The sequence below is a fragment of the Paenibacillus mesotrionivorans genome (assembly GCF_046098205.1).
GTDB classification, from domain to species: Bacteria; Bacillota; Bacilli; order Paenibacillales; family NBRC-103111; genus Paenibacillus_AR; species Paenibacillus_AR mesotrionivorans.
This window is the reverse complement of record NZ_JBJURJ010000009.1, coordinates 230,687-283,892: the sequence shown is the minus strand read 5'-3', so window position 1 is coordinate 283,892 and position 53,206 is coordinate 230,687. Positions and strand designations below refer to the sequence as shown.

The window sequence follows — 53,206 nt, the reverse complement described above, 5'->3', positions numbered from 1 at the left end:
CGTTTATTTGCTCCCGCGCCACGTGCTCCGACCCTGCTAAACCGGAGGGCTTGACAAAAACGTTCATAGCAACGAATCTCACAACGCTTATTTCACGTAAAAGGGGTCGTTTGCGAATGTAACGAATCTGATCCGCGCTATTGCTTACGCCGGGCCTCCTTTCAGCCGTTTTGAGGCGGAATAAGGCTTCTCAGATTCGTTACAGCCGAAAAAGGCGCCAACCGGCTGAAATAGCGTCGCTGAGATTCGTTAGCCTCCTCCATAAGGTTAGACTCCCCCACTGCCCGTATTTTCTGCTGGCAGCAGAAAAAAGAGCCGCATAAATGCGACTCTTCCCACTCTCTATTGATCCCGGCGGGTTACCGGCTGCCCGTGCGCGCCAGCTTCAGGCATTCGATGCCCGCCAGCAGCACAATGCCGATGCCGTGGGTGTCGTTTAGCTGCCAGCCCAGCTGATCCTTGTAATAATATTTGTTGAAGGAATAGCCGGAGCCCCGGCAAACGCCGTACACGTTGCCCTGCCTGTCGATGCACAGCTCCATCAGAGCCTGCCATGCGCGGAGAGCCGCAGCCGCATACGCATCTGTCTCCTCCAGCCACCCAAAGCGGATGCCTCTGGAGTAGGCGTAGATGAACATAGACGTGCAGGAGGCCTCCTGGTAGGAGCTATGGTCGGTGAGCACCTGATGCCACAGACCTTCAGGCCCCTGGAGCCTCAAATAACCCTGGCACAGCTCCCGGAAAAATACCAGCAATGGCTGGTAGAGTTCATGCTCCACAGGCATCAGCTCCAGAATCTCCGTGAGGGAAAACAGCACCCAGCCGTTGCCGCGGCCCCAGGGCACACCGTTGGGTTTGCCGAACTTGTGGTCAAACACATGATGCATAATCTGCTGCTCTGGAATGTACATCCGCTCCTTGTACAGCAGGAACTGCCGGGCGGCATCCTCCAGATAGGAGAGCTCGCCGGTCAGCGCATAATACTTGCCCAGAAACGGCGTGCTCATATACAAGTCGTCGCACCACATAGTGCCTGCCATGAAATCCGTGGTGCCCTTCACCCGGTACAACGCCCCGTCGGAAAGCCTGTCTTGCACATGCGAAATATAGTGGGCGATATGGGCCGCCGTTTCCCTCGCCCCCGTCAAAGGCCGGGCTGCATGGGCCGTCAGCATCGCCGCTCCAAAGGAGCCGCAGTCATCCAGGCTGTCAATCATCGCCAGCTGGTGATTAATACCCGGCGCGCCGTATTGCTCCGTATCCCACATGGCATATTCGTGAAGCGCGGTGCACTGCTCGATATGGTCTGCGGCATAGTCAAGTAAGTGGGACTTCTCCAGCTCCTCCCCCGTTTTGAGAATGCCGTAAAGAGTTACACCCAGGGGATAGTTCCATTTGCCGTAAAGGGCCGTTTCCAGATACGGGCGGACGGCTGCATCAGGCAAATCCGCCCGCCAGAAGCGCTTGCTCCCCTCCGGGCCGAATAAAACATCCAGCCTGGCCACAGCCTCCACAGCAGGCGCCTGCCCCGGTGCAAAAGGACCCAGATACAGCCAGGTATCAGGCAGTCCTTCCACCGGATAGGGCATCTCCAGCTGCACGCCAGTATCCGCTCCTGGCGCATTCAGACGGAAATCCCACCTGCCGCCGCCTGGACAGACAGAACGCACCACAAGCTTGTGTCCGCCCCCGTCCAGCTCCAAGGGCACGCGGAACGCCCCCTCCTGGTCTTCCGGAGACCGGTAATATTCGCGGCTATTCACGTATACCTCAAATGCCCCCGAGGCTTCACCGGTCAGATCCAGCCGGCTTCCGCCAGCCCGGCTGCAGCACAGTCCTGTCCAGGCAAAAGCCGTATCCCCGGCTTCACCGCCCAGAATCCGGCTGAAGCTTCCGGCCGCCCGCTCCTGTTCCGACCATTCCGGCCGGGGATACCATTCCAGACCGCCTGTGCTTTGCTCCTCCAGCTGCCCGAGTTCTGCCGTCCACGGTTCATCCTGGGGTTCACTGTAAATCCAGCCCTCCCGCCCTGCCCGGTCTGGTCCCGGTGACAGGAAATGCATGGGTGCACCTTTTACGCTGCCGGTTCCGAAAACTGCGCCGCAGCCGGTTCCCGTTGCCGTAAACTCCAGGACCAGGTGATTCCATCCCTTGACCACACGCGCCCGGAACACAGCCCGCCGTTCAGGGAAAACGTCGTCGTTGAGGTTGGATGCAAATTGCCTGCTGCCGTTCACGAACACCTTCACCGGGCCATAGCAGCTGACTGCAAAAGGAAGCTCCCCCTCCTGCGCACACCAAAGCTTGCCCCAAGCATAGACATACTGCCCGTCCCGGATATCCGGCCAGCGCCGACCCAGGTTCATATCATACCGACAGTCCTCCTGACGCCGGAAGCTTGCCACGTCATGGACACGGTAGACCGGCGGCTCCTGGGGATTAGCGCCGATATAGCGGTTGGCGATGGTCTCTAACACCTTTTCTGTGCTGCCCCCGCTGGACCGGGCAATGGAATCCATTTCGTGAATGTAGTCCACTTCCTAGAGCCTCCTTATTTGATGATTTCCCCGCCGGGATAAAGGGTTGAGCTGTACAGCCGCTTTGGTTGGGGCAGCGGGCCGCCGGCAGCGGATTGGGTCAAATCAGCAGGCGCACTGGCATACACCACCGCTTCGGTATCGGTATAAACAATGGCCATTTCATTGCCACTGCCCAGAAGATCGCCATGGACCACATACCCTTCCGTCGGGAAGGTTGCCACCACATTCATATTGCCGTCATACAAACCAGGGAACACACCGCCGCCCCGGCGGAAGGCCAGAATATAGTCAGGAGCCCCCGCCTCCCAGTTGGAGAGGGTTTCGGCGATGGTCAGCCAGCCCGGAGTTTTGCGGTCTTCCTTCCAGATTTCCTTGCCCTCGCAGTCCAGCAGGAACAAGGCATCCCGGCCCTTCAAGCCTTTGCCGTCATCCTCCCGGACCATCCGGTCGAGACCTGCCACCTGCAAACCCGGCAGCTCCGGACAGAATTTGCCCAGAGCGATATGCTGGGATTCGATGGAGCCCTCATAGCGCCACAGCTCATTGCCGTCGCGGTCATACATCACCGTCACGCTGCCGCCTACCACCAGCTCCGGCAGCCCGTCTCCGTTCACGTCTCCAACCCAGATGCAGTCGGCATGGTCGTCCAGATCCTTGCAGCTCCACTGGAGCTTGCCGTTATGGTCCAGAAGATCATAACCGGCCATCACCTCATCGTAGCCGTCCCCGTTCAGATCATATACCCAAGGAAAGTGGCCCGGGTTGCCCTCATGGGTCCACAAGAGATTAAACTGGTTGTCCAGTGCCCACAGCTTGTGGTACCGGTCCTTCAGAATAATGTCCGAAGGGCGGTCCTTGCCGGTCAGGTTGGCAATAATAATGCAATCATGGGCCTCCTCTCCCGGCAGTTCATGAACCGCTTTCACTTCTCCCGTAGCTCCGTCGAGAATATGGAACTGGCTATTCATAACACACAGAACCTCCAGCTTGCCGTCCCCATCGATGTCATAAATCTGGGCGGGGTAGTCGGAGCCTTGTTTGCCTGCACCCGGGTCAGGCTTGCCGGTTTGCCACAGGAGCTTGCCGGTGATGTCATAAGCGGTCAGGCATTGCACCTGATGGGGGATATAACGGACATCCTGGCGGTTGTCCGGCTGAACCAGCAGCAGCTCCATCCGGCCGTCGCCGTTTAAGTCGCCCAGCAGCAGCTTGCAGCGGGGACCTGCCGCCTCAATGTCCAGCGTTGCTAGGGGAGAACAAACTCGGGTTTCTGTCTTCATGCGAATAATTCCTCCTGTAGGTAAGCTTCGTCCGGCCAGGCCTAACAAGGCCTGCCGGCTGTACACCCGTAGCGTACCAGCCCTCCCCCCTTTAGGCAATGGTACATTCTTGCCCCCGACTAACCGAAAGGGTTGCACTATTTTGTTCATTTCGCACAATCTTGCCACGGGACAAACCAATCCTCCAGAATTAATCCAGGAACTTCCATGTTCATATCAAACGCATTTGGCACATTCCATACGCCAGCTTGATTTCATACAAAAAACAGCCTGCACCGGGTTTTCCCCCATACAGGCTGCCAAGCACATATGAATACTAAAAACGTACGGTGACTCCGCCCGGGATTTCCCGGATATCCCCATCCACGCTAAGCCATACGGAGGTGGCGTTGGGATTCTCCACAAACTCCATTCCGGCAGAGAAACGAAGACGCTCGTAAGCTTTCATATAATCCACAATTTCCATATTGGTGGCATACCAGATATCATCCCGTCCACCTGCCAATTCGCAGAATTCTTCAATGATATTCCAGTTGTTGTCATTGTCGAACTCATAGCTGTGTCCCCAGACATACATCAGGTACAGGTACTGCTTTTTGTGCAGGGAAACAAAGGTTTCGCCATGCTTCATAAGATTATCCTTGTGGTGGCAGGTGGCTTTCCACTCCAGCCAATTATGCGGCAGACCAAAGCCGCCGTGGGTGGTCTCCACCACACGGGAGTATTCAATGCCCAGCTGCGGCAGCAGCTTCATGATCTCCGGGCTGTAGGAGCCATTGGGGTAAGACATGCCCCGGATGGTGTAGCCGAAAATACGCTCCAGGTTCTTGCGGTCCTCCATTACCTCGTGGACCAGCATTTCCTTGGGGCAGCGGGCAATGGTGGGATGGGTCAAAGTATGGGCAGATACCTCATGCCCCTTGTACAGCTCCACACATTCCGCTTCCTCCATACGGTCATATTCCGTGTTCCCGAAGAAGCCGGAATTGATGTGGAAGGTGCCTTTAATGCCGTTGCGGTTAAAAATCTCCACCAGGCGTTTGTCGGCTTTGCGGCCGTCGTCATAGCTCATGGTCAGAGCCTTGAATTTTCCCTCCGGATACGTCACATAAATCTTAGCCATGTGTCATTAAACCTCCTTGTTTATCACTTGGCGAATACCTGCAAATTGGCGTATTCCGCCAGAAGCGGCGCCATCTGGCGGAAGCCGATCCGCCCTCCGCCCAATAGCGGCCCATAGGCTTCGCCGTCATCCTGCCAGGAGAAAACCGGCAGTTCATTGATATAAAAAGAAATGGCACTGCCCTGCTTCACCGCCAGCATCCGGTACGGCTCAACCACATCCGGAACCCCGGGGATCGGGTCCGCTCCCTGAGCTACCAGATGGAAGCCGTAGCTTTTGCGGAGATTGCAGGTGTGAAATTGCCGCTCCTCCGGCCACTTCCGCCGGAAATAGGAAATATGGAACGCGTCCATCTCTCCGTGATGATACTGGTCGTAAATCCCTGTCCGCTGCGTCAGCGACGTATCGAACAGATCCTTGCCCGCGGCGCCTCTGGCCGCCATGAACAGGATCGCCAGCCCCGGCTCCCGGAGAGGCCGGAATTCCCAGGACACCGCTACATCCGCAGGGAAATCCTCCGGGCACCAGAAGACAAAATTGGCCGCTTGGCCCGCTTCCGGGTCCATGCCGTTTTCGAGCCGAAGCTTCCCCTCCGGAAAGCTAACCAGTCCTTGCCCTTCCATCCGAAAACCTTCCACATCGGAAGCCGCCGCCAACGGATTATGATAAATCCGCTGCCAATCGGCCGGAAACAACGCATTTCCGTTCATCCTGTTTCACCTCTTAATTCTTATTGACCGAGGAAGGAAGCCATTCGCTGATCAATTCCAAGCTCAGAATGGTATTCAGCGACCACTGGCTGGCTTCATTGGTATTCATCCAGTCAATTTCCTTGATGCTGTCCATGTACACCACATCCTCCGATTGCTCCTGGAGATTGACTGACCCGAAGGGATTCCCGTGGAGAATAGTCCAGCAGCGCTCCGCCGTCACCGTATCCTGCCGGTAATACGCGCCGTAAGCGGCTATCGCCACACTCAGAACCGGATGCTCAAAATTCTTGTGGGAGATTTCCCCATGAGACAGAAGATCCTTCTCCTCCTGAGGCGCATTGTAATACACGCCGTATTCGGCCATCATCTCATTCCATTCCGGGTCCTCCAGCATCTCCGCCAGCTCGAACCACACCTGGGGGCCGCCCATACAGATGGACAGATGCCGTCCCCAGTTTTCGACGCCCATGGACGATAAAAGCCCGGTTTTGGGATCGTAGCCGTAAACCGGGCCGGAAATCAGCCCATACTTGGCTTTTTTGACGCAATCGATGCCTGTAAGAATTTTATCCCGGTAGAAGGTATCCTCGAAGCGCTCCCAGCGGGTCATCCAGTTGGAGCTGAAGGCTGCCCAGTCGGGGCCAACCCGGATATGGGTGGGATGCTCGTCCTTGGGAAAATAGGCACGCAGCGGGTCGAGGGTGACGGTAGCATAATCTGCATCCTTCACAAGCTCCATACAATCGCCGATCCGCTCATCCGCCGTCAGGTAATAATAATAACGGTGCAAGCCGGCCATGGCAATACGCGGCTCCTTGCAGCCGCAGCCCCAATGCACCACATTGTGCCGGGAGCCGAGTCCGGCGTATTCGCCGATGTGGTACATATCCACCTCGCTGGTATGGCGGGTCATGGCCTCCGCCATCCGGAAGATATCCGCCCGGCCGGAGCGGAGGAACATGGTCCACAGCCACATGTTGGGCACCAGCTCCGCGTTCTGCCAGGCACACCCGCCCAGGTCGTAGTTCCAGACGTGACGGGCGGCATCATAGCTGTGCATAAAGTCGCCGTAATCCCAGAAGCCAAACCACTTGCGCTGCTCTGTCTCCTGCTGGTAAAAGGCGATGATGCCGTCCAGCCTGTCCTCCAGATACGCCTTCTCCGGCGAGCTGCGGTCAGGCAGGCTCCACAGGCCGAAGGCCCGGGTTTCGTGGTAATACTCCGGTGTACATACCAGAAGCTCCGGCATATCCGCAGCTTCGGCCATCTGTCCCAGAGTCTTGGAATCCGGCGTAGCGTCCAGGCACCACACGGTCAGCTCATGGGTATTGCCAACACCGTAAGGGGTGGCTCTCAGCTCATCCGCCCCCTCATAGGAGGAGAGCACGTGGGTTTCCGTGTCATAATGCCGCATATCCATGGCTTCGGCATCCGGCGACCAGAACCACGCGGTGAAGCGCGCCGTTTCTGCAGCCATCCCCGTAATTTCCAAACCCGACGGATATTTCCGCCAAAAATCCTTCAAGCCAACAGCGATTCCGCCGGATGCTCCGCCTGCATACCCAAGGCCCCCCGCCCGGCGCCCTTCCGCCCCTTTGACCCAGGAGCAGCCTTCCTTGGTGCGCTTGCGGACAGTGAAATGCTCGGAGGAATCCTGCAGGAGCTTGAAGCTGTCCCATGTGGCGGAATCCTTCAGCAGACCCAGATAATACGCGTCGTCCTCCTCGTCGAAGGAAAGCGGTTTGCCCTCCAGCTGATCCTCGTACAGCTCCAGATAACGCCCCTTGGTACGGCGGTTGTACATGGACTTGGGGGAATCCCTGAACATGCCCTCTTCCCCTGCAAAGCGGATATGGCGGTTATAATGAGGCCCGGATAAGGGCACCTCAAAGGCGATTCCCAGCCCTTTGATAAAATCCGTATTCGGATTGCCGTCGTAATAAAAGGTATGCACCAGCCGGATGGAAGCCTGTCCCGCAAAAAAGTATAGCCGCAGCGTAAACGGCAGCCATTCCCGTAAGCCCGACTTCGCCCGGTATCTGCCTTGGACCCGGAGCACAGCCCGGACCGGGCCTGCGGCTTCCACAGCAGCCTGAAGGACCACACCTTCGAAGGGCTCCTCACGGGTTGTGTGCATACCGGAAACCTGGTCATGCACCTCCGTCAGCGCCACCAAAACGCCGCCGCTGCAGATTTCACGGCGGTCGCGCTCCATACGCTCTACGATCCGCGTTCCCTGCTTGGCGATCACCCAACGGATGGAGCCGGTGGATACGGTAATCCGCTCAGCGGATTCCTCCACGGATACACGTGATGCCGGAACGGGTGATTCTCCTTTATCCAGCACAAAGCCCCCGCTTTCCGAAGCGGGGACCACTGCCGCGTGAGCGGACCACTTGACGCTTCCGTCCGGCCAATATGCTGTTGGCCAGCTGTCGATAGGATATTGGCGGAGGCCGTCCGCACTGGAGAGACTTAGGACGGTTTCCCGGTTAATCTCGCCTTTTTTCCAGGGAATTCCCCAGGTAATGCCCGCGTCCCCGGACGGATTCTTAAGCCAGCGCAATTGGACCGGTTTCTGTGAAGACAACAAGACCATCTCCTTTATATTGTCTTTCGAAAGCTGCACCCCCATTCTAGGCCGCATCTCCCTTCATGACAATGAGACTTTCTTGTCCTCCCGGTCCCGCGCAATTGCACATTTTCAATAGTTTTGGACTTTATTGCAATCCCTTTTCCCGGCTTAATTCACGGTACCGGGTAGGCGTCATGCCCTCCAGCTTCTTGAAAATCCGGTTGAAATAGCTGTGCTGGTAGCCCACGCGCTCGGCCACATCGTTAATCAGGAGATCCGTATCCCGGAGCAGCTCTCTGGCCTTCTCCATCCGGATTTCCGTGAGGTAATCGATGAAGTTCTTGCCGGTGACCTGCTTGAAGGATTTGCTCAGGAAGAAAGGATTGGTTCCCGTATGCTCCGCACAATTGTCCAGGGATATATCGTTCATGTAATTCTGCTGCAGATACAGCATGGCCTGCTCAATAATCCGCTTCACCTGGGCGTCCGTACGCTGCATCAGCTCACGCAGATAGGGGTCCACGATCTTCTCCCGGAACCATTCCAGAATCAGCTTGGTCTCCCGGATTTGGGACAAGGATTCATACATATTGATGCCCTTGAACAAACGGTTGGGGTTGATGCCTGATACCATCACCGCATGCTGAATGCTGCCGAGCAGGTGGAGCATCCCCTGCTGGACATCGATTTCCTTGGCCCCATTGGAGGAGAGCGCCACCAGGAAATCCTCCAGCAGCTTGTACGTATCCGTTTCCTGCCCGGTCCGCATGGCCTGGATCAGCTCACGCTCCAGAGAGAAGGGATACTGGAGCTCCGCTTCCTCCGGCACCTGCGGCTGGGTTTCCATATCGAGAATCTGGTTCTCGTTGGAGAAATTGCGGAAGGCGGCCGCCTGCCGGGCGGTTTCGAAGGACCCAGGAATTTCGGATATGGTGTTGACCGGCCGGCTGATGGCCAAGGTTACATTCATCTTCAGCATTTGGTTGACGGCCTGGGTCAGCTCCTCCGAGAAGTCCTGCAGATCACCGGCATAAGCTTTGTCATTGGGCACGATAACAAGCAGCCCTGCCGTCAGATCATGGAAGTTGATGGAGTTATGCTGTTCGAAATGAAGCCCCGCCAGTTCGCTGATAATGTTAACCGCGGCAAAGGTAACCAGCCCTTCATCGCCGTATTTGAATTTGCCCTCATGGCTGGTGATACCGGTGAGTTGGACGTACATGACAATAAACACCCGGTCCCGGACTTCCCACTTGAAGCTTTCCATCCGGTTCATCAGGTCTTCCTCGGAATAGGCGTAGAGGTAACCCTGCATCAGCTGGTGCAGGAAGCTCTCCTTAACATGGGGCAGCTGCTCCGCCAGCCTGCCCTGCATCTCATGGCTTTGCTCATACAGGCTGTTCCAACGCTGCTCGATTAACGCGAACTCATCCTCCTTGCCTCCCGCCGGCTCTTGGCCGCCCAGCAACTGCTGCACCAGCCGGTTGACAGGCGAATAAATGCGCCGGGAAGCCACCCAAGACAGCAGCACTGCAAGAAGCAGCGCACACAGGCTGATGATCAGAATCAGCTTGGAAATAAATACAACCGGTGAGGTGATGCTGGAGATGGGCGATGCCGACACGTAGGTCCAATTAGAGGCAATCCGGGAGAAGTTCCCGTAGGAAACCGTATAGGTAATCCCCTTCCACTCGAAGAAAAACGCTCTGTCTGCCGGATGCTCCTTGATTTTATCCTGCAAAGCGGTAACAAACGGCGAATCCAGCCCGCCGCCCCGGGCAGAAGCATACACATCCCCGGTGTCCTGGAGGATGAAGCTCTCTCCTTCGTTATAGGGCAGCATGGTTTTGAGCATATCGGAAACCTTCTGGGAATCCAGCCGGACCAGGAGTGTGCCGAAGGGGTCGAAGCTTCCGCCCGGAATTTGGTGAACCAGAGTAATATCCTTCTCATTCGGTCTGGCCGGATCGAAGGCCCATTGGGTCCAATACGTAATCCGGGTGGGCTGAATCAGCTGTTTGTAGATTTCTGAAACGGCGGGGTTGCGGACGACGGAATACTCCGGATCAAACATGACCTCGCGATTCTCCTCCAAATACAGCTCCACCCGTTTGGTCATGGTATTGGAGCCTTGCATAACCAATAGCGTCTTGGAGATATCCTTGGCCCGTTCGAAGTCGGTGTTAAAATCAACATCCAGAAGACTATAGTCAAACTTATTATCAAACGCCCAATGGGACAGCATCAGCTCCAGGTTGGTGAGCTGTTCATCAATATTGCGGGCACGCTGTTCAATTTGCACATTATGAAGATTCAACAGCTCGGATTCCAGCCGCCCGCCTCCCATCCAGTACACCAATGCACCGATGATAAAGCCGGGAATACTGGATACCAATAAAATCATCGCCAGGCTTTTATTGTAATGGGGACGCTTATTCTGGGTAATCCGGTCAAGCAAGGGTTTGCCGAGCCTTTCCACAAAACGGTTCATCACTTATTCACCACTGGTTCTTCGGATTGTTTCAACGCATTCTTTCTCACCCGGTAGGCATCATTGATCTCTTGAATGACCTTGTCCCCGCCGCTTATCCGCCATGCTTCCAGCAGACGGTCAAATTCCGGATCGTCTATTTTGCCGGTAATATACTGGATCCTTGCTTCAGAGATCATATCGTCCAGCATATTGCCCTTCTGGGTATAGGTTGGCGATTCCAGCCCCTCTGCGGGATTGGTGATAATAATCCTCTCATTATTCTCAATGACCGTGTTGACCTTTTCCCTTAACGGGGAAACGGCTTTAAACTTGGTCAGCTCCGGAATCAGAGGAAGCAGCTGCTCCAGATCATTGGCGTTGTATTCCGGAGGTACGGTATCGTTGGGCAGGCTTTCCATAGCACCGTTATGCATGGTGTAGTGGATATTTTCCAGACCGTAATACAATAGCCGCTGCATGGGCTCATCATTCAGCTTGTCCAAAAAACCCAGGACCTTCAACAATTCCTGCTCGGTTTTGACGCCGCTCTTCGAAATAAGATAGACACCGTTATAACCGGAGGTGCTCAAGCTCCGCAAACCATGAGGTCCCTCCACCGCCCCGAATACATCGATGACAGCATGAGGATTGGCCTGCTTCAATTTAGTTTCCAGCCGTCCTGCGGTATCCGCCACATCCAGCATAACTCCCGCACGACCGCTCACGACTTGATCATTCCAGCGGGTGGAGTCATAGATGGGGAAGTCGGAATTGACCAAGCCCTCGGCATAAATTTTGCGGAAAAACTTCAGGCTGTTGCGGTATTCCGGCGTAAAATGCTCGGGAATCAGCTTATCGTGTTCATCGATCCCCCACTTGTTGGGTGCACCGAACCAAACCTGCATCATCTCCCAGGGCAAGGGATACTTGGAGACAGCAAGACCATATGTATCGTCAATGCCGTTTCCGTCCGGATCCTTTTCGGTAAAAGCCTTCAGCACCGCGTAGAACTCATCGATGGTTTTGGGCTCGGAGAGGCTCAGCTTGTCCAGCCAGTCCTTGCGGTACGATATTCCCGGCCTGCCCTGCTTTCTCGCTCTATAAATGCCGTAAACCTTTCCTTCATTGGAAATGTTGCCGAGAATCTCCGGATCCGCTTGGCTCAGGTTGGGAAAGCGGCTTAAGTAGGGACCGATCTCCCAGATCTGCCCCTTCTGGATGGCTCCGGCTACACTGGGAACATGGGTATTCTCCACCTTAATCACCATGGGCAGCGTCCCCGAAGCAAGGGAAATATTCATTTTATCGTTATAGGACGCATTGGGCGCCCAAATTATATTCAAATTGGTATGGGTATATTCCTCCACCATCTTCCATACCTTGCTGTCCTTACTTGCAGGGTTGGAGGAGAAGTTGGCTGTCAGCAGAGTAATGGGAAAAGGCTCGTCTGGGCCGGCTTTCTCTTGGTTGTCGGACTGGCACCCGGTGGCAGCGGCAAGCGTTGCTGCAGCCAAGAGCAGTACATATCTGTAGGTTTTCATCGTTGCCTCCAACTGGATTTCAGAATACGCCATAGTTTGCTTAACTTAGCATATACCGTTTACATACCCAAGAACAAGCTTTTCATGACCACGCGGCCAAAAAAACACAAAAAACAGGCAGGGGTGTGCATTTTTTGCACATCCCCTATCCTGTTGGCAATGCCTATAATCCGGGTGGATTATTTCTTTTGGGCAGCCACGTACAATTCGTTCATTTCCTTCACCAGATCGTCGCCGCCGGATTTCTTCCAGGTTTCGAAAGCAGCGCGCATGCCGGCTTCGTCGATTTGGCCGACGATGAACTTGATACGGGCGTCATTGATGATGTTTTCCAGTTGAGGTCCCTTTTGGTTGTAAACATCAGAGATCAACGGAGCAGCAGGGTTGGCAACGATGGTCTCTTCGTTCTTCTTGATCAATTCGGTTTGTTGCTTTCTGAGAGCGGTTTGCTTCACGGTCAGCGCGCTGCTCTTCGGCAGGAAGGACAGCATTTGGTTCAGGCCTTCCACTTCGGATTCCAGCAGGACAGTATCCTTGCTGATGGTTACGTTTTTCTCAGCATCGGTTGTATAGTGCTTGCCTTCCAAGCCAAAGCTCAACAGCGTTTGCATTTCCGGATCGTTAATGCGGTCAAGGAAGGTCAGAACGCGCTTCAGTTCAGCTTCTGTCTTAACAGAGGATTTCGGAATAGACATCATACCGGAGTAGCCTGCTGTAGGCAGGGTATGCAGCTTGCCGTCCTTGCCGGTTACACCAGCGGATACGCCCATATAATGGATGTCCGGATTATCCTTGCCTTCTTTAGCCAGAGCGGCATGGATCTTGTCATCAACACGCGCGGCGCCGTCCACAACGTCTACGATTACGCCGGCTTGGTTATTCACGAGAGGATCAGTCCACTTGGCGCTGTCAAATACGGCGAAGTCGGAGTTGATGAGCTTCTCATCATACAGCTTCTTCATAAATTTCAGGCCATCGATATATTCTTCGTATTGATGCTCGGGAACCAGCTTGCCGTCCTTGATACCCCATTTGTTGGGAGCGCCGAACCACAGCTTGATGTTATCAAATCCGCTTGCCCAGCCGCCGGTCCATTTAACCAGAACCATACCATAGGTATCGGCTTTGCCGTTTTTGTCCGGGTCCTTTTCTTTAAACGCTTTCAACATGTTGTAGAAATCGTCGATGGTCTTCGGCACTTGCAGACCTACTGCATCCAGCCAGTCCTTGCGGTAGTAGTAGCCTTGGCGTCCCAGGTCGCGGCCGCGGTAAACGCCGTAAATTTTGCCGTCGATGGAGCTGTTGTTCAGTACGGTCGGGTTAGCGCCGGACAGGTTTTTGTAATCCTTCAGGTACGGGCTCAGCTCCCAGAATGCGCCGGAGCGTACAGCATTGACGAAGCTGGAGGAACGGTCGCCCAATACGGCGATCAGATGCGGAAGCTTGCCGGATGCCAGCGTGATGTTGAATTTATCGTTATAGGAAGCATTCGGTACCCACTCGAAGTGGATGTTGGTATTGGTTTGCTTCTCCAGCTCAGCGGCTACAGGGCTGTCATCCTTGGGGAAGTTGGTCTTGAAGGTCGGAAGCATGATAGTCAGATCAAGCGGCGGCTGTTGGGTAGCGGCTGCGCTGGAGCCTGCAGATGCGGCCGGAGAAGCTGCATTATCCTTATCTCCGCCTCCGCAGCCTGCAAGTGCTCCGGCAGCGATGGTCCCAACGGATACAACGGCAACAAAACGCTTCATGCTGCTTGCTTTTCTTTTCATTTTTTATACCCTCCTTGATTTGGTCAATCATATTTTGGTCTAACATATATGGAATAACTCCAGATGGAGCAATTCGTCATGTAAAGGCGGATGGCTCTCAGACTGCCATTCATGAGGTCGCCGGAATAACCATCCGCCGCTTGTCTCCGCTTCAGGCTTAGCCTTTTACGGAGCCGATCATTACGCCCTTAGCAAAGTGCTTTTGCAGGAACGGATATACACACAGGATTGGAAGTGTACCCACTACGATTACCGCCATCTTAATGGACTGCTCCGGTGGCTTGACGAAGTTGGGGTCCATGGAGTTCATATCGCCGGCTGCCTGAGACAGCATAACGATCTGGCGCAGCATAACCTGCAGAGGCCATTTGGCCGGGTCATTGATGTACAAGAGAGCCGAGAAGAAGTTGTTCCAGTGGCCAACGGCGTAGAACAAGGTAAAGGTGGCAATAACCGGCATGGACAGGGGCAATACGATCTTCCACAGAAGACTCAGCTCCTGACAGCCGTCGATCCGGGCCGCTTCCTCAATTTCAGGGGGCAGCTCCTGGAAGAAGTTTTTCACGATAATCAGGTTAAAGGCGCTGATGGCGCCGGGGAAAATCAGGGCGTTGAAGGAATCCAGCATGTTCAGCTCACGAATAACCAGGTAGGTGGGAATCATCCCGCCGCCGAACAGCATGGTGAAGATAACCATGTTCAGGAATACATTGCGTCCCATCAGCGTGCGCCGGGCAAGAGGATATGCCATGGTCACCGTGAAGAACAGGTTGACGATAGTACCGACTACGGTGATATACACGGAAACCCCGATGCTTCTCATGATGGAATCCGTGGAGAAAATGAACTGGTAGGCATTCAGCGTGAAGGTTTCCGGAATCAGGAACACAGCGCGCTTGGTGATTTCCGCATCAGAGGCGAAGGAGCCCGCGATGATAATCAGGAATGGCAGAATGGCAATGATCCCGGCTGCTCCCAAAAAGAGGTAGTTGGATATATCGAAGACCGTTCCGCCGACTGTTTTGTATTGCTTGGCCATCTTGTAAACCTCCTCTTAGTAAAGTCCGGACTCGCCGAATCGTTTAGCCAGCCAGTTGCTTCCCAGCACCAGCGTGACGCCGATGACAGACTTGAAGAGGCCGACTGCCGTACTGTAGCTGAATGCGCCTTGGGTAATACCGACGGTATACACATAGGTATCGAATACCTCGGCCACCTCACGGTTCAGCGCGTTCATCATCAGGTAGATTTGTTCAAAGCCGTTGTCCAGAATGTTACCCATCCGCAGGATCAACAGGATGACGATGGTGCTCCGGATGGAGGGCAGCGTAATATGCCAGGTTTGCTTCCAGCGGTTGGCGCCGTCCATGATGGCCGCTTCATACTGCTCTACATCCACGCCAGCCAATGCCGCCAGGAAGATTACCGTACCCCAGCCGCATTCCTTCCAGATGGTCTGGAGAATAATCAGCGGTCTGAACCATTCGGGATCGGTGAGGAAGGATATTTTTTGTCCCGTTAATTGGAAGATAAATTCGTTGATGGTGCCGCCCTCTGTGGTCAGAAGGATGTAAGTCAAGCTCGCCACGATAACCATGGAGATAAAGTGGGGCACATACACCAGGGTTTGAATGGAACGCTTGTACCATGAAAGTCTGACCTCATTTAACAGAAGCGCCAGCAGGATCGGGGCAGGGAAGGAAAAGACCAGGCTGTATAAAGATAAGACCAGGGTATTGCGCAAGAGCATGGTGAACTCGATATTCTGGAAGAACATCGTAAAGTGATCGAGGCCTACCCAGTCACTTTTGAAAAATCCGAGGAACGGCTGGTAATTCTTAAAGGCCAGCAGAATGCCCCACAAGGGGACGTACTTAAAGATGATGAAGTATAGCAATCCGGGTGTAATCAATAGATACAACCACTTGTCTCTCTTCAATCGTTTGCCAATCGTGCTCCATTTACTATTCTGGGTACTCGGTACAACAGTCAACTTTTCCGCAGCTGCCTGCTTCACTCCCCATCACCTCCGGGTTGTCTTTCGCTTCTCTCGAGCGGTTATGACCTGATTATGTCCCGGCGGAAATTTTCCGACAATCGGAGATTCTTGAACAGCCTAAAATTCGGGCATTTGGGCCTTGCTTCAAGAAAGTGCAAAGCCGGCAAAACTGTGTAAACCCTTGTCCTAAGCGGGTAAAATCGTCCTATTGAACCCCCGGCGGCCCTGAAGTAAAGTGGAAGCGGATGTATGTCCAACATACAGAAAATCGGAAGGAGTGATGGCGACAATGGGCCGTAAGCTCTATCACGGCGTCTCCTGGTACCCCGAACTTTGGGGCCGCGAGATCTGGGAACAGGATATTGCCATGATGAAAAAGACCGGAATCAATGTAGTGAGGATGGGGGAATTTGCTTGGTCCGTTTTTGAACCGGAGGAGGATAAGATCGATTTCTCATTATATATAGAAGCAGTAAATCTGCTCCATGCCCATGATATCGACACCGTCATGTGCACTCCCACGGCCACCCCGCCTGTCTGGATTTCCCACGGACACCCGGAGCGGATGCATCAGGAACCGGACGGCCGGGTTATGGGTCATGGCTCCAGACAGCATGCCTGCACCAATCATCCTTACTTCCGGGAGCGCTCCGCCAAGATTGTGGAAGCCCAAGCGCAAGCCTTGGGCCGTCTTCCCGGTGTAATCGCCTGGCAAATCGACAACGAATTCAAATCCCATGTAGCCGAATGCTTCTGCGGAACCTGCCGCGGGCTTTGGCATACATGGCTGGAGCAACGCTACGGAACCATTGGCCGCTTAAATGTAGCGTGGGGAACAGCGGTATGGAGCCAGACCTACCAGACTTTTGAGCAAATTCCACAACCTTCGACGGCAGTCCCCTTCTTTCACAGCTCGTCTCTTACTACGATGCACCAGCTTTTTTCGATGGAGCTTATTGCTGAGTTTTCGGAAATGCAGGCGGATCTGATCCGTAAGCACTCCCCTCAGCCAATTACCCATAACAGCAGTGTGGCGTTTCATCTGGATAATGAGCGGCTGTTTGGCAAGCTGGATTTTGCCGCGTATGATACGTATGCCAGCTTCCCCAACCGGAATGCTTATCTGATCAACTGCGATTTATGGCGGAATGTCAAAAAAGACCGGGGCTTCTGGGTGATGGAAACCAGTCCCGGCCATGGCGGCTCCCTCCGCGGTCAGCCCCAGCTTCATCCGGATGGTTATCTGAAGGCTGAGGCGGTAGCCGCATATGCTCTTGGAGCGGAGGCATTCTGCTATTGGCTGTGGCGACAGCAGCGTTCAGGCTGCGAGCAGCCCCACGGGGCAATCCTCAGCGCCTGGGGCAAACCCTCCATCGGCTACCGGAATGTGCTGGAAGTGGAGGATGCACGAAGAATTCTGGAGCCTGTCCTGCTGGACACCCGCCCGCTTCAGGCGGAGGTTGGGGTGACCTATTCGGACCGGGCTAAAGTATTTTTAAGGACGGAGCCCCACCGGAACCTGCAGCACCGCTCCTTGATTACCCATTATTATGAACAACTGCTTGATCTGGGGCTCCACCGGGATTTGGTGCCGGAAGGAGCTGATCTTGACGGATACCGGCTGTATGCTACTCCGTTTCTTCCCTATTTATCCAGAGAACTGACGGACAAGGCTGTTGCTGCGGTGGAAAAAGGCGCTGTCTGGATTGTTGGCCCCCTTACCGGAGGCAGAACGCAAGAGCATACCATTCCCACAGACGCTGCGCTTGGCCGGTACCTGGAGGAGCTTGCCGGTGTGGAAACACTCTACACCTATCCCATGGACGGCAGCGGAACCACCGGTACGGCCCTCGGAATTACGGCCCCGTTGTCCTTATGGAGCGCCGTGTTCCGGCCTGTGAGCGCCAAGGCCATTGGCTTGATCGATCAAGGACCGTCACAAGGCGAAGCATTTCTGACGGAGCGGCCAGTCGGCCGCGGCAAAATCGTGATGCTGGGCTCTTTGCCCGCCGGTGAAGAAGGTGAATCCATGCTCCGGCGGATCCTCCTGCATTATGCCGGGCAGGCCGGCGTCACTCTCCGGACGGACGTGAGCCCGGGCACCATCGTGGCTCCCCGGGAAGGAGTCGGTTACCGGTTGTGGGTTGCGGTTAACATGGACGGCCAAGGCGGTAGTGTCACTGTGCCCCAGGACTGCCGAGATGCGCTGACTGGAGAAGCGATTGCAGCAGGACGCCTCTTTCTTCCTCCTTTTGGCTACCGCGTGATCCGCATGGAGCTTGCCGCCGAATCATGATACACTACTGGAAAAGCTGAAGTTTACTTATTTTATTGCGAAAAGAAGTGTTCCAATGATGAATCATTCTGTTATCGATCCTTTACAGCCTCATCTGCAGACCGATTGCAGCCAATGCTTCGGCCTGTGCTGCGTTGCCTTACCGTATGCCAAGTCGGCAGACTTTCCCTGCGATAAGCCGGGAGGAAGCCCCTGCCGCCATCTGCAGAAGGATTACCGCTGTGGCATCCATGATTCCCTGCGCGGGCAGGGGTATAAGGGCTGCACGGTGTATGACTGCTTCGGCGCAGGAGAGCGGGTGTCCAAGCAGACCTTCGGCGGGCACAGCTGGCGGGAGGACAGCGGCACGGCTGACCGGATGCTGGCGGTTTTCCCGGTTATGCAGCAGCTGCACGAAATCATCAGCTATCTGCGCGAGATTGCGGCTGCCGGACGGACGGCAGCCCTGCATGCGGAAGCCGGGCAGGCTATCGCCCGACTGGAGGAGCTGGCGGCCCAGCCGCCGGAGGCGCTGCTGGAGCTGGACTTGCCGGCAGTGCGTGCCGGGGTGAACGGCACGCTGCAGGAAGCGAGCCGGCTGGTGCGGCAGCAGGGGGTTGCAGCCTCCGGGCGAAGCGCCTCAGCGCTTCCCACCCGGAAGGATTTTTTCGGCGCCAATCTGAAGGGCAAGCTATGGCGGGGGGCCAACCTGAGAGGCGCCATGCTGATTGCCGCCAACCTGCAGAAGGCCGACCTGCGGGACTGCGACTTCATCGGCGCGGACCTGCGGGATGCCGACTTGCGCGGCGCCGATCTGCGCGGCGCTCTGTTCCTGTCGCAGATGCAGGTCAACTCCGCCAAAGGCGATGCCGGCACCAGGCTGCCGCCGGGTTTGCGGGCTCCCGGGCATTGGGCGTAAGGATAACGGCCGCATCGCCAGCGGCTATGCGAGCAGCGGAGCTGTTGCTTAGCAAAGCCCGGACTCTAGCTGAACCCTGTTTTCGCTGCATCCTGATTTTTGCTGCACTCCAGTTCTAACGGAAGTGAGCGCCGCTATTTACGCTAAAACCGCCCTCTGCGATTTCTAACGGAAGTACAGGCCGTTATTTGACCTCTTCGGGGCAAAAGCAGGCTCCATTACAACCAATAGCGGCTCTGGCCGCCGTTAGGATTCCTGAGGGCCCATTTTAGGGCAAATAGCGGCTCTCACCGCCGTTAGAGAAATCCGCTTCTTTTCCTTACCCGCTACTCCCTGAACCACCGGGGTGTTGGATAGTCTCAAACGGATCAAACCGCTTGCGGTCGCTAGTTAGCGAAAGACAACCCCGCAAAAAAGCCCTTGGTCACCGCGTAAACCGCGGTAAACCAAGGGCTTTTTCCCTGTTCTGTTAATATTGCTCCGACTAAAGCAAATCTGCGGCCAATTGGGCCAGGTTGGAGCGTTCTCCCCGCTCCAGCATAATATGCCCGGCGATGCCCTGCTCCTTGAAGCGCTCCACCACATAGGACAGACCATTGCTGGTGGCATCCAGATAAGGATGATCGATTTGGTGGGGGTCGCCCAGCAGCACAATTTTGCTGCCCTCCCCTACCCGGGAAACGATGGTTTTCACCTCATGGCGGGAGAGATTCTGGGCTTCGTCAATGATAATGAACTGGCCCGGGATAGAACGGCCGCGGATATAAGTTAACGCCTCGACTTGAATACTGCCCAGCCCCGCCAGCACCTTGTCGATATCCCCCGGCTTTTTGGTATCGAAGAGATACTCCAGGTTATCATAGATCGGCTGCATCCACGGGCGGAGCTTCTCATCCTTTTCCCCCGGCAGATAGCCGATATCCTTGCCCATCGGCACCACCGGCCTGGCGATAAGCAGCTTCTTATACTTGTGGTCATCCTCCACCTTCATCAGCCCTGCGGCAACCGTAAGCAGGGTTTTACCTGTGCCTGCTTTGCCCGTAAGGGTAACCAGCGGGATATCATCGTTCAGCAGAAGCTCCAGGGCCATCCGCTGCTGGGCATTGCGCGCCGCGATCCCCCAGATAGGATCATTGCTCAAGAACAGGGGCTCCAGACGTTTGCCTTCTTTATTCACCTTCAGTAAAGCCGATTTGGAGGTGCCCATCTCATCCTTCAGAATCACAAATTCATTGGGATATAAGGTGTAGCCCAGATTCAGGCTCTTAATCTCCAGAAAACGGTACGTGTAAAACTCGTCGATCACTGAAGGGTGCAGCTTCAGCGTCACACATCCGGTGTACATATCCGAATTGGATACCACCCGGTCTGACAAGTAATCCTGTGCGGTCAGGCCCAGCACATCGGCTTTAATCCGCACCAGGGTGTCCTTGCTGACCAAAATTACCGGCTGGGGCTCCTCCTTCTCCTGCTCCTCCATATGATAATTCAGCGCAACGGCCAGAATCCGGTTGTCGTTGGACATATCCCCGAATACATCCTGCATCTTGGCAAAGCTGCGGTGATTTAACTCTACTTTAATGGAACCCCCGTTATCCAGGGTGACCCCGTCCTGAAGCTTGCCCTTCGCCCGGAAGCCGTCCAAGAGGCGTGAGGTGAAGCGCGCGTTGCGTCCAATTTCATCGGCCAGCCGTTTTTTGGCGTCCAATTCCTCCAACACGATAGCGGGAATAATCACATCATTGTCCTCGAAGGCGAAAACGGCGTTGGGGTCCTGAAGCAGGACGTTGGTATCCAGAACATAAATTTTTCTCATAGGGGTCGCCTCCAAGTGTCTAGTCGAACAACCGGCATACATACGTTGATGCAGAAGTGGTCAAACTATCCGTAACAATGCCCCAGAACTTAAAAACATAGAAGGGTGGGAACATCCCGATGCGTGTACGGTTATGGATACTTTTGATTGCACTGGCAGCAGCCGCCGCCGGCTGCGGCAAGGCTGGCCACCAGGCAGGCGAAGGCGACAACAACAATCTGCGGGCCCAGCAGGCACAAACGGCCAATCCCCAGGAATCTGACGGTTTACCGGCGGATACGGCTACACGTTTGGAGGATCTGGCCAAAGGCATCGCCCAGGTGGAGGATGCCAAATGCGTGATCCTGGGGAAAACGGCAATTGTAGGCATTACCGTGGAGCCCAACCTGGACCGGTCCCGGGTGAATATCATCAAATATTCGGTGGCTGAGGCTTTCCGCAAGGACCCGGAGGGTATTAACGCATTCGTCACTGCCGATATGGCCTTGGGCGAACGGATCCGGCATGTGCGGGACGATATCCGAAACGGGCGGCCTTTCTCGGGGTTCGCCCAGGAGCTGGGCGACATTATCGGACGGGTAGCGCCGCAAATCCCCAAGGATATTGCACCAATGGACAACGGCAAGCACCACGATCCGGACGGCAGCCAGTTCCAGGACAACAATCTGTAATCACGGCATTGCCGCAAAAATGCAGGAAAGCCTAACTGCGCGCGCAGTTAGGCTTTCTTCATGGCTTCAAACACTTGTCCGTCCAGCTTGTCGGCCGCACGTTTGTCATAGGTTTTCTCGTATTCGGGTACGATCGACACGCGGGAGCCATAGAACATGGCATCTCTGACCTCACGTACCAGCACGTCGACACATGCCAGCTTGAAGGGCACGCCGGCCAGCTCTTCCGTAACCACACGGACATCTCCGTATACCGCATGGAAGGAACCCGCGGCAAAAAGTGACACCGCTGCCTGCGGCTTTGCCTTGATGTTCGCAATGATCCGGGAACGCCCGTCCACCGCGAAGCGGATGGTTCCCTCATCCTTGGCGTAAACCCAGGATATGGCGTTGACGCAAGGAGCGCCGGTATCCGCATCCACCGTATTGAGGATGACGAAGGTTTCCTTCTGCAAAGTTGTCATGAGCTCTTCATTAAGAGCAGTTACCGCTTCAGCCATACCATCAGGTCCTCCTTTGACGTTGTGCCATAGATGCGAAGGTAGTACAGGTGCTGCTAGGTTCAGTATACCACAGTGCCTGGGATTTCAGCCACTAAACCCACGCCCATCCTTCATTCCAGCTGCTGCTTCAGGTGACTGGTTGCCAGCTTCCACTCTTTATCCGATATGTATACATACGGGCTTTTCCATTCGCCCTCCAGATGTATATACTCCATTTTATCCTTATCGATTCCGATATATGTCCGGATCATGGACTTCAGCTGCTCTACGGGAATATCCGTGGTGATATGTTCCCCGACAGCCTCCATCAGCTTACCCGCCGCAAGCACACCGGACGGTGATTTGAGTTTATGGAGCAGCTCCGCCACCACCATTTGCTGCCGGGCATTCCGTTCCTGGTCGCTGGATTCGGCTGTGCCGTTATTGGATTTGCGGTACCGTACAAAATCCAGGGCATTTTTCCCGTCCAAGGTCTGAAGCCCCTCCGTCAGGCTGATATTCGTCCCATCCGCCTTATCCACATACCGCATATTCATGTCTACCTCTACCTTAACCCCGCCTACTGCGTCCACAATATCCCGGAAACCCTGGAAATTAACCGTAGCCACATAATCTACAGGCACACCCAATGCCCCGGCAAACACCTTTTTGATTTTATCCGGTGCGGTGGTTTTGGAGGACGCCATCAGATTGGCATAAAAGGCGTTGGCTTTATTGGCGCGCAAGCCTTGTGACGCCTTCAGGTAGGTATCCCGGGGAATGGATACGACGGTGGCCGTTTTCCGGGACGGATTCAGCGCCGCCACCATAATCACATCGGTGTTGAGACTTCCGGTTTTGGGGCGGGAATCCACACCCAGGAGCAGCATTACCAAGGGTTTTTCGCTGGCCGACATACCGGCGGGAACGGATTGCTCCGTACCGATTTTGCCCAGCATTGGCGTAAGCTTGTACACATACAGATAGGCACCGTACCCGATCACGCCAACCAATGCCAATACAGCTATCCATATGAAGGCAAAAGCGATTTTACGGGGTTTGCCGGATAGGCGGCGGGAAGGGCTTCCCTGTTCACCGGACAGAGAGTCTGACTGAGCCATGTGGCATTCATCTCCGTTTCATGCTTATTGAAGGGGCTTGCCGGTTAATGATATTTGGGGTTGGCATCGATATCGAACAAAAGCTGCTCCGCCAGTTCCCTGCCGAACATCTGCATTTTTGTTTTGCCGTTCACCGTATAACGCACATGAATCATAGTCGTGTCCTGGGCGCTGATGGCCAATTCGGTGACACCGTGATCCTCGGTCAATATCTCCTCGAAAAAGCGCACCGTTTCCTTGGCGGCCTGATCCTCCGGCCTTGCTTCCGCCACCAGACGGATTTGCAGCCAATTAAAAAGCGAGTCCTCCAGCTTCATGGAAAATCCTCCGTTATCAATAGGATAAATGCTATGTTCCGCCAAAATTCGCAAAAAAGGCCCGGCGCAAATTGCACCGGACCTGACCTCAATTTCCTTAAGCCAAGGACCTTGCCAGCTTGCGGAAGTCTTGCCTATACGACCAAAGCTTAAATCTTAGGAATTCACTTCCGCGTTCTTGCGCTGCTTTTCAGCCCGTTCGCGTTCGCCGCGGTTCAGGAGCTTCTTACGCAGGCGGATGGATTTCGGAGTGATTTCACAATATTCGTCATCGTTCAGATACTCCAAAGCGGCTTCCAGGGAGAAAAGACGCGGTGTCTTCATACGCACGGTTTCTTCCTTGGTGGCGGAACGAATATTGTTTACCGCTTTTTCCTTGCAGATGTTGACGACAATGTCGGTATCGCGGGTATGCTCGCCTACGATCATGCCTTCATACACTTCCGCGCCGGGCATCAGGAACAGAATGCCGCGGTCTTCTACGGACAGGATGCCGTACAGGGTGGAGGTACCGTTTTCGGTGGAAATCAGAACACCCTGGTGGCGTCCGCCTACTCCTGCTCCCAGATACGGGCCGTACTTCTCGAATGCGTGGTTCATGACGCCATAACCGCGGGTCAGGGTCAGGAAGTGGGTCCGGTAGCCGATCAAACCGCGGGCCGGAATCAGGAATTCCAGACGGACAGAACCCATGCCGTTGTTGGTCATGTTGATCATTTCGGCCTTGCGGCTGCCCAAGGACTCCATGACGGCGCCCATGTTCTCCTCCGGCACGTCAATAATCAGACGTTCGATTGGCTCCATTTTTTCCCCGTCGATTTCCTTAATGATAACCTCCGGTTTGGAAACCTGCATTTCGTAACCTTCCCGGCGCATATTCTCGATGAGAATACCCAGGTGCAGCTCGCCGCGGCCCGATACAACGAACGCATCCGGGCTGTCCGTGTCTTCGACACGAAGGCTCACGTCAGTTTCCACTTCCTTATAAAGACGCTCGCGTATCTTGCGGGAGGTGACGAACTTGCCTTCCTTGCCTGCGAAGGGGCTGTTGTTTACCAAAAAGGTCATTTGCAGCGTAGGTTCGTCAATTTCCAGAACAGGCAGGGCTTCGGGATTGGCCAAATCGGCGATGGTTTCCCCGATGTTGATATCCTTAATGCCGGCAATAGCGACGATGTCACCAGCTCCCGCCTCTTCCACTTCCACACGCTTCAGGCCTTGGAAGCCGAACAGCTTCTCGATACGGGCTTGCTTGACGTTTCCTTCACGGGTACAAACGGCAACAGCCTGACCTTGGCGGATCACGCCGCGGTTAATCCGGCCGATGGCGATACGGCCCATATATTCGTTATAATCCATCAATGTGACAAGGAATTGGAGAGGATCGGTTACACTTTCGGTAGGAGCAGGGGTACGGCCCACAATGGTTTCATAGATGGCTTCCATGTTAGGCTGTTGATTATCGGCAGTAAGGGAAGAGGTCCCTTGAAGGGCAGAAGCGTATACCACAGGGAAGTCCAATTGCTCATCGGAGGCGCCAAGCTCAATAAACAGATCCAGCACTTCATCGATAACTTCCTCAGGGCGTGCGTTGGGGCGGTCGATTTTGTTTACGACAACAATGGGGTGCAGGCCGCTTTCCAGGGCTTTGCGGGTAACAAACTTGGTTTGGGGCATACAGCCCTCGAAGGCATCCACCACCAGAAGAACGCCGTCCACCATCTTCATGATCCGTTCCACTTCGCCGCCGAAGTCGGCGTGGCCCGGTGTGTCCACAATATTGATCAGGTAGTCCTTATATTCAATCGCGGTGTTTTTGGCCAAAATGGTGATGCCGCGTTCACGCTCAATGTCGTTCGAGTCCATAGCGCGTTCTTGAATGGCTTCATTCTCACGGAAAATACCGGATTGCTGGAGCAGCTTGTCTACCAGCGTGGTTTTGCCGTGGTCAACGTGGGCGATAATGGCAATGTTGCGAATTTTCTCTCTTGCATGCATAGTATGGGATTCCTCTCGCTTCCAATAAAATAGCGCCGGACAGCTCCGACGCTTGACTTTTGTTCTAAGTATACGTTTTGCCGCATCAAAAATCAAGGGATATGGCTTCCAATCGGCAAAATTCAAGGAATGCCCCTATTTTCTGCGGGAAGGGCCCAAGATGAGCTTCTTCTACAGGACCAGGAGCACGACCAAGAACACAGTACCCACCGAGCCGGTAATCACGCCGCCGATGCGGGTGGAGACTAAATAAAGGTCCGACGGTTCCGTAGCATCGGAGGACTTCCAGCTCTCTGAAAACGCCCACACAGCACCGGGCCAAACCACCATAACTGCACCGGCCAGGATTAGTAAAACAGCCATCAGGATCATCCGGGACACTCCTTTCATGATAAAAGGGATTATCCCTGCATACGTCCCTCCGGGGAAAATGTTTCATCTCACCAGCCGCGCTTGCGGGTCATAATCAACCCTACACCCGCTACAAGCAGAACGAAGATGATAAAGTAGATGCCTGCGGTAAACATAAACGCCAATGCGAAGAACACGGCGGATATAGCCGCTAAGATCATGGCTGCGGTCAGCACTCCCTTGCCGCTGTGCCGGTCGAACAGGTGAAGCTCATACAGCCCCACGGCTACGCCGAAGATAAAGCCCGGCCATAGGTAGGACATGGCCCCCCACCCGAATATATTGCAGAAAAAGAACATGAGCGAATAAGTAACCAAAATTCCGCCCGGCACCAAAACCCCCGCCGGCAGCACTCTGGAAAAATACAGGAAATGAAACACCACACCGGGCAGCAGGATGAATACGGGCCACAGAAGCCCGCCTAAAAACGAGAATACCCCCAGCTTGCCAAGCAGCAGAATAACGGCAATGCCTATCAGCACTAACCCCACCGAATAATTGTTGCGCGCCATTGCTTTGATCCCCCCAGGCAGACAGATTGCGACACACTTAGGTCTAGTTTAGCCGAAAAGGGGAGAAAATGCCAGTCACCCTTTTTGGGATTCAGGAGGCTGGCCGGATCTGTCTGGAGGGCTAGGCCTCTATAAGCAGGCTCTCCGCAGGGCTGCTGTTTCCGATAGCGGAAAGCATTTTCCACTATTGGGGGCTGGGCAGCTTTTGGGCCGGGCATTAACGGAAGCTGTTTTCCACTAAAGCCCCTGCTTCGATGGTTTTAAGGGCTTCATAATTGTAATAACGGAAGCCTCCTTCCGTTATTCTTGCGTTTCCGGTGGCGCTGATGATGATAACGGAAAGCCTCTTCCGCTATGCTTCTGCGACCTTCCCCCTGCTATTCCTTCAGCTTACTGAAGGAGGCATCATACAGCCGGAACATGGTCTTGTAGCCGGATTCGTCGATCTTCACGCCAACATCCAACCGTCCCGTGATCAAAAGAGGGCCGCTGGTGTAGCGCAATTTTTCTCCACTGCTGGTGAATGCGATCATAATCTTGTTCCAGTAGGTTTCATCGCCGTTGTCAAAGGGGCATTCCGCTCCAGGCGCGGGAATGACCAGGAACCAATGCTTCTCGAAGGACAGCACCTCGCCCATATAGCCCCGGATGGACACTGTTTTGCCGTTCAGATCCCAGAATTTCTCCGAAGGGGTATCCTGCTTGTCGTTGTCGAAGAACTCCGACCATTGGATGCTGCCTTCCTCTTTTTTGGAGGCGGAGGGTTTCTCCGCTGGGGCGGCAGCAGGGGTTACCGGCGCAGCCGATTCTTCGCCGGCGGTGGGCGGCTGGTCCGGCACAGGCGAGGCGGCCTCTGCCGAGGAGGCGGCAGGCGCTGCGGAGACGGGTGCGGCCGACTGCGTTGGAGGCGCCGCCGGAGACGGCGAGGCCAACGGCTGGCCGCTGGCAGCAGCCGAAGCAGGAGCAGCGGCAGCAGAGCTGGCCGGGGCAGCTTCCGCAGCGGGAGACGGCGCCGCTGCACCCGGCGGAGTGCCCGGCGCAGCAGACGCTGCCGGCTGGTGCCCCGTCGGTGCTGCCGTTGCCGCTGCCGTGATGGTCGCAGCCTCCGCTGCCGGCCGGGCATCGCCAAAGCTGCCGGTCTCCCCGGCCACGCCCGCCTTGCCGCCGCAGCCCGCCGCTAAAGCGGCAGCCAACATCACCGCCATTACAGCCCCCATAGGTCTAATCAGCTTGCCCATACCTGTAATCCCCTTTCTCTTCTACACTTGTGCAAATCACAACTTTTGCCTAATCAGCTTACATACATCATCTTTCAGGGTTTATCTTTTCGGAGGGGGCTCCCCCAAAAGTACCCGGAATCCGCTTCGGAGCTTCTCGTCACTTTTGGGGGTCTCTTCCGGGGGCTCCCCCAAAAGTACCCGGAATTCGCTTCAGAGCTTCTCTTCACTTTTGGGGGACTATTTACCCTCGGAACAGCTGCAGCGGGTCCGTCCGGTACATGTTCATGGCCGGAGCCAGCGTCGCCAGCCCGCCCAGCACCAGCGCCCCGGCCAGCAGCAGGCCTTCTCCCGGAGCTGAGGCCCATGCGGACAGCCGGATGCCGGTGTAGCCAAACACCGCATCCGTAAACATCCCGCTGGCTCCATGGCCCAGCAGCACACCCGCCGCAAGACCAGCCAGCGTCAGCAGCAGCCCTTCGCCCATCAGTGTGGCCCATACATAGCTGCGGGACTTGCCGATCAGGCGCAGCAGCCCAGCATCCCGCCGCCGTTCATTGGCGGCGGCAATCAGCGACAGCGTCAACGTGATGGAGGCCAGCGCCACACACAGCACCATTAAAGCGCCGGCTGCCTGTGTACCTTTGTCCGCCATATTGACCACGTCGGCAACCGCTTTGCTGGTGAACACCGCCTGGACATTATCCAAGGCGTCATACTTCAGCTTCAGCGCTTGAGCCCCGGTCAAGGTGGCCGGTTTAATCATTACAGCCGTGACCTCCCGGTTTTCCGAATGCTCATTATGATGGACCGCCCAGGCGTAATCCATGGTGGTGAAGACCGCACGGTCATCAGGAGTATGGAGCTGGGGCAGAATACCGACCACTTTATAGGAAAAGCTCTCGTGGGCCTCATGCTCCTCTTCTCCCTCCTCCTCGTGATGCTCCTCGGTGAGGCCGTGGGCGCCATGGAACGTATCCCCCACCTTCAGCCCGGCTGACTTAGCAGCAAAGGCTCCGACCACCGCTTCTCCCGTTTCCCCATACAGCTTGCCGGAGGCCAAATGTTTGTCGCCGTACCGGACCTGGAAATACCCCGGATCAACCCCTACTATGGGATAGCCGTTGTAGCTGTCCCCCGTGGTCATGCCGAAAGCGGCAACCGTTTCCGCTTCCGACTGAATGCCCGTCAGCACACTGTACGGCACATTCCCCGTAGGGGCACCCACATGGTAAAAAGTATTCAAAGCCAGCTGGGACTCGCTCCCGTCGGCGCCAACAACCACTTCGAAGGGACCGTAGCCCTTCTCCGCTCCCTGCTCCACCCCGTCCCGCAGGAGCAGGAGAAATACCGTCAGTGCCACCGTTACTGCCACCGCCGCAGCCGTCAACACCGATAACGTCCGGCGGTGCAGCACATTGCGCCATACCAATTGGAACAGATTCATGCTTCAAGCGCCTCCTTCCGCAGCGGCGGATCCTCCTGCCGCGCCGAGGAATGGGCTGCCAATACCGTGTTGATCGCTCCGATGCCGATCCGTTCCGGAAACAGCTGCGCCAGATGAAGATCATGGGTAACCGCCACCAAGGTGCTTCCCTGATCGGCGCAAAGCTCCAAGAGCAGGCGCATCACCAGCTCCGCAGACTCAAAGTCCAGGCTCCCGGTAGGTTCATCCGCCAGCACCAGGGGCGGCTCACCGATCAGCGCCCGGACGATGGCCGTCCGCTGCTGCTGGCCGCGGGAGAGCTGTCCGGGCAGATGGTCCATCCGGTCGGCCAGACCCACCCGGCCGAACCAATCCCGCAGCAGCTTCCGCCGCTCCCCCCGTTTTCCGGGCGGCAGCATCAGCTCCACATTTTCCGCAGCGGTCAAAGAACCGATTAAATGAAAGTCCTGCATGATATAACCCACATGGCGCAGCCGGAAACGGTCCCGCTCCGCTTCATTCAGCTCATGGAGAGGCGTGTCCGCCACACGCAGCTCGCCGCGGTCCGCCCTAAGGATTCCGCTGAGCAAATGCAGCACGGTGCTTTTTCCGCTTCCGCTGGGCCCCAGCAAGGCCAGGCGGCCCCCGGCCTCCACGTTCCATTGCGGAATGTGGAGGATGGGAAGCCGCCTGTCCGAAACGACAAAGTCCTTGCGGACCCCGTGAAGCTCGATCATCGCTTTCTTCATATTACGGCAGCAGAATCCGCTCGGAAAGGGAATCCCACACGAGACTCTTGCCGGTCAGCTTGCTGAAGGCGGAGAGGGGCAGATACAGCTTGCCATAGTCGTTCTCAGCAGTGATGGAGTCGGCGGCGCCGTTCCAGCTCACGGCCAGGGAATCCACGTTCACTGAATACTCACCTGCGGAACCGGTCAGCTTCACTGCACGGGAAGCATCGTCATAGGCAACGGTGATGCCCATTTTTTCGGCCAGCGCCTTGGCAGGGTACAGCACTTCCTTGTTGCGGTTGATTTTGAACTTGGGATAGATAGTCTTGGCTTGAAGTTTGGCCGTGGCAGCGTCCAGATCCACACCGAGAACCTTGGCGGAGCTTTTGGCAATGTCGGTATTATCCACTTGACCCTTCACCAGATCTGCGATCGGACCGTATGCCCATACACCAACGTCCACACCGGAGTGGCCGTGACCGGTCCAGCCGATCAGGAGGCGTTTGGCGATAACCGCATTGTAGCTGCCTTCGCGGCCGTAGGAGGAGCCGTCACCAGCCATGATTTGTGTAATTTCTTCATCGGTCAGATCGGTAATCCAAGTATTGCCTTGAACGATTTGCTTGATTTCTTCGGGTGTTTTGGCAGCCTTCAGCACAGCGGCAATGGACTCGGAGGAGTGCTTTTGCTTGTCCCAGAGATCATAGTTACTCTCATAAATATTATCGCGGGCCAGAGACAGACCGCCGGTTTCATGGTCAGCTGTAATCACCACAGAGGTGTTGCCGTCCTTCTTGGCAAAATCCATGGCAACCTTCACGGCTGCGTCAAAATCCAGCACTTCGTCGATGGTGGTGGAGAAATCGTTGGCGTGGGAGGCATGGTCAATCCGGCCGCCCTCGATCATAATGGCAAAACCGTTCGTATCCTTGGACAGAATGTCCAGCGCCTTCCCGGTCATTTGGGCCAGGCTCGGCACTGTTTCGTCCCGGTCCGGCGTGTAGGCCACATGGGAGCTGTTGAACAATCCCAGCGCCTTGCTGCTTTTAATGGAAGCAAGTCCGGCGGCGTCATAGGCGACCTCATATCCCTTGGTTTGGAAATCGCCGATGATGTTTTTGTCGGTGCGTTTGCCCTTTTCGGCAGTAGTCGTAAAGAATTGTTTGCCTCCGCCGAACAGCACGTCAATGCCGCTGTCCAGATATTGGCTGGCAATGGCGGATTCATTATCGCGGCTGCGTACGTGGGACCCATAAACAGCGGGAGTAGCATGGGTAATCCGCGCTGTGGTCACAAGGCCGGTCACCTTGCCTGCGGCTTCCGCCGCTTCCAGCACAGAGGCAAACGGCAAGGAAATATCTTCATTGGATACACTGATCCCGGCATTGTAGGTTTTGTGCCCGGTAGCGAATGCAGTGCCTGCAGAAGCCGAATCCGTTACGATACCTGATACTACAACGCCTCCGTCTTCTCCCCTGTCGGCGAATGTTGTGGCTTGTCCTACATAATAGCTGTCCAGCTCCAGGTGGTTGATGTTCTTTATGTACTTGAGGTAATCGCGTCCGGCGGTTACTTGGGCGGGACCCATGCCGTCACCGATCAGGACGATGAGATTCTTGGAGGCGGGAGCTGCTTCCGCAGCTGTAACTTTTTGCTCCACAGCAGCTGCCGGCAGCAAGGACAGGGCCAACCCGCCGGTTATGATGATTTTTGCATACTTGTTCAATTTGATCTCTCCCTTATCTGGTTTCATATGAACACCTGAGCAATTCTTGATGTTGTACGCTCTAATCATCATAATCGGGGAGTGTAAATGGGAGATTAACGGGATAGTGAAATAGGTTATTGCAATGTAAAGGGAAGATTGAGATTTTGTTAAGGTTTCCTCTATGCCGTCCTGCCGGCCCCCGGCTCCAGCAGCTTCTTCAACAATCCCGCCCCCAGCACAATCCCTGCCGTCGCCCAAGGCATGCTGCTGTGCCACAGATGGCTGTTCATTAGCTCCATCATTTTCGGGTCCTTCACCATCATCTCCCCTGCCGTATAACCCAGAATTCCTGCGCCCAGATAAACCAGCACCGGGAAACGGTGAAGGAGTTTCATCACCAATGTACTACCCCAGATAATGATGGGCACACTAAGGCCGACGCCGAGCAGAATAACCGAATAATTGTTATCGGCTCTGGCCGCGATGGCCAGCACATTGTCCAGGCTCATAATGAAGTCGGCCGCAATAATCGTCCGGATGGCATTGCCCAAGGTGGACGCTTCCTTCACCCGGTGGTCCTTTTCCTCATCGATCAGCAGCTTGATGGCGATGTACAGCAATAACAGGGACCCGATGGCCTGAATGTAGGCGATCTGCAGCAATACGACGGCAACCGCGGTCAACAAGAGCCGCAGGGCAATGGCACCGAAGGCGCCCCACCAAATTGCTCTTTTCTGCTGCTCATGAGGCAGCTTCCGGCTGGCCATAGCGATGACCACCGCGTTGTCGCCGGATAACACCAGGTTGATAATCATGATTTGGATAAAAAGCAGCATCCATTCCAGCATGTATTCTTGTCCCCCTTTTCCAAAAGAAAATGTCCACTCCGTATGATGTAACCCTATGATTAAGCATATGCGGGACATGACTGAAGTTTGTCCCCACCGGCAAATTACCGAAACCGGACAAGCCCATGAACCGTAATGTCCAACAAGGATTTGGCAAATGCTTCAAAAACCTGAAATTCGGGTATTTGAAAAGATGCCAGTCAGATGAAAAAGTGAATCTGAATAAGGGTGGTGTTTACAATCTGGTACATGAAAACGAAGGAGAAAACGTTGGAGGAGCTGCGGGTGAATCCTCAGCAGGGCTTAAGCGATGAGGAAGCGGCAAAACGGCTCGCGGAACACGGCCCTAACCGGTTGGCCGGTAAAAAGCAGAAATCCCTGCTGCAGCGGATTTTTGCCCAAATTAACGATGTTTTGGTTTATGTGCTCATTGGCGCCGCGCTTATTTCAGGCATTGTGGGGGAAATTGCGGATGCCCTGATTATTTTCCTGGTCGTGGTGCTGAACGCAGTGGTGGGCGTCGTTCAGGAATCCAAAGCGGAGCATGCTCTGGAAGCCCTGAAGCAGATGTCCACTCCCCGGGCGGTGGTCAGGCGGGGCGGCGAGCTGAAGGAAATCCCTTCCGAGGATGTAGTGCCCGGCGACCTGATTATTCTGGACGCGGGACGTTATATTCCCTGCGACCTCAGGCTTACGGAATCCGCCAACTTGCAAATCGAGGAATCCGCTCTGACCGGTGAATCGGTCCCTGTAGACAAACAGGCGGACTTTGCTCCGGAAACCGCCAACCCTGCCGACCTGCCTTTGGGCGATCAGAAGAATATGGCCTTTATGTCCACTCTGGTGACGTACGGCCGCGGCGAAGGGGTTGCCGTCGCCACAGGCATGGATTCCCAAATCGGCAAAATTGCCACTTTGCTGGAGCAGGCTGACGAGGACACAACTCCCCTTCAGAAGAATTTGGCCCAAGTGGGCAAATACCTGGGGATTGCCGCCATCGGCATCTGCGTCATCATGTTCGGTATCGGTCTGCTCCAAGGCCGTGAGCTTCTGGAAATGTTCATGACCGCCATCAGCTTGGCTGTGGCCGCCATCCCCGAAGGCATGATTGCCATCGTGTCTATCGTATTGGCCATCGGCGTACAGCGTATGATCAAGCAAAACGTTATTATCCGGAAGCTGCCTGCCGTTGAGGCCCTTGGCTCCGTAAATATCATTTGCTCAGACAAAACCGGTACATTGACGCAGAACAAGATGACAGTAACCGAGTTTTATGCGGACGGCCAATCGGCCAAGCTGGACCAGCTTTCCACCGCCACCGATTCCCACCGGATACTGCTGGAGGCTTTGGTGCTTTGTAATGACGCTACATATACGGCCGGCTCCAAAACGGGAGACCCTACGGAAATCGCGCTGCTGGTAGCGGGAGATCAAGTTAACCTGGACAAAAAATCACTGGATGAGGAGCACCGCCGGGTAAACGAACTCCCCTTCGACTCCGACCGGAAGCTGATGTCAACGCTGAACATGTATAACGGGGAATTCCGCATCCACACCAAAGGTGCCATCGACAATCTGCTCACCATCTCCACCGGAATCCACCGCAACGGGAATGTGGAGCCGATGACCGATGCGGACCGGAAGGCGATCATGGATGCGGCGCAGAGCATGTCCGACAAAGCCCTGCGGGTATTGGGAGCTGCCTATCGTCCCGTGCCGGACCGCCATATTCCCGTTGATGAAATGGAACAGGAGCTGATCTTCGTCGGTCTTGTGGGGATGATTGATCCACCGCGGACAGAGGTAGCCGACTCCATCGCCGTTTGCAAAAAGGCCGGTGTCAAAACCGTCATGATCACCGGCGACCATAAGGATACCGCCTACGCCATCGCCAGCGAGCTGGGCATCGCTTCGTCCAAGGATGAGGTCATGTCAGGCGTGGAGCTGGACCAAATCTCCGAACAGGAGCTGTCCAGCCGGATAGATAACCTGCGCGTATTTGCCCGGGTTTCCCCAGAGCACAAGGTGAAGATTGTCAGCGCGCTGCGGCAAAGAGGCAATATTGTCTCCATGACCGGGGACGGCGTAAATGACGCCCCTTCCCTCAAGCAGGCGGATATCGGGGTAGCCATGGGCATTACCGGAACGGATGTAGCGAAGGGCGCTGCCGATATGGTGCTCACTGACGATAATTTTTCGTCCATTGTCAAAGCTGTGGAGGAAGGACGGAACATTTATCGAAATATAAAGAAGTCCATTTTATTCCTGCTGTCCTGTAATCTGGGGGAAATAGTGGCGTTGTTCCTGGCGATTCTCTTCGGATGGGCGACACCTCTGCGCCCGATCCACATTCTGTGGGTCAACCTGGTGACCGATACTCTGCCTGCCCTGTCTTTGGGGATGGACCCGAAGGATCCGGCCGTTATGAAGGAAAAGCCCCGCTCCGCCAAGGAAAGCCTGTTCCACGGCAAAATCGGATACATTATGCTGTACGGAGCGATTATCGGGATTGCGACACTTGCGGCGTTTATTATCGGGATGAAAATGTACACGGACCACACGGGCTTCTTCCCGCTGATGCCCGAGGGTTATTCGGAGGATGCCCTGCGCCATGCCCAGACCTTGGCCTTCGGCGTATTGAGCTTCTCCCAGCTGGTCCATTCCTTCAACCTGCGTTCGGACACGGAATCCATCTTTAAGCTGGGCTTCGGCTCCAACATGAAGCTGGTGTACTCCTTCCTGTTCGGCGTTGTGCTGCAGGTCTGCATCATCTCCATCGCCCCTATCGCCCGGATATTCAACGTCCATGCGCTGGGTATCACCGATTGGCTGATCGTTGCCGGCTTGAGCCTGCTGCCTATGATCGTAGCGGAGATTCTGAAAGTGTTTAAAAGAAGCCGGCTGAACTAAGGAACTGCGAAGAATAGGATCCGCTGTTGACGGCAAAGCCTCTCTCTTGATTGGGGGCTTTGCCCGTCAAATCAGCGCTGCTTATGGAATCGGAGTCCCGGACAGCCGGTTTTTGTACATAAGAGAGGATCAGGTGATGCCGCAATGAAGTTTACCGATGGCAATTGGATGATTCGCAAGGGATTTACCGTTATGGGGGCCGTACAACCCCACGAAATTGAGCTTGATCCTGAAGGGCTGACAGCATATGCTGCGCCGCGGCCTTTGCACGGAAGAGGAAGTATGCTGGACACCATGCTGCTGACCGTTCGCGTTTTTTCCCCTCTACCTGGGGTGATCGGAATCCGGCTTATGCACCATATGGGAGAAGTGGAGCGGGGACCCGCCTTCTCCCTTTTTTCCGTTCCGGGGCATGAACACCTCTCTGTAGAGGAGACGGACGGCGGGGCAATTCTGCGGAGCGGCCACTTGTCGGTCCGGATCAGCTCCGGCGAGGACTGGCGGGTGGAGTTTTTTGAGCAAAACCGCCTTTTGACTGGAAGCGCCTCCAAATCCATGGCTTACATCCGTGACGCAGATGATACCGCTTACGTTCGGGAGGAGCTGGAACTGGACATCGGGGAATGCCTGTATGGCTTGGGGGAGCGGTTTACCCCTTTTGTCAAAAACGGGCAAACCGTGGATATCTGGAACGCCGACGGCGGCACCAGCACCGAGCAAGCGTACAAGAACATTCCTTTCTACATCAGCAGTAAAGGATACGGAGTTTTGGTCAACCATCCGGGACGGGTGTCCTTCGAGCTGGCCTCGGAAAAGGTGAAAAAAGCCCAGTTCAGCGTTCCCGGCGAAACCTTGGAATATTACATTCTTGCCGGCCCCACGATGAAAGATGTTCTAGGCCGGTATACGGAGCTGACAGGCAAACCCGCATTGCCCCCCGCCTGGACCTTCGGCTTGTGGCTGTCCACCTCCTTCACGACCCAATACGATGAGGAGACTGTGACTTCCTTTGTGGACGGCATGAAGGAGCGGGATATTCCCCTCCATGTGTTCCATTTTGACTGCTTCTGGATGAAGGAGTTCCATTGGACGGACTTCCGGTGGGATAGGCGGGTATTTCCCGATCCGGCGGGAATGCTGGCGCGGCTGAAGGAAAAGGGCTTGAAGATTTGCGTGTGGATTAATCCATATATCGCCCAGCGCTCTCCTTTGTTTGCCGAGGGGAAGGAAAAGGGGTATCTCCTGCACCGGGCTAACGGCGATGTATGGCAGGGGGATCAATGGCAGCCGGGAATGGCTTTGGTGGATTTCACCAATCCTGAGGCCTGCCGGTGGTATGCGGGATACCTCAGGGAGCTGGTGGAGATGGGTGTGGACGCCTTCAAAACCGACTTCGGCGAACGGATCCCGGTGGATGTGGCGTATGCGGACGGTTCTGATCCGGTTCTGATGCATAATTATTATACCTTCTTATATAACCGGACTGTTTTCAATGTACTGGAGGAGCTGCTGGGACCGGGAGAAGCCGCGGTATTCGCCCGTTCCGCCACGGTGGGCTGCCAGCAGTTTCCCGTCCACTGGGGCGGGGACTGCTACGCCGACTACGGGGCCATGGCCGAAAGCCTTCGGGGCGGCCTGTCCCTGGGCCTCTCCGGCTTCGGCTTCTGGAGCCACGACATCGGCGGCTTTGAGAACACCGCCCCGGCCCATGTGTTCAAGCGTTGGCTGGCCTTCGGACTGCTCTCCAGCCACAGCCGCCTGCACGGCAGCCATTCCTACCGGGTGCCATGGGCGTATGATGAGGAGTCGGTGGATACGGCCCGCTTTTTCACCAAGCTCAAGTGCAGCCTGATGCCCTATCTCTACGACGCCGCTGCCCAAGCGCATGAGCTGGGACTGCCGGTGATGCGGGCGATGGTGCTGGAGTTCCCGGAGGATCCGGCCTGTCTGTATCTGGACCGGCAGTACATGTTAGGCGGCAGTCTGCTGGTGGCCCCGGTGTTCAGTGAACAAGGAGATGTGGATTATTATCTGCCCCGCGGGAGGTGGACCCGGCTGTTAACCGGCGAAACGGAAGAAGGCGGCCGCTGGATCAGGGAAAACCATGGTTTCTTAAGTCTGCCGCTTTGGGTACGGCCCAATTCCTTCTTGGCTGTGGGGGCCGTGGACCACCGGCCGGACTATACGTATGCGGAAGACGCCGACCTCCGGCTGTACGCGTTGGAGGACGGCCAGCATACGAAGGTGCAGGTTCGGGACACCAAAGGAGCCGTTGCCCTGTCCGTTTTGGCAGAGAGGGAGCAGCAGGCGCTGCGGGTCCGTTATGAAGGAACCGGCGCCCCCTTCCGGATTTCACTGTATAGTATGGGAGCGGTGTCTGCTGTGGAAGGTACCGGTGTTGAAGCCGGGCCGGATGCGCAAAGCGTATGTATTCCCGCCGGCGCCTTGGCCGGTGAGATTACCATTCGTTTGGAATAAGGCGGACAGATAGGCGGCAGCTCAACCCGCATAGCAAAGCCCCCTTCGTTGGATGTTAGTCCAACGGAGGGGGTTTGTTTTTGGCGATGATGGCAGCGGCTGGTTCCTGCCTCCCAAAGTACGCCGAAGCGCTAACGGAACTCAGAAGCCCTTAGCGGCCGTAAATTGGCCAGTTTGAATTCTAACGGAACTCAGCGACCCTTAGAGCACAATTTGCGCCCAAATTGGTCCAGTTTACGCGGCTAAGTGTCTCTGAGTTCCTTTAACGCACGAAGCCGCTGGATTTTAGCCTGTAAGCGTCTCTAAGTTCCGTTAGAGCGCGGAGGGCGCGGGTTCCACCTTTACTCGTTTACGCCCCAAGTCGGCGGGCCCCCCTGGAATCCTCTATTACCTAAAACAACTCGTCCAGCTCACGGGCGGATTGGCCCGCCTCGATTACCTGTGTTTCCGTGCCTTCCACCGCAAGCCGGATCAGCTCATCCAGCCCCGGAATCATCGCCTCCACCTTTTCCACCGTCCGGATGCTCGGGTTTGTAGAGGGAGATTTGGGCAGGAAGAGAGTACAGCAATCCTCATACGGCTGGATGGAGATGGGGAAGGTGCCGATTTTCTCCGAAACCTTCACAATTTCCCCCTTATCCATGGTAATCAGCGGCCGCAGCACCGGAATCTGCGCCGCTCGGCCGATAACGTCCAGACTGGCCAGGGTTTGGCTGGCTACTTGGCCCAGGCTCTCCCCGGTAATCAACGCTTTGGCGGACCGCCGCTCCGCCAACTGCTCTGCAATCCGCAGCATGGCCCGCTTCATACAAATCACCAGCAGATTTTCGCGCCCCTGCTCCTTCAGCTTCACCTGAATGTCCGTAAACGGCACCATATGCAGCTTAAGTGTACCCGAATACCTTGCCAGTTCCCGGGCCAGGTCCTCCACCTTCCGTTTGGCGCGTTCACTGGTGTAGGGATAGCTGTGGAAATGGACGGCTTCAATCTCCAGTCCCATCCGCATGGACAGCCAGCCCGCAACCGGACTGTCAATCCCTCCGGATAAAAGCAGCATCCCCTTCCCGTTGGTGCCCAGCGGATACCCGCCGCTTCCCGGCACAATATCCGTAAACACAAAAGCCTCCTTGTCACGGATATCCACCCACAGCGTCACCTCCGGATGATGCACATCCACCAGCCAGCCTTGGGTGTGGCGCAGAATATGCCCGCCCACCAGCTGCATCAGCGCCATGGAATCATGGGGATACTTTTTGTTGGAGCGTTTGGCCGCTACCTTAAAGGTGCGCTTCCCTTCCGGAGACTCCAGCTCCCGCATCAGCTCAAGCGCCTTCTCCCGGATATCTTCCAATTCCAGGCTGACCCTATGGGCAGGGCTGTAAGAAGCCAGCCCAAAAATCTTGTCCAGCACCTCTGCCGCCGCCTCATACGGCGTTTCCTGCAGATCAATATGAATACGTCCAAATTCCAGGGATATTCCTGTATTGGGATATTGCTCCCGCAAGGGCTGCAGCTGCTGCAGCACCCGTTTTTCGAAACGGTGCCGGTTGCGGCCCTTCAGGGTAAGCTCGCCCAGTCGGACTATGACTGTGTTGGGGTTCATCGTATGTTTCCTCCTAAGCGCTTTTCGTCACATATTAGCTAAGTCCGGATGAGGGGGCCAGCTTGCGCAATACGCGCTCCAGCTCATCGGCAGCCCGCTCCAGATCTTCTTTAGTCTCATTTTCCGAAAAGCTGATGCGCAAGCCTGCGGCAGCTTCGGCCTCCGGGATGCCCATAGCCGAGAGCACCCGGCTGGGGCGGTTGTCGCCCGACGAACACGCGGAACGGGTGGAAATATAAATCTCCTTCTCCTCCAGGCTGTGCACCAAGGTTTCGGGTCTGTAGCCGGGGCAGGAGAATTGAACCACATGGGGCGCCATCTCCCCCATCCGCGGGGAGCCATGAACCACAACGCCGTCCATCTGGGACAGCCGTCCCACCAAGCTTTCCCGCAAGGCATACATATGTGCTGTTTTAGCAGCCAGGCCCTCCACCGCCAGACGGGCGGCCTTGGCCATGCCTACAATCAGGGGCACATTCTCGGTGCCTGAACGCAGCCCCTGCTCCTGCCCTCCTCCGGCCAGAAGCGGATACAGCTGCAGCCCCTCCCGCTTGTACAGCATCCCAATTCCCTTGGGGCCGCGGAATTTATGTGCGGAAAAACTGACCAGATCGGCATTCCACTTGGCTGGAGACACCGGCAGTTTGCCGAAAGCCTGCACCGCATCCACATGGAACACAATACGGGGATACTGCTTCAGCAGCTGTCCCGCCTCCTCAACCGGTTGAATGCGGCCCGTTTCGTTGTTGACCGCCATGATGCTGACCAGGATCGTATCCTTCCTTATGGCTGCTGCCAAATCCTCCACCCGCACCGCTCCGGTGGCATCCACCGGCAGATAGGTCACCCGGAAACCCTCCTGCTCCAGCTGCCGGAAGGCCTCGTACACGGAAGGATGCTCGATAGTGGTGGTGATCAGGTGATTGCCCCGGGAGCGAAAGGCCATTGCCGCCCCTTTCACCGCCATGTTGTTGCTCTCCGTCCCTCCGGAGGTAAACAGAATTTCCTGGGGTTTAGCCAAAAGGGTGCCGGACAGCACCTCCCTGGCGCGGATCAGCAGCTTCTCTGCCTCCACTCCAAGCCGGTGAAGGGAGCTGGGATTGCCGTAATATACATTCATACACTGCGTCACGGCCGCGGTTACCTCCGGCCGCAGCGGTGTCGTAGCGCAATAATCCAGATAAAGCATACGTCTCGGTTCTCCTTTTTCTATACAAAAAGAAAAAAGACCGGTTATCTCGATCTTTTCCCGTGTACGTTCTATGGTAGTACAGCCCGTCCCAAAATACCAGCCCCAATATGAGGACCCCTGGCTGTTATGCTTCGTATTGCGCTTTATAACCCAGCACCTTGGATACGTAAGCTTGGGTTTCCTTGGGCAATTGCCCCAGCTTGGCATACAGGTCCGCATCGTTCTTTATGCCCAGCCTGTCCACCCTGCCCGGACCAGCGTTATACGCGGCCAATGCCACAGCCTCGTTGCCGTCATACTTGCGCAGCAGGTTGGATAAGAAGCGTGTGCCGCCTTCAATATTCTGAACCGCATCGAAGGGATTGCTGACCCCCAGCCCCTGGCCGGTGGCGTCCATCAGCTGCATCAGGCCCTTGGCTCCCGCCTTGGACACGGCATTGCTGTCATATCCCGACTCCGCCTCGATAACCGCCTTCACCAGGCTGGACTCCACACCGTGACGCCGGCTTGCCGCTTGGATCGGCTGTTCATAATCGGAGGGTGCCGATTTGCCGGGTACCGATGCGCTTAGGGCTGCATTGCCCAGGTAAGCGGAGCTCCATTTTCCTCTGGCCAGCAGCTCCGCGGCGGGAATCACCTTATGTCTGGAGGATTCCGCAGCAGAATCACCCACCAATAGCTGGAGCAGCTCGGAAAAATCCGTTCCCGTTCCGTTTGTTTGGCTCCCGCCAGTCAGTGTATCCGTACTCTGGAGCATCTGCAGAGACAGCAGCTGTTTGAGCACAGATGGATCAATGGACATGACTATCGCTCCCCGGTTGTAAAGTTACGCCTTCCACTCCATATTGTACCTTGTTTGGGTTGTCTAATCTACTGGAAATATAGCGAATTTGCATGAATCAGGTCTATAGGCTTAGGGCAGACTATTGCCAAATAAGTCCAAAAGCATATAAAGGAGCAGCTTATGCTGGAAAAACTGCTAAAATTCCTGACCCAAATCAATTTGCTGGTGGCCTTCCTCATCCTGTTGGCCGGGCACATCATGATGTATTACCTGCTGGAGAATGAAAACTGGCTGGCGCTGGCCTTCGCCGCTTCCCTGACGGATACCGCCGTTCTGGCCGGCCTGCAGCTGTATGCCATGTTCAAAACACGGGCCAAATAATAACGGACAACAAATGTCTGCTATTTTGTACAATGGGCCTCATCGGGCTGAATACCGACATAAAATGTCTGTTAACCGCCCCATTCCCTGCTTTTTTCACTAAAATGGGAGCATTAGCAGACAAATTATGTCGTTATTTCCTGCAATCAGCCCTTTTGTCGTTTATAGCAGACATTGTTTGCCGCTTACATTCCACATTTCATCATCTGGCAGCAGCACAGCTGTTTCCTATCTCCTTCGGCTCCGGAAGCAAAAAAACAGACCCGCTGAACAAAAACAGCCGGGTCTGTTCCGTGTTTGCCTTTAAAACCGCTGCTCCCGGACATACGGGACACCCAGCGCCTCCGGTGTGCCGGAGGGTTTATTGCGGTTGCGCCAGCCCAGGTACATCAGCACCAGGATGGTGACCACATAAGGAATCATTTTGAGAAAATAAACCGGAATCGTGCTGCCTGTCAGCTGAATCCGGAAGCCAAGGGAGTCCAGGGCGCCGAAGAGATATGCGCAGAACAGGGCCCGCAGCGGATTCCATCTGGCGAAGATAATCAGCGCTACGGCAATCCAGCCCTTGCCTGAGGTCATCCCCTCCGTCCAGCTGGGGGTATAGGCCAGAATCAGGTCCGCTCCGGCCAAACCAATCAATGCTGTGCCGCTGATTACATAGAGATACCGGGACAGCTGCACCCGGATGCCCATAACATCCGCTGTAGCAGGGCTGTCGCCGATGGCTTTGAGATGAAGACCAAAAGAGGTGTAATGGATCAAGAGATGCAGCACAATCACCAGGAAAATACTGAACCAGGTGAGTACATCCATCCGGGAGAACAGCTCGCCAATCAACGGGATCGGCTTCAGGAACGGAAGCTCCACTAACGGAGCTTTGCCGGGCAAGGGCTGACCGCTGATGGATTTGCCCAGATAAGCACTGAGCCCGCTGCCAAACAGGGTCATGGCCAAGCCGGTCATGGCGTGATTGGCCCTCAGGGTTACTGTCAGGAAAGCATGCAGCACACCCAGCAGCGCCGTTACCGCTACGGCCGAGATAAGAGTCAAAGCCAGGCTGCCGGTGCGGATGTACACCAGACAGGTGACCACAGCGCCCATGAGCATAATGCCCTCGGCGCCAAGCTGGATAATGCCCGCCCGTTCATTCAGAATGCCGCCCAATGTGGCCAGCAGAAGCGGAGTGCCGGCGGAAACTGCCGCCACCAGCAGTTGAACGGAGAAGCTGTACAGGTTGAAATCGTTCATATGCTTGTTTTCTCCTCCTTAGTTCTTCCGCAAGCGGAACCGGACCAGCATATCGCCGGCGATCAGGAAAAACAGAATCGCCCCTTGCAGCATATCCGAAATGGATGAGGGCAGCCCGATGGTCTGCACGCTGTAACCACCCACGATAAGAGCGCCGAACATCACGGACGAAACCACGATGCCCAGGGGATTCAGCTTCGCCAGCCAAGCCACAATAATAGCCGTATAACCGTAACCTGGAGAAATCCCCTGCATCAGCTTGTGGGTGACGCCGGAAACCTCGGACATGCCGGCAAGGCCTGCAAGACCGCCGCTAATCAGCATCACGATCAGAATATGGCGTTTAATATGGATACCCGCATATTTGGCAGCGTTGGGATTGGCGCCGATCAGGCGGAGCTCGTAGCCCCACTTGGTGTATTTGACCATCAGGAAATAAACCAGTACCGCAATAAGTCCGAAAATCAGGCCGAAATGCAGGCGCGTAGTGCCCAGCACCGGCAGGGATTGGGCTCCCGAAAATACAGGAGAGCCGGGGAAGTTAAACCCCTTGGGGTCCTTCCAAGGACCGAAGACCACATAATCCATTGCCAGCAAGGCTACGTAGTTCAACATTAATGAAGTAATTAATTCATTAACCTGAAAATAAACCTTGGGCAGCGCCGTCAACAGGCCCCAAACACCGCCGGCCGCAATACTGGCGATCACCATCACCGGGATGGCTACATAACCGGGCAAACCGGGCATGTAGATAGTAATGGCCGTTGCTGCCATAGCGCCGGCTACAAACTGTCCCTCCGCCCCGATGTTCCAGACGGAAATCCGGTAGGCTACGGCAATGCCCAAGCCGCATAGCAGAAGCGGAATCGCCTTGACCAGCGTTTCTGTAAAACCGTAGCTGGAGCCGAAGGCGCCGTCGAACATTTTGGCGTAGACGGTGAGCGGGTTCATCCCGTTGGCCGCAATGAACACGGCGCAGGCCGCCAAGGCCAGAATAATGGAAACCACGGGAGCCCACCACGGGGTCTTAATAATGGACATATCCAGTTGGAACCGATATGAAAAACCTTTCTTTTCCTTCACCGGTGCGGTGGAGGCGATGCCTTGCCGGCTCATACGGCAGCCCCTTTCTCGTGTTTGATACCGGCCATCAGCATCCCGATTTGCTCCCGGTTGGCTTCCTCGAAGGTCTGCTCCCCGATAATCTGGCCGTTGTAGATCACCAGAATCCGGTCGGACAGCTGCAGGAGTTCATCCAGATCCTCAGAAATCAACAGCACACCGCTGCCGGACTGCCGCAGATCCATAAGAAGCTTATGCACACCTTCCGTGGCGCCGACGTCCAGACCTTGTGTTGGATGAACGGCAACCATCAGCTTCGGGCGGTGGCTAATCTCACGGGCGAACAGCAGCTTTTGCTGGTTGCCGCCGGACAGCTGCTGGACAGGTGCGTCCAAGGAGGCGGTCTTCACGTCGAAGTCCTCCACCAGGGACTGGGACCAAATGCGGTTTTTCACAGAGCGGAGCATACCGAATATGGAATGCTCCGGCGAACGGTACGACTTAAACAGCAGATTGTCCACGGACCCCAAACGGCCGGCAAGACCGCTTTTCATCCGGTTCTCCGGAACGTGGGCAATTCCTGCATCGATGGCTCCCCGGACGGAAGCACTTTTCACACGTTTGCCGTCAAAGTTAATTTCGCCGTCCCGCCACGGATGCAGGCCGGTGAGCACCTCAGCCAGCTCCTTCTGGCCGTTGCCCGCAACGCCGGCGATGCCGACTATCTCCCCTTCACGGACATGAAGAGACAGGTGATCCAGAGCCTTACGCCCATGTTCGGCGAATACGTTCAGATTTTTCACCTCAAGCAGACGTTTTCCCTTGGTGGGTGTACGTGCCTGCCGTGTAATGGTGACCTCCCGGCCCACCATAAGCTGGGCCAGCTCCCGCTCGTTGGTATCCGCCGTATTCAAGGTGGCAATCATCTTGCCTTTGCGCATAACGGAAATCCGGTCGGATACGGCCAGCACTTCCTTCATTTTATGCGTGGTGATAATGACGGTTTTGCCTTCCTCTTTCATACGAATCAGAGTAGCAAACAATTGCTCTGCTTCTCCGGGGGTCAATACAGAGGTGGGTTCATCCAATATGATAATATTGGCCCCACGGTACAGGGTCTTCACAATCTCCACCCGCTGCTGCTCGCCTACGGACAGCTGCCAGATGGGACGGTCAACGGGAAACGCCAGCCCGAAGTGCTCCGCCAGCTCTTCAATCTCCTTGCATTTGGCCTTCATCCATTTCGTGCCGCGCCAAAAAGACGCCTTTTCGCCAAGCACGATGTTCTCCGCCGCTGTCAGCGTGTGGACAAGCCTGAAATTCTGGAACACCATCCCCACACCCAATGCGGCTGCATCCTTGGGGGAGCGGATTTTCACCGGCTTCCCGCGAATGATAATGTCGCCCTCATCAGCGCGGTAAACTCCTGACAGCATACTCATCATCGTGCTTTTGCCGGCGCCATTCTCGCCCAGAAGCGCATGGATTTCACCGACAGATGCCGAAAAATCGACTTGATCGTTTGCGAGCACCGAACCGAACCGTTTTACTATCCGTTTCATCTCGACTGCCTGGTCCAGCATACCGAATTTGGCCCCCTCGAAAGTTCATACACATGGGGAAGACTCCGGCTGGAGCCCTCCCCATCATGTTTTTCCTAAAAATCACACAAATTTTATCACTTCGGAATAGAGCCGTCTACACCTTTTACAAACCAGTTCATGCCAAGCACTTCATCCAAAGTCAGCTTCTTGCCTTCCGCTACCTTGGTGGCGCCGGATTGGTCTAGGATCGGGCCGGTGAATACGTCCAGGGTGCCGTCAACAATCGCCTTTTGCTTGTCGGCGATCAGCTTCTTGGTTTCGTCGGGAACCTTGTTGCCGAAGGGAGCCAGCGCTACGGTGTTGTCCTTCATGTCGCCGGAGTATTGCTCGGACTTGAAGGTGCCGTCGATTACGGATTTAACAGCCTTCACATAATACGGGCCCCAGTTCCAGACAGGGTTGGTCAGGTAAGCGTCGGGAGCAAAACGGGACATATCGGAGTCGTTGCCGCCTGCGAAGGCGCCGCGCTCTTGGGCCGCCTGAATGGTAGCCGGGGAATCCTGGTAAGCCATCAGCACGTCAGCGCCCTTGTCCAGAAGGGAGATGGCAGCTTGTTTCTCGGTAGCCGGATCATACCAGGTGTTGGACCATACGACCATAACCTTCACGGCCGGGTTTACGCTTTGGGCGCCCAGGGTGTAGGCGTTGATGTTATAGATCACTTCGGGAATCGGGAATGCGCCGACATAGCCGATGACATTCTTCTTGGTAGCTTTGCCTGCGGCGATGCCGGACAGGTAGCTGGCCTGATAGTTCTTGCCGAAGTAAGTACTCATGTTATCAGAGGTTTTGTAGCCGGAGCAGTGGAAGAATTTCACCTTGGGGAATTTCTTGGCCACGTTCAGCGTGTAATCCATATAACCAAAGCTGGTGGTGAACACGATATCGGATTCTTGAGCCAGTTGGGTGATGATCCGCTCGGCGTCAGCGCTCTCCGGTACGTTCTCTACGGCCTTAGCCTTGATGCCCAGCTCCTTCTCCATATACAGACGGCCTTGGTCATGCTGGTAGGTATAACCGCCGTCGCCGGGAGGCCCGATGTAAACAAAGGATACCCGGGGATTCTTGATTCCGGTGGATGCCACTGCAGATGCGGCGGTAGCAGGTGTTACGGTGGAAGCGTTGGATGCGCCCTCGTCTTTTTTGTCGCCGCAGCCGGCAAGGATGGTGGTCAGGCTCAGTGCCGCAGCCAGGCCAAGCTTCAGAAAACTCTTTCTCTTCATGGTTCTCCTCCTTGTAGTTAGAAACGAACGAATAATCCGGGTTCCACCGGTTCGCCGCTCTTATTCCATCAAAAACCGATTCCCCCTGAAAAATCACCAATGAAAGCAATTTTAACATTCGTTCGGTTTTGACCATCGTTTTTCTCAATTTCATTGTGCTTTATGTTAGAAATAATGTCAATACAAAACTTTAGGATTCAAATAAGTTTCAAATGTTCGTGAAATGAGGGTTTTTCAGTTGGTTTTAACTACTATAAAACACGAACGTTCGGATTACACAACGCATGGAATAATCAGCTTGACCGAAGATAAAGTTAGGAAAGCGATTGCAAGTTTTGATGAGGTATGAGGCAGCTGCTATACCTGGGACGACTGCCCGAACGGACACAGGTTCCGCTATTTCCAATAAAACAGGACTATTTCCAGGTATGCGGACCGAGGATCCGTTATATGGGGTCAAACGGGCTTTTTAAGGGTGGATGGAGCGTAATAACGGAACCTCAGTCCGCGAAAATCCCGTTTTGGTACAAATACGGAAAATAACGGATCGTGGGTCCGTAAGAAAATGCTTCTGGACAAGGGACGGATAATAGCACTAAGTCCGGCTGCTTATTGCCGCTGTTACGGCTGGCCAACCGCCATCCAGTCTGCCCATGTTTGCCGCTGACTGGCCGTTACCGCTGACTGGCCGTTGCCTTCTTATTGGCCGTTGCCGCCCAAACACCCCACAACGCAAAAGCCCCTCCGGATCATGCCCGGAGAGGCTTTGCAACTCACTTAATATAGTCGCGGCAGCAGGACAAAGTAGGCAATAACCGAAAGCAGGCCCAATGCCACGGACCATATGCCGACGGATTTGTTGCCCGAGGCGTAGGCGACTGCACCCATTACCACTGCCGCCGGTCCCAATACAGCCGGCCAGAACAGCAAGGACCCGATGGCGAGGACAATAGCAATCCAGGCTGTAGTCCGGTTGCCGCCCTTGTCCCTTTCGTTTCCGGCATCGGCTGCCGGAATCCGTTCCTTGTCGGCCCATTGGCCCACCCGCGGCGCCATCCCGGAGGAAAACGCCTGTCCCGGCCCCAATTCGCCGCTAAACTCGATATATGAATCCTCAATATCCCTGTGGACAGAGCCTAACGACGGGTTTACCCCGTCGATATTCCCTTCCACCCCCAGCTCATCGCTGAATTCGCTGAATGCCTCTTCGTCATCAACGAACTCGGGTTCGTCCACCCGTTTGGCTTCTTCCTTTTCCCAGTCCTTCTCGATCTCCATCTCTAGTGGGCCTCCTCTCTGACAGAAGGCTTCCCTCCATCCTCCGGCCAACCCGGACAAAATGGCCAAAGCCCCCGGACACTTAAGAATTCGGCTTAAAGGTGTGGCAGCAGGTGTTTTTGGAATTGGGCGCATTGTCCTGATGTTCCGTATCGAAGGACTCACCGGCAAATTCAGTGTCGAATTTGGCATTGGCGTGCTGATCCACTTCAATCATGATCAGGTCGGCTCCGCACTTGTTCCCTTTGTTCCAATATGCACAGTTGGAAACGGCACATTTTACGTCAGGCATCGTTATCACCTCCCCCATTCATTGTGCCCCGGGGAAGGGATTTGACCGCTGAGCCGGATCCGTTAAATTTCCCCAGAGGGAAGTATCCGGGACCTGCGTGACGGCCTTGGCAGCTCCGTCAGATAATACAGGAAGGCCAACACAGGAAAACATATACCGGCAAACGATGCCAGCATCCAGCCGCCCTGAGCGTAAGTCCAGCCGCCAACGGCGGAGCCCAAGGCACCCCCTGCAAAGAAAATCGCCATAAACAATCCGTTGACTCGCCCGCGGATTTCATCTCCCAAGGCATAGATAGCCTGCTGGCCCAGCACCAGGTTGCCGGAAACCGCCATGTCCAGCAGTACAGCGGCTGCACAGAAGAAAATGACGGACAGGATTCGGTTGCCTGCAAAAGCGTGAGTCAGCGCAAAGGATAAGGCAGCGGTGACAATGGCAAGGCCGGTCAGCCGCCGGGTCCAGCCCTTGTCGGCCAGTCTCCCGGCAATGGGAGCGGCGATAGCGCCGGCAACACCAACCAAGGCAAAAACCGCGATTTCATTCTGGGAGGCGTGGAAATGGTCGGACAGCCATAAGGGCACCACGGTCCAGAAGAGACTGAAGCTGCCAAACAGACAAGCCTGATACAAGGCTCTTCTGCGCAGGACAGGTTTAGTCCGAAGCAAATCCCAGAGTGACAGTAGAATCTGCGGATAACGCTCCCGGCTCTGGGGGATCCGCTTGGGTAACATGGGAAGCAGCAGCATAATCAGCAGCCCCATCAACACCGCGGACAGAAGGAATACCGCCCGCCAGCCCAACAGGCCTGCAGTAAGGCTGGCGGCAGGCCGGGCCAGCATAATACCCAAGAGCAGACCGCTCATAATATTGCCGACAATCCGGCCGCGCTGGTCCGCCGGAGCCAACGAAGCGGCATAGGGCACCAGGATCTGGGCGCCAACTGAGCCTGCTCCAATAAGAACCGCCGCCGCAAAAAACATGGCCATTCCATTGGCCAGGGCAGCTCCTGTCAGCCCGACAGCAGCCACCCCCAGGGCCATGGATACGAGCCGGCGGTTTTCCAGCAGATCGCTTAAAGGCACGATAAACAATAAGCCGATAACATACCCGATTTGGGTCATCGTGACAATCAGCCCGGATGCAGCCGGCGAAATACCTGCAGATTGGCTGATGGGGCCCACCAAGGGCTGCGCATAATACAGATTCGCCACAATCAGTCCACAGGCAGCAGCTAGGATAAACATCAGCCGCGCTGTCATAGCCGGGGGATTGGATAAGGAATGGAGCCGGTTGTTGGGATTCTTCATCTTCAGGACCTCCAATTCAATTTAAATACTATACGTATCGTTCATTAATTAAATAGTAAACGTACCGTTTAGTTTTGTCAACCCTTTTCATTCCACTTTGGGCCTTATATAATAAACGTATCGTTTTTAAATTCTGAACAAGGGGATTTGTTATGGAAAAAAAGCCTGGCCGCCCAAGAAGCGAAAGCACACGTAAGGCCATTCTGGACGCCGCCTGCCGGCTGCTGGAGGAGCAGGGATTTAAGGCTGTAACCGTGGATGGGATATCCGAACGGGCCGGCGTCAGCAAAGCCACCATCTACAAATGGTGGCCCAATAAAGCCGCTGTTGTGATTGAGGCCTTCTTCGAAGCCTCCGAAGCAAAGCTGACGGTGCCGGATACCGGCTCCGTCCGGCAGGATCTTATTCTGCAGGTCCGGCATCTGGCGGATTTTCTTACAAGCGGGGAAGGCAAAACCATCAAGGAGTTTATTGCCGAAGGGCAATTCGACCCCAAGATTGCGGAGGAATACCGCAGCCGTTATTTTAACCCGCGGCGGCTGATCTCCAAGGGGATTCTGGAGAAGGGTATAGCCCGGGGAGAGCTGCGCCGGGACCTGGATACGGAGCTGGCCATCGATCTGCTCTTCGCCCCCCTCTTCTACCGCCTTCTGATTACAGGGGAGCCGGTGGATGACAGGTTTATCGAGATGTGGATCGGGTATGCCCTTACCGGCTTGTCTGCCGGTACCGAAATAGAAGCGCTGCAGTTTGAGCCCTAATCCCACCTTGACCCCAATTAGACAACAAAAGCTCCGGACGGATCAGTTATCCGCCAGAGCTTTTTTGTTGTTGGGCATTTGCCATTTTGCGCAGAAACATGCCTAACGCGGGGTTGGGATTGCTTTTGTTCCAGACGGCGGCGATCTCCACCATTTCTATTCCATCCTCAAGCGGAATAATGCGCAGATGCCTGGATTGGTTCAGATATTTCATGGTGTACGAAGGCAGCAGCGCCACCCCCATATCGGCCGAAACCATCAGGAGGATGGATTCCGCATCCCGCGATTGCTGGATGATCATGGGCATGGACTGGTTGGCGAGAAAATCCTTGATTCCCGCTCCTCTGCCGCCTGTTTCCCGGTAGGAGGCGTCCATCAGCAGCAACTGCTCATGCTGCAGCTCCTCCAATCTCAGGGAAGGACGGTCCGCCAGCGGGTGGCCGGGATACACCACCGCCACCAGCGGATATCTCCGAACGGTGCGGCGCTCCAGTTCCTCATGAGTGCCCAGACCGTTGGCTATGGTGAACACAATATCCAAATCCCGGCTTTCCGCCGCACGGTACAGCTCCTCCGCATTGTTGCGGGTGAAGGACATGAACACATGGGGATAGTCCTTGTGAAAATCCAGGATCAGATTGGAGAAGGAGGTTTTTTCGTAGCCCTTCACAAACCCGATGTTAAGGGAGCCGGCAATGCCACCGGCAGCCAGATGGACTCTTTCGACGGCTTCCTCCGCACGGTTCAGGATGGCTTTGGCCTCCTGCAGGAAAACAAATCCGGCCGGAGTGAGCTCCACACGGTGTTTGGAGCGGATGAACAGCTTCGCCCCCAGACGGTCCTCCAGAGCCATAATCTGCTTGGTGATGGCCGTTTGGGAGATATAAAACTTCCGGGCGGCCTTGGTAAAGTTCAAGGTTTCCGCTACGGCCACAAAATATTCCAGCTGCTTCAGGTTCATAGGCGCCTCTTCACCTTTTAATAACTTTTAGTTATTATAGCGTGCAAAATCAATATTGGAAATACACGGATCCCGTCTATATAGTGTTTGTTTAGAACAGATTGCCGGGAGGGATCGGAAGACTCATGCTCAAGAACATACAGGCGATCCCGGCCGGCCTGAGCGTATAGCCCCTTCGTGGAAACAGCAACCGCCCAGCTTTCCTTCGTTGTGGTGGTGAGCGCATTGGCCACTCCGCTGTTTGTCAAGATGCTGACCGCAAAAGCAAAAGCGGACAATCATAAAACCCATTTTACATTGACAGGAGAGAAGCAGGTTGAAGCTGATCGCATTTGAAGTCCGTGATGACGAAAGGGAAATATTCGGGCAATTGTCCGCTGAATTCGGCTGGGAGACTGAACTGGTGGAGGAGATTCTGACGCTTGATAACGCGGAGCGGGTCAGGGGCTATGACGGCGTTACCATCCTGGGCCACAGCCTGCTCACCCCCGAAATTCAGGACAAACTAATGGAGATGGGCATCTCCTGCTGCTCCACCCGAACAGTGGGCTACGACCATATCGATGTCCAACATGCCCGCAAGATCGGCTTGCGGATCTGCAACTCGGATTACCCGCCAACCGGTGTCGCCGACTATACGATCATGCTGATGCTGATGGTGCTCCGCCATTACAAGCAGGCGCTGTGGAGAGGCCAAGTCAACGATTATTCCCTTAAGGGCCTGCGGGGCAGAGAGCTGCATGACCTGACCATCGGCGTTGTAGGAACCGGCCGGATCGGCAAAGCCGTTATTCAAAACCTCAGCGGTTTCGGCTCCAAAATCCTGGCTTATGATGTGCACAAGGACCCGGAGGTGGCAGAAAAGGCGCAGTATGTGGACCTGGAAACCATCTACAGGGAAAGTGATGTGATATCCCTCCATACCCCCTTGAATGACAGCACCCTGTACATGATTAACCGGGACACGCTTGCGCGGATGAAGGACGGAGTGGTTCTGGTCAATTGCGCCAGAGGGGAATTGATGGACGTGGAGGCTCTGATTTGGGGCATCGAAAATCACAAAATCGGCGCTTTGGCACTGGATGTGATCGAGGGTGAAAGCGGCATTTATCACCGGGACCGGCGAACGGATATCCTGCAGAATAAAAACATGGCGTATTTGCGCCAATTTCCCAATACCGTCATGACCCAGCATCTGGCCTTCTATACGGATACCGCCGTGGCCTCTATGGTTCGCTGTGCCTTCGAAGGAATCGCCAGCTTCACGTCGGGCCAGCCCTGCAGAACGGAAATCAAATAAGTTTTTTTATAAAATCAAAAAAGATGCCGCGGGGCATCTTTTTTGTTTGCTTAAAGACAGCTCTGCCCGAGGACAGGGCTTATATTTTTTCGCCCTGCATACGGCGTTTGGTAATGTAGTCGGTTTCGTAATAAGTCAGATCCTCGCGCAGCTCCTCAAAAATCTTGGACAGCTCGATGGTCAGGTCACGGACCAGGCGGCTGGGCTTCTTGCGGAAGCGGATGGCATCCTGGCCTGTATAGGCATACCGGCCGTCCTCGGAGTAGCATTCGTTCTTGGGATAGAAGAAATTGTTGACGCAGTTATGATAAACGTCGTACAGCACCTTTTCGGAATAGTCCAGATTGAATTGGG

At 55.2% G+C, this 53,206-nt stretch carries 43 protein-coding genes (1 of these 43 only partly in view); 9 read left to right on the top strand and 34 right to left on the bottom strand.

The features are described from left to right. Positions 1-359 precede the first annotated feature (359 nt). The 10 genes from ACI1P1_RS15835 to ACI1P1_RS15790 form a co-directional block, all read right to left on the bottom strand. Positions 360-2,537: a glycoside hydrolase family 88/105 protein gene (locus tag ACI1P1_RS15835; protein ID WP_416217381.1), complete on the bottom strand. Its 2,178-nt coding sequence runs from the start codon at positions 2,535-2,537 to the stop codon at positions 360-362. A gap of 14 nt (positions 2,538-2,551) precedes the next feature. Then, positions 2,552-3,820, bottom strand: a complete 1,269-nt coding sequence (locus ACI1P1_RS15830; protein ID WP_416217380.1) for a hypothetical protein — start codon at positions 3,818-3,820, stop codon at positions 2,552-2,554. 316 nt (positions 3,821-4,136) lie between these two features. Next, complete coding sequence (locus tag ACI1P1_RS15825; protein ID WP_416217379.1) at positions 4,137-4,943, bottom strand: polysaccharide deacetylase family protein; 807 nt, start codon at positions 4,941-4,943, stop codon at positions 4,137-4,139. Positions 4,944-4,966: 23 nt separating this feature from the next. Further along, positions 4,967-5,653: a DUF1961 family protein gene (locus tag ACI1P1_RS15820; RefSeq protein ID WP_416217378.1), complete on the bottom strand. Its 687-nt coding sequence runs from the start codon at positions 5,651-5,653 to the stop codon at positions 4,967-4,969. Between the two features lie 13 nt (positions 5,654-5,666). Beyond that, positions 5,667-8,255, bottom strand: coding sequence for an exo-rhamnogalacturonan lyase family protein (locus ACI1P1_RS15815; protein ID WP_416217394.1), 2,589 nt, complete (start codon positions 8,253-8,255; stop codon positions 5,667-5,669). A 121-nt stretch (positions 8,256-8,376) separates the two neighbouring features. Then, on the bottom strand, positions 8,377-10,722 hold the full coding sequence (locus tag ACI1P1_RS15810; RefSeq protein WP_416217377.1) for a helix-turn-helix domain-containing protein: 2,346 nt from the start codon (positions 10,720-10,722) through the stop codon (positions 8,377-8,379). Next, on the bottom strand, positions 10,722-12,245 hold the full coding sequence (locus ACI1P1_RS15805; RefSeq protein WP_416217376.1) for an extracellular solute-binding protein: 1,524 nt from the start codon (positions 12,243-12,245) through the stop codon (positions 10,722-10,724). Before ACI1P1_RS15805 ends, ACI1P1_RS15810 begins: the two co-directional genes overlap by 1 nt. A 179-nt stretch (positions 12,246-12,424) precedes the next feature. After that, positions 12,425-14,014, bottom strand: a complete 1,590-nt coding sequence (locus ACI1P1_RS15800; protein WP_416217375.1) for an extracellular solute-binding protein — start codon at positions 14,012-14,014, stop codon at positions 12,425-12,427. 157 nt (positions 14,015-14,171) lie between these two features. Then, positions 14,172-15,053: a carbohydrate ABC transporter permease gene (locus tag ACI1P1_RS15795; RefSeq protein WP_416217374.1), complete on the bottom strand. Its 882-nt coding sequence runs from the start codon at positions 15,051-15,053 to the stop codon at positions 14,172-14,174. Between the two features lie 15 nt (positions 15,054-15,068). After that, positions 15,069-16,007: an ABC transporter permease gene (locus tag ACI1P1_RS15790; RefSeq protein ID WP_416217393.1), complete on the bottom strand. Its 939-nt coding sequence runs from the start codon at positions 16,005-16,007 to the stop codon at positions 15,069-15,071. A 295-nt stretch (positions 16,008-16,302) separates the two neighbouring features. On the opposite strand from ACI1P1_RS15790, the gene ACI1P1_RS15785 reads away from it, so the two are divergent. Beyond that, on the top strand, positions 16,303-18,309 hold the full coding sequence (locus tag ACI1P1_RS15785) for a beta-galactosidase (RefSeq protein ID WP_416217373.1): 2,007 nt from the start codon (positions 16,303-16,305) through the stop codon (positions 18,307-18,309). 55 nt (positions 18,310-18,364) lie between these two features. Next, positions 18,365-19,207, top strand: coding sequence for a pentapeptide repeat-containing protein (locus ACI1P1_RS15780; RefSeq protein ID WP_416217372.1), 843 nt, complete (start codon positions 18,365-18,367; stop codon positions 19,205-19,207). A gap of 484 nt (positions 19,208-19,691) precedes the next feature. Here ACI1P1_RS15780 and ACI1P1_RS15775 read toward each other — a convergent pair whose 3' ends face one another. After that, positions 19,692-21,023, bottom strand: coding sequence for a PhoH family protein (locus ACI1P1_RS15775; protein WP_416217371.1), 1,332 nt, complete (start codon positions 21,021-21,023; stop codon positions 19,692-19,694). A 119-nt stretch (positions 21,024-21,142) separates the two neighbouring features. Between ACI1P1_RS15775 and ACI1P1_RS15770 the strand changes: the two genes are divergently transcribed. Further along, positions 21,143-21,694: a YhcN/YlaJ family sporulation lipoprotein gene (locus ACI1P1_RS15770; RefSeq protein WP_416217370.1), complete on the top strand. Its 552-nt coding sequence runs from the start codon at positions 21,143-21,145 to the stop codon at positions 21,692-21,694. A 47-nt stretch (positions 21,695-21,741) separates the two neighbouring features. On the opposite strand, the gene ACI1P1_RS15765 is transcribed toward ACI1P1_RS15770, so the two are convergent. The 11 genes from ACI1P1_RS15765 to ACI1P1_RS15715 form a co-directional block, all read right to left on the bottom strand. After that, positions 21,742-22,194: a pyridoxamine 5'-phosphate oxidase family protein gene (locus ACI1P1_RS15765; RefSeq protein ID WP_416217369.1), complete on the bottom strand. Its 453-nt coding sequence runs from the start codon at positions 22,192-22,194 to the stop codon at positions 21,742-21,744. Positions 22,195-22,307: 113 nt separating this feature from the next. Further along, positions 22,308-23,297: an LCP family protein gene (locus ACI1P1_RS15760; protein WP_416217368.1), complete on the bottom strand. Its 990-nt coding sequence runs from the start codon at positions 23,295-23,297 to the stop codon at positions 22,308-22,310. Positions 23,298-23,341: 44 nt separating this feature from the next. After that, the gene (locus ACI1P1_RS15755; RefSeq protein WP_416217367.1) at positions 23,342-23,614 is read right to left on the bottom strand and encodes a hypothetical protein; all 273 of its coding nucleotides are present in this window, start codon (positions 23,612-23,614) and stop codon (positions 23,342-23,344) included. A 156-nt stretch (positions 23,615-23,770) separates the two neighbouring features. Then, positions 23,771-25,612 carry a translational GTPase TypA gene (gene typA, locus ACI1P1_RS15750; protein ID WP_416217366.1) on the bottom strand — a complete coding sequence of 614 codons (1,842 nt, stop codon included), beginning with the start codon at positions 25,610-25,612 and terminating at the stop codon, positions 23,771-23,773. Between the two features lie 171 nt (positions 25,613-25,783). Then, entirely contained in the window at positions 25,784-26,002 is a 219-nt protein-coding gene (locus ACI1P1_RS15745) for a DUF6199 family natural product biosynthesis protein (protein ID WP_416217365.1), read from the bottom strand. Between the two features lie 50 nt (positions 26,003-26,052). After that, the gene (locus ACI1P1_RS15740; RefSeq protein ID WP_416217364.1) at positions 26,053-26,535 is read right to left on the bottom strand and encodes a hypothetical protein; all 483 of its coding nucleotides are present in this window, start codon (positions 26,533-26,535) and stop codon (positions 26,053-26,055) included. Positions 26,536-26,912: 377 nt separating this feature from the next. Continuing rightward, positions 26,913-27,773 (bottom strand): hypothetical protein, encoded by an 861-nt coding sequence (locus tag ACI1P1_RS15735; protein WP_416217363.1) that lies wholly within the window; start codon positions 27,771-27,773, stop codon positions 26,913-26,915. 223 nt (positions 27,774-27,996) lie between these two features. Then, positions 27,997-29,199, bottom strand: a complete 1,203-nt coding sequence (locus ACI1P1_RS15730; protein ID WP_416217362.1) for an ABC transporter permease — start codon at positions 29,197-29,199, stop codon at positions 27,997-27,999. Further along, the gene (locus ACI1P1_RS15725; RefSeq protein ID WP_416217361.1) at positions 29,196-29,927 is read right to left on the bottom strand and encodes an ABC transporter ATP-binding protein; all 732 of its coding nucleotides are present in this window, start codon (positions 29,925-29,927) and stop codon (positions 29,196-29,198) included. Before ACI1P1_RS15725 ends, ACI1P1_RS15730 begins: the two co-directional genes overlap by 4 nt. A gap of 1 nt (position 29,928) precedes the next feature. After that, positions 29,929-31,641, bottom strand: a complete 1,713-nt coding sequence (locus ACI1P1_RS15720; RefSeq protein ID WP_416217392.1) for an alkaline phosphatase — start codon at positions 31,639-31,641, stop codon at positions 29,929-29,931. A 155-nt stretch (positions 31,642-31,796) separates the two neighbouring features. After that, complete coding sequence (locus tag ACI1P1_RS15715; protein WP_416217360.1) at positions 31,797-32,465, bottom strand: TerC family protein; 669 nt, start codon at positions 32,463-32,465, stop codon at positions 31,797-31,799. A 249-nt stretch (positions 32,466-32,714) separates the two neighbouring features. Between ACI1P1_RS15715 and ACI1P1_RS15710 the strand changes: the two genes are divergently transcribed. Together ACI1P1_RS15710 and yicI are read left to right on the top strand one after the other, a co-directional pair. Next, complete coding sequence (locus ACI1P1_RS15710; protein ID WP_416217359.1) at positions 32,715-35,375, top strand: cation-translocating P-type ATPase; 2,661 nt, start codon at positions 32,715-32,717, stop codon at positions 35,373-35,375. Positions 35,376-35,519: 144 nt separating this feature from the next. After that, positions 35,520-37,853 carry an alpha-xylosidase gene (gene yicI / locus ACI1P1_RS15705; protein WP_416217358.1) on the top strand — a complete coding sequence of 778 codons (2,334 nt, stop codon included), beginning with the start codon at positions 35,520-35,522 and terminating at the stop codon, positions 37,851-37,853. 391 nt (positions 37,854-38,244) lie between these two features. Here yicI and thiI read toward each other — a convergent pair whose 3' ends face one another. The 3 genes from thiI to ACI1P1_RS15690 form a co-directional block, all read right to left on the bottom strand. Continuing rightward, positions 38,245-39,456 carry a tRNA uracil 4-sulfurtransferase ThiI gene (gene thiI, locus ACI1P1_RS15700; RefSeq protein ID WP_416217356.1) on the bottom strand — a complete coding sequence of 404 codons (1,212 nt, stop codon included), beginning with the start codon at positions 39,454-39,456 and terminating at the stop codon, positions 38,245-38,247. Positions 39,457-39,490: 34 nt separating this feature from the next. Then, a complete protein-coding gene (locus tag ACI1P1_RS15695; protein ID WP_416217355.1) occupies positions 39,491-40,645 on the bottom strand; it encodes a cysteine desulfurase family protein in 1,155 nt (384 codons plus the stop codon). A 127-nt stretch (positions 40,646-40,772) separates the two neighbouring features. Further along, complete coding sequence (locus tag ACI1P1_RS15690; protein WP_416217354.1) at positions 40,773-41,450, bottom strand: lytic transglycosylase domain-containing protein; 678 nt, start codon at positions 41,448-41,450, stop codon at positions 40,773-40,775. Positions 41,451-41,612: 162 nt separating this feature from the next. Between ACI1P1_RS15690 and ACI1P1_RS15685 the strand changes: the two genes are divergently transcribed. Further along, complete coding sequence (locus ACI1P1_RS15685; protein ID WP_416217353.1) at positions 41,613-41,813, top strand: hypothetical protein; 201 nt, start codon at positions 41,613-41,615, stop codon at positions 41,811-41,813. A gap of 303 nt (positions 41,814-42,116) precedes the next feature. Here the strand turns inward: ACI1P1_RS15685 and ACI1P1_RS15680 are convergent, their stop codons facing one another. From ACI1P1_RS15680 to ACI1P1_RS15650, 7 genes are all read right to left on the bottom strand, one after another. Further along, positions 42,117-43,064 carry an ABC transporter permease gene (locus tag ACI1P1_RS15680; protein ID WP_416217352.1) on the bottom strand — a complete coding sequence of 316 codons (948 nt, stop codon included), beginning with the start codon at positions 43,062-43,064 and terminating at the stop codon, positions 42,117-42,119. A gap of 18 nt (positions 43,065-43,082) precedes the next feature. Next, complete coding sequence (locus ACI1P1_RS15675; RefSeq protein ID WP_416217351.1) at positions 43,083-44,180, bottom strand: ABC transporter permease; 1,098 nt, start codon at positions 44,178-44,180, stop codon at positions 43,083-43,085. Then, positions 44,177-45,709: an ABC transporter ATP-binding protein gene (locus ACI1P1_RS15670; protein WP_416217350.1), complete on the bottom strand. Its 1,533-nt coding sequence runs from the start codon at positions 45,707-45,709 to the stop codon at positions 44,177-44,179. Before ACI1P1_RS15670 ends, ACI1P1_RS15675 begins: the two co-directional genes overlap by 4 nt. 95 nt (positions 45,710-45,804) lie before the next feature. Then, the gene (locus ACI1P1_RS15665) at positions 45,805-46,953 is read right to left on the bottom strand and encodes a BMP family ABC transporter substrate-binding protein (protein ID WP_416217349.1); all 1,149 of its coding nucleotides are present in this window, start codon (positions 46,951-46,953) and stop codon (positions 45,805-45,807) included. Positions 46,954-47,730: 777 nt separating this feature from the next. Further along, on the bottom strand, positions 47,731-48,231 hold the full coding sequence (locus tag ACI1P1_RS15660) for a hypothetical protein (protein ID WP_416217348.1): 501 nt from the start codon (positions 48,229-48,231) through the stop codon (positions 47,731-47,733). A gap of 82 nt (positions 48,232-48,313) precedes the next feature. Next, complete coding sequence (locus ACI1P1_RS15655) at positions 48,314-48,523, bottom strand: DUF1540 domain-containing protein (protein WP_416217347.1); 210 nt, start codon at positions 48,521-48,523, stop codon at positions 48,314-48,316. A 62-nt stretch (positions 48,524-48,585) separates the two neighbouring features. Beyond that, positions 48,586-49,830, bottom strand: a complete 1,245-nt coding sequence (locus ACI1P1_RS15650; RefSeq protein WP_416217346.1) for an MFS transporter — start codon at positions 49,828-49,830, stop codon at positions 48,586-48,588. Positions 49,831-49,982: 152 nt separating this feature from the next. On the opposite strand from ACI1P1_RS15650, the gene ACI1P1_RS15645 reads away from it, so the two are divergent. Continuing rightward, positions 49,983-50,591 (top strand): TetR/AcrR family transcriptional regulator, encoded by a 609-nt coding sequence (locus ACI1P1_RS15645; protein WP_416217345.1) that lies wholly within the window; start codon positions 49,983-49,985, stop codon positions 50,589-50,591. Between the two features lie 46 nt (positions 50,592-50,637). On the opposite strand, the gene ACI1P1_RS15640 is transcribed toward ACI1P1_RS15645, so the two are convergent. Further along, a complete protein-coding gene (locus ACI1P1_RS15640) occupies positions 50,638-51,552 on the bottom strand; it encodes a LysR family transcriptional regulator (RefSeq protein WP_416217344.1) in 915 nt (304 codons plus the stop codon). A 177-nt stretch (positions 51,553-51,729) separates the two neighbouring features. Between ACI1P1_RS15640 and ACI1P1_RS15635 the strand changes: the two genes are divergently transcribed. Both ACI1P1_RS15635 and ACI1P1_RS15630 read left to right on the top strand, forming a co-directional pair. Continuing rightward, positions 51,730-51,888, top strand: coding sequence for a hypothetical protein (locus tag ACI1P1_RS15635; protein ID WP_416217343.1), 159 nt, complete (start codon positions 51,730-51,732; stop codon positions 51,886-51,888). Then, a complete protein-coding gene (locus ACI1P1_RS15630; RefSeq protein ID WP_416217342.1) occupies positions 51,869-52,852 on the top strand; it encodes a D-isomer specific 2-hydroxyacid dehydrogenase family protein in 984 nt (327 codons plus the stop codon). Before ACI1P1_RS15635 ends, ACI1P1_RS15630 begins: the two co-directional genes overlap by 20 nt. A gap of 79 nt (positions 52,853-52,931) precedes the next feature. On the opposite strand, the gene ACI1P1_RS15625 is transcribed toward ACI1P1_RS15630, so the two are convergent. Continuing rightward, positions 52,932-53,206, bottom strand: the 3' portion of a protein-coding gene (locus ACI1P1_RS15625; protein WP_416217341.1) for a YpuI family protein. It continues 226 nt past the right edge of the window; 275 of the gene's 501 nt are visible here — the last part of the coding sequence; its start codon lies off the right edge, out of view; the stop codon is at positions 52,932-52,934.

Excerpts from the sequence above, each read along its gene's own strand:
- ACI1P1_RS15830 (WP_416217380.1), bottom strand. The coding sequence starts at position 3,820 with ATGAAGACAGAAACCCGAGTTTGTTCTCCCCTAGCAACGCTGGACATT.
- ACI1P1_RS15825 (WP_416217379.1), bottom strand. The coding sequence starts at position 4,943 with ATGGCTAAGATTTATGTGACGTATCCGGAGGGAAAATTCAAGGCTCTG.
- ACI1P1_RS15820 (WP_416217378.1), bottom strand. The coding sequence starts at position 5,653 with ATGAACGGAAATGCGTTGTTTCCGGCCGATTGGCAGCGGATTTATCAT.
- ACI1P1_RS15815 (WP_416217394.1), bottom strand. The coding sequence starts at position 8,255 with ATGGTCTTGTTGTCTTCACAGAAACCGGTCCAATTGCGCTGGCTTAAG.
- ACI1P1_RS15810 (WP_416217377.1), bottom strand. The coding sequence starts at position 10,722 with ATGAACCGTTTTGTGGAAAGGCTCGGCAAACCCTTGCTTGACCGGATT.
- ACI1P1_RS15805 (WP_416217376.1), bottom strand. The coding sequence starts at position 12,245 with ATGAAAACCTACAGATATGTACTGCTCTTGGCTGCAGCAACGCTTGCC.
- ACI1P1_RS15800 (WP_416217375.1), bottom strand. The coding sequence starts at position 14,014 with ATGAAAAGAAAAGCAAGCAGCATGAAGCGTTTTGTTGCCGTTGTATCC.
- ACI1P1_RS15795 (WP_416217374.1), bottom strand. The coding sequence starts at position 15,053 with ATGGCCAAGCAATACAAAACAGTCGGCGGAACGGTCTTCGATATATCC.
- ACI1P1_RS15785 (WP_416217373.1), top strand. The coding sequence starts at position 16,303 with ATGGGCCGTAAGCTCTATCACGGCGTCTCCTGGTACCCCGAACTTTGG.
- ACI1P1_RS15780 (WP_416217372.1), top strand. The coding sequence starts at position 18,365 with ATGATGAATCATTCTGTTATCGATCCTTTACAGCCTCATCTGCAGACC.
- ACI1P1_RS15775 (WP_416217371.1), bottom strand. The coding sequence starts at position 21,023 with ATGAGAAAAATTTATGTTCTGGATACCAACGTCCTGCTTCAGGACCCC.
- ACI1P1_RS15770 (WP_416217370.1), top strand. The coding sequence starts at position 21,143 with ATGCGTGTACGGTTATGGATACTTTTGATTGCACTGGCAGCAGCCGCC.
- ACI1P1_RS15765 (WP_416217369.1), bottom strand. The coding sequence starts at position 22,194 with ATGGCTGAAGCGGTAACTGCTCTTAATGAAGAGCTCATGACAACTTTG.
- ACI1P1_RS15760 (WP_416217368.1), bottom strand. The coding sequence starts at position 23,297 with ATGGCTCAGTCAGACTCTCTGTCCGGTGAACAGGGAAGCCCTTCCCGC.
- ACI1P1_RS15755 (WP_416217367.1), bottom strand. The coding sequence starts at position 23,614 with ATGAAGCTGGAGGACTCGCTTTTTAATTGGCTGCAAATCCGTCTGGTG.
- typA (WP_416217366.1), bottom strand. The coding sequence starts at position 25,612 with ATGCATGCAAGAGAGAAAATTCGCAACATTGCCATTATCGCCCACGTT.
- ACI1P1_RS15745 (WP_416217365.1), bottom strand. The coding sequence starts at position 26,002 with ATGAAAGGAGTGTCCCGGATGATCCTGATGGCTGTTTTACTAATCCTG.
- ACI1P1_RS15740 (WP_416217364.1), bottom strand. The coding sequence starts at position 26,535 with ATGGCGCGCAACAATTATTCGGTGGGGTTAGTGCTGATAGGCATTGCC.
- ACI1P1_RS15735 (WP_416217363.1), bottom strand. The coding sequence starts at position 27,773 with ATGGGCAAGCTGATTAGACCTATGGGGGCTGTAATGGCGGTGATGTTG.
- ACI1P1_RS15730 (WP_416217362.1), bottom strand. The coding sequence starts at position 29,199 with ATGAATCTGTTCCAATTGGTATGGCGCAATGTGCTGCACCGCCGGACG.
- ACI1P1_RS15725 (WP_416217361.1), bottom strand. The coding sequence starts at position 29,927 with ATGAAGAAAGCGATGATCGAGCTTCACGGGGTCCGCAAGGACTTTGTC.
- ACI1P1_RS15715 (WP_416217360.1), bottom strand. The coding sequence starts at position 32,465 with ATGCTGGAATGGATGCTGCTTTTTATCCAAATCATGATTATCAACCTG.
- ACI1P1_RS15710 (WP_416217359.1), top strand. The coding sequence starts at position 32,715 with ATGAAAACGAAGGAGAAAACGTTGGAGGAGCTGCGGGTGAATCCTCAG.
- yicI (WP_416217358.1), top strand. The coding sequence starts at position 35,520 with ATGAAGTTTACCGATGGCAATTGGATGATTCGCAAGGGATTTACCGTT.
- thiI (WP_416217356.1), bottom strand. The coding sequence starts at position 39,456 with ATGAACCCCAACACAGTCATAGTCCGACTGGGCGAGCTTACCCTGAAG.
- ACI1P1_RS15695 (WP_416217355.1), bottom strand. The coding sequence starts at position 40,645 with ATGCTTTATCTGGATTATTGCGCTACGACACCGCTGCGGCCGGAGGTA.
- ACI1P1_RS15690 (WP_416217354.1), bottom strand. The coding sequence starts at position 41,450 with ATGTCCATTGATCCATCTGTGCTCAAACAGCTGCTGTCTCTGCAGATG.
- ACI1P1_RS15685 (WP_416217353.1), top strand. The coding sequence starts at position 41,613 with ATGCTGGAAAAACTGCTAAAATTCCTGACCCAAATCAATTTGCTGGTG.
- ACI1P1_RS15680 (WP_416217352.1), bottom strand. The coding sequence starts at position 43,064 with ATGAACGATTTCAACCTGTACAGCTTCTCCGTTCAACTGCTGGTGGCG.
- ACI1P1_RS15675 (WP_416217351.1), bottom strand. The coding sequence starts at position 44,180 with ATGAGCCGGCAAGGCATCGCCTCCACCGCACCGGTGAAGGAAAAGAAA.
- ACI1P1_RS15670 (WP_416217350.1), bottom strand. The coding sequence starts at position 45,709 with ATGCTGGACCAGGCAGTCGAGATGAAACGGATAGTAAAACGGTTCGGT.
- ACI1P1_RS15665 (WP_416217349.1), bottom strand. The coding sequence starts at position 46,953 with ATGAAGAGAAAGAGTTTTCTGAAGCTTGGCCTGGCTGCGGCACTGAGC.
- ACI1P1_RS15660 (WP_416217348.1), bottom strand. The coding sequence starts at position 48,231 with ATGGAGATCGAGAAGGACTGGGAAAAGGAAGAAGCCAAACGGGTGGAC.
- ACI1P1_RS15655 (WP_416217347.1), bottom strand. The coding sequence starts at position 48,523 with ATGCCTGACGTAAAATGTGCCGTTTCCAACTGTGCATATTGGAACAAA.
- ACI1P1_RS15650 (WP_416217346.1), bottom strand. The coding sequence starts at position 49,830 with ATGAAGAATCCCAACAACCGGCTCCATTCCTTATCCAATCCCCCGGCT.
- ACI1P1_RS15645 (WP_416217345.1), top strand. The coding sequence starts at position 49,983 with ATGGAAAAAAAGCCTGGCCGCCCAAGAAGCGAAAGCACACGTAAGGCC.
- ACI1P1_RS15640 (WP_416217344.1), bottom strand. The coding sequence starts at position 51,552 with ATGAACCTGAAGCAGCTGGAATATTTTGTGGCCGTAGCGGAAACCTTG.